Origin of the sequence: Mesorhizobium robiniae (genome assembly GCF_040545535.1) — a bacterium.
Lineage (GTDB): Bacteria > Pseudomonadota > Alphaproteobacteria > Rhizobiales > Rhizobiaceae > Mesorhizobium > Mesorhizobium robiniae.
Window position 1 is genome coordinate 334,146 of record NZ_JBEPMC010000007.1, and the last position, 56,614, is coordinate 390,759.

52 protein-coding genes (1 of these 52 running past the window's edge) are annotated in these 56,614 nt (G+C 62.4%); 17 read left to right on the forward strand and 35 right to left on the reverse strand.

The genetic code is table 11. The features are described from left to right. The 3 genes in view from ABID19_RS21245 to ABID19_RS21255 are tightly spaced (at most 40 nt apart) and all read right to left on the reverse strand, a layout consistent with a single transcriptional unit that may run on beyond the window. Window positions 1–542, reverse strand: the 5' portion of a protein-coding gene (locus ABID19_RS21245) for an ABC transporter ATP-binding protein (protein WP_352927749.1). 532 nt of this gene lie to the left of the window's left edge; only the first 542 of its 1,074 coding nucleotides appear in the window; the start codon lies at window positions 540–542; its stop codon lies beyond the left edge, outside the window. A 40-nt stretch (window positions 543–582) separates the two neighbouring features. Further along, on the reverse strand, window positions 583–1,407 hold the full coding sequence (locus tag ABID19_RS21250) for an ABC transporter permease (protein ID WP_354492926.1): 825 nt from the start codon (window positions 1,405–1,407) through the stop codon (window positions 583–585). Window positions 1,408–1,432: 25 nt separating this feature from the next. Then, window positions 1,433–2,350 carry an ABC transporter permease gene (locus ABID19_RS21255; protein WP_352927744.1) on the reverse strand — a complete coding sequence of 306 codons (918 nt, stop codon included), beginning with the start codon at window positions 2,348–2,350 and terminating at the stop codon, window positions 1,433–1,435. Window positions 2,351–2,682: 332 nt separating this feature from the next. Here ABID19_RS21255 and ABID19_RS21260 point away from each other — a divergent pair, with 332 nt between their 5' ends. Then, on the forward strand, window positions 2,683–4,095 hold the full coding sequence (locus ABID19_RS21260) for an aminotransferase (RefSeq protein ID WP_354492927.1): 1,413 nt from the start codon (window positions 2,683–2,685) through the stop codon (window positions 4,093–4,095). 185 nt (window positions 4,096–4,280) lie between these two features. Here the strand turns inward: ABID19_RS21260 and ABID19_RS21265 are convergent, their stop codons facing one another. Continuing rightward, entirely contained in the window at window positions 4,281–5,483 is a 1,203-nt protein-coding gene (locus tag ABID19_RS21265) for an aromatic ring-hydroxylating oxygenase subunit alpha (protein ID WP_354492928.1), read from the reverse strand. A 474-nt stretch (window positions 5,484–5,957) separates the two neighbouring features. On the opposite strand from ABID19_RS21265, the gene ABID19_RS21270 reads away from it, so the two are divergent. Beyond that, window positions 5,958–6,368 carry a hypothetical protein gene (locus ABID19_RS21270; protein ID WP_352927736.1) on the forward strand — a complete coding sequence of 137 codons (411 nt, stop codon included), beginning with the start codon at window positions 5,958–5,960 and terminating at the stop codon, window positions 6,366–6,368. Window positions 6,369–6,453: 85 nt separating this feature from the next. On the opposite strand, the gene ABID19_RS21275 is transcribed toward ABID19_RS21270, so the two are convergent. Together ABID19_RS21275 and ABID19_RS21280 are read right to left on the reverse strand one after the other, a co-directional pair. Beyond that, a complete protein-coding gene (locus ABID19_RS21275) occupies window positions 6,454–8,541 on the reverse strand; it encodes a PAS domain S-box protein (protein ID WP_354492929.1) in 2,088 nt (695 codons plus the stop codon). 105 nt (window positions 8,542–8,646) lie between these two features. Continuing rightward, a complete protein-coding gene (locus tag ABID19_RS21280) occupies window positions 8,647–9,426 on the reverse strand; it encodes a response regulator transcription factor (RefSeq protein WP_354493015.1) in 780 nt (259 codons plus the stop codon). Between the two features lie 46 nt (window positions 9,427–9,472). Here ABID19_RS21280 and ABID19_RS21285 point away from each other — a divergent pair, with 46 nt between their 5' ends. Beyond that, window positions 9,473–10,159, forward strand: a complete 687-nt coding sequence (locus ABID19_RS21285; protein ID WP_352927731.1) for a response regulator transcription factor — start codon at window positions 9,473–9,475, stop codon at window positions 10,157–10,159. A 96-nt stretch (window positions 10,160–10,255) separates the two neighbouring features. On the opposite strand, the gene ABID19_RS21290 is transcribed toward ABID19_RS21285, so the two are convergent. Together ABID19_RS21290 and ABID19_RS21295 are read right to left on the reverse strand one after the other, a co-directional pair. Then, window positions 10,256–10,423, reverse strand: a complete 168-nt coding sequence (locus ABID19_RS21290) for a hypothetical protein (RefSeq protein ID WP_354492930.1) — start codon at window positions 10,421–10,423, stop codon at window positions 10,256–10,258. 24 nt (window positions 10,424–10,447) lie between these two features. Beyond that, window positions 10,448–10,681, reverse strand: coding sequence for a hypothetical protein (locus tag ABID19_RS21295; protein ID WP_354492931.1), 234 nt, complete (start codon window positions 10,679–10,681; stop codon window positions 10,448–10,450). A 476-nt stretch (window positions 10,682–11,157) separates the two neighbouring features. Here ABID19_RS21295 and ABID19_RS21300 point away from each other — a divergent pair, with 476 nt between their 5' ends. Continuing rightward, window positions 11,158–11,631 (forward strand): L,D-transpeptidase, encoded by a 474-nt coding sequence (locus ABID19_RS21300; RefSeq protein ID WP_354492932.1) that lies wholly within the window; start codon window positions 11,158–11,160, stop codon window positions 11,629–11,631. 85 nt (window positions 11,632–11,716) lie between these two features. Here the strand turns inward: ABID19_RS21300 and ABID19_RS21305 are convergent, their stop codons facing one another. Then, window positions 11,717–14,803 (reverse strand): efflux RND transporter permease subunit, encoded by a 3,087-nt coding sequence (locus tag ABID19_RS21305; RefSeq protein ID WP_354492933.1) that lies wholly within the window; start codon window positions 14,801–14,803, stop codon window positions 11,717–11,719. Next, window positions 14,800–16,062 carry an efflux RND transporter periplasmic adaptor subunit gene (locus ABID19_RS21310; protein ID WP_435528757.1) on the reverse strand — a complete coding sequence of 421 codons (1,263 nt, stop codon included), beginning with the start codon at window positions 16,060–16,062 and terminating at the stop codon, window positions 14,800–14,802. The genes ABID19_RS21305 and ABID19_RS21310 overlap by 4 nt, the downstream gene beginning before the upstream one ends. A 150-nt stretch (window positions 16,063–16,212) precedes the next feature. Here ABID19_RS21310 and ABID19_RS21315 point away from each other — a divergent pair, with 150 nt between their 5' ends. After that, window positions 16,213–16,749: a TetR/AcrR family transcriptional regulator gene (locus ABID19_RS21315; protein ID WP_354492934.1), complete on the forward strand. Its 537-nt coding sequence runs from the start codon at window positions 16,213–16,215 to the stop codon at window positions 16,747–16,749. A gap of 133 nt (window positions 16,750–16,882) precedes the next feature. On the opposite strand, the gene ABID19_RS21320 is transcribed toward ABID19_RS21315, so the two are convergent. Both ABID19_RS21320 and ABID19_RS21325 read right to left on the reverse strand, forming a co-directional pair. Next, the gene (locus ABID19_RS21320; RefSeq protein ID WP_354492935.1) at window positions 16,883–18,043 is read right to left on the reverse strand and encodes a patatin-like phospholipase family protein; all 1,161 of its coding nucleotides are present in this window, start codon (window positions 18,041–18,043) and stop codon (window positions 16,883–16,885) included. Window positions 18,044–18,070: 27 nt separating this feature from the next. Next, a complete protein-coding gene (locus ABID19_RS21325; RefSeq protein ID WP_354492936.1) occupies window positions 18,071–18,817 on the reverse strand; it encodes an acetoacetate decarboxylase in 747 nt (248 codons plus the stop codon). A 214-nt stretch (window positions 18,818–19,031) separates the two neighbouring features. Here ABID19_RS21325 and ABID19_RS21330 point away from each other — a divergent pair, with 214 nt between their 5' ends. Further along, window positions 19,032–19,820, forward strand: coding sequence for a 3-hydroxybutyrate dehydrogenase (locus tag ABID19_RS21330; RefSeq protein ID WP_354492937.1), 789 nt, complete (start codon window positions 19,032–19,034; stop codon window positions 19,818–19,820). 223 nt (window positions 19,821–20,043) lie between these two features. Next, entirely contained in the window at window positions 20,044–21,096 is a 1,053-nt protein-coding gene (locus ABID19_RS21335) for an ABC transporter ATP-binding protein (RefSeq protein ID WP_354492938.1), read from the forward strand. Here ABID19_RS21335 and ABID19_RS21340 read toward each other — a convergent pair. Then, window positions 21,093–22,772: an ABC transporter permease gene (locus tag ABID19_RS21340; protein ID WP_354492939.1), complete on the reverse strand. Its 1,680-nt coding sequence runs from the start codon at window positions 22,770–22,772 to the stop codon at window positions 21,093–21,095. The genes ABID19_RS21335 and ABID19_RS21340 overlap by 4 nt on opposite strands. A gap of 75 nt (window positions 22,773–22,847) precedes the next feature. After that, window positions 22,848–23,822, reverse strand: a complete 975-nt coding sequence (locus tag ABID19_RS21345) for an ABC transporter substrate-binding protein (protein WP_354492940.1) — start codon at window positions 23,820–23,822, stop codon at window positions 22,848–22,850. Window positions 23,823–24,034: 212 nt separating this feature from the next. Here ABID19_RS21345 and ABID19_RS21350 point away from each other — a divergent pair, with 212 nt between their 5' ends. Next, window positions 24,035–24,304 (forward strand): hypothetical protein, encoded by a 270-nt coding sequence (locus ABID19_RS21350; RefSeq protein ID WP_354492941.1) that lies wholly within the window; start codon window positions 24,035–24,037, stop codon window positions 24,302–24,304. Window positions 24,305–24,313: 9 nt separating this feature from the next. Here the strand turns inward: ABID19_RS21350 and ABID19_RS21355 are convergent, their stop codons facing one another. The 14 genes from ABID19_RS21355 to ABID19_RS21420 form a co-directional block, all read right to left on the reverse strand. Beyond that, the gene (locus tag ABID19_RS21355; protein WP_354492942.1) at window positions 24,314–25,399 is read right to left on the reverse strand and encodes a Gfo/Idh/MocA family protein; all 1,086 of its coding nucleotides are present in this window, start codon (window positions 25,397–25,399) and stop codon (window positions 24,314–24,316) included. A gap of 81 nt (window positions 25,400–25,480) precedes the next feature. Then, a complete protein-coding gene (locus ABID19_RS21360) occupies window positions 25,481–26,245 on the reverse strand; it encodes an ATP-binding cassette domain-containing protein (RefSeq protein ID WP_354492943.1) in 765 nt (254 codons plus the stop codon). Further along, window positions 26,242–27,243 (reverse strand): ABC transporter permease, encoded by a 1,002-nt coding sequence (locus ABID19_RS21365; RefSeq protein WP_354492944.1) that lies wholly within the window; start codon window positions 27,241–27,243, stop codon window positions 26,242–26,244. Before ABID19_RS21365 ends, ABID19_RS21360 begins: the two co-directional genes overlap by 4 nt. Then, window positions 27,240–28,229, reverse strand: a complete 990-nt coding sequence (locus ABID19_RS21370) for a sugar ABC transporter substrate-binding protein (RefSeq protein ID WP_354492945.1) — start codon at window positions 28,227–28,229, stop codon at window positions 27,240–27,242. Before ABID19_RS21370 ends, ABID19_RS21365 begins: the two co-directional genes overlap by 4 nt. A gap of 328 nt (window positions 28,230–28,557) precedes the next feature. Then, on the reverse strand, window positions 28,558–29,649 hold the full coding sequence (locus ABID19_RS21375; RefSeq protein WP_354492946.1) for an ABC transporter ATP-binding protein: 1,092 nt from the start codon (window positions 29,647–29,649) through the stop codon (window positions 28,558–28,560). Next, window positions 29,642–30,667 carry an ROK family protein gene (locus tag ABID19_RS21380; RefSeq protein ID WP_354492947.1) on the reverse strand — a complete coding sequence of 342 codons (1,026 nt, stop codon included), beginning with the start codon at window positions 30,665–30,667 and terminating at the stop codon, window positions 29,642–29,644. Before ABID19_RS21380 ends, ABID19_RS21375 begins: the two co-directional genes overlap by 8 nt. Next, window positions 30,667–31,389 carry a ribulose-phosphate 3-epimerase gene (locus ABID19_RS21385; RefSeq protein WP_354492948.1) on the reverse strand — a complete coding sequence of 241 codons (723 nt, stop codon included), beginning with the start codon at window positions 31,387–31,389 and terminating at the stop codon, window positions 30,667–30,669. The genes ABID19_RS21380 and ABID19_RS21385 overlap by 1 nt, the downstream gene beginning before the upstream one ends. Continuing rightward, the gene (locus tag ABID19_RS21390) at window positions 31,386–32,219 is read right to left on the reverse strand and encodes an alpha/beta fold hydrolase (RefSeq protein ID WP_354492949.1); all 834 of its coding nucleotides are present in this window, start codon (window positions 32,217–32,219) and stop codon (window positions 31,386–31,388) included. Before ABID19_RS21390 ends, ABID19_RS21385 begins: the two co-directional genes overlap by 4 nt. Continuing rightward, the gene (locus tag ABID19_RS21395; protein ID WP_354492950.1) at window positions 32,219–33,037 is read right to left on the reverse strand and encodes a sugar phosphate isomerase/epimerase family protein; all 819 of its coding nucleotides are present in this window, start codon (window positions 33,035–33,037) and stop codon (window positions 32,219–32,221) included. Before ABID19_RS21395 ends, ABID19_RS21390 begins: the two co-directional genes overlap by 1 nt. Beyond that, window positions 33,037–34,113, reverse strand: a complete 1,077-nt coding sequence (locus ABID19_RS21400) for a Gfo/Idh/MocA family protein (RefSeq protein WP_354492951.1) — start codon at window positions 34,111–34,113, stop codon at window positions 33,037–33,039. The genes ABID19_RS21395 and ABID19_RS21400 overlap by 1 nt, the downstream gene beginning before the upstream one ends. A 4-nt stretch (window positions 34,114–34,117) precedes the next feature. Beyond that, a complete protein-coding gene (locus tag ABID19_RS21405) occupies window positions 34,118–34,939 on the reverse strand; it encodes a sugar phosphate isomerase/epimerase family protein (RefSeq protein ID WP_354492952.1) in 822 nt (273 codons plus the stop codon). A gap of 21 nt (window positions 34,940–34,960) precedes the next feature. Next, a complete protein-coding gene (locus ABID19_RS21410; protein ID WP_354492953.1) occupies window positions 34,961–35,797 on the reverse strand; it encodes a carbohydrate ABC transporter permease in 837 nt (278 codons plus the stop codon). After that, a complete protein-coding gene (locus tag ABID19_RS21415; RefSeq protein ID WP_354492954.1) occupies window positions 35,794–36,723 on the reverse strand; it encodes a carbohydrate ABC transporter permease in 930 nt (309 codons plus the stop codon). The genes ABID19_RS21410 and ABID19_RS21415 overlap by 4 nt, the downstream gene beginning before the upstream one ends. A gap of 4 nt (window positions 36,724–36,727) precedes the next feature. Then, entirely contained in the window at window positions 36,728–38,074 is a 1,347-nt protein-coding gene (locus ABID19_RS21420; RefSeq protein WP_354492955.1) for an ABC transporter substrate-binding protein, read from the reverse strand. 165 nt (window positions 38,075–38,239) lie between these two features. Here ABID19_RS21420 and ABID19_RS21425 point away from each other — a divergent pair, with 165 nt between their 5' ends. Next, complete coding sequence (locus tag ABID19_RS21425) at window positions 38,240–39,388, forward strand: Gfo/Idh/MocA family protein (protein ID WP_354492956.1); 1,149 nt, start codon at window positions 38,240–38,242, stop codon at window positions 39,386–39,388. A gap of 16 nt (window positions 39,389–39,404) precedes the next feature. Then, on the forward strand, window positions 39,405–40,382 hold the full coding sequence (locus tag ABID19_RS21430) for an alpha/beta hydrolase (RefSeq protein ID WP_354492957.1): 978 nt from the start codon (window positions 39,405–39,407) through the stop codon (window positions 40,380–40,382). Here the strand turns inward: ABID19_RS21430 and ABID19_RS21435 are convergent. Beyond that, a complete protein-coding gene (locus ABID19_RS21435; protein ID WP_354492958.1) occupies window positions 40,370–41,386 on the reverse strand; it encodes a LacI family DNA-binding transcriptional regulator in 1,017 nt (338 codons plus the stop codon). The genes ABID19_RS21430 and ABID19_RS21435 overlap by 13 nt on opposite strands. 249 nt (window positions 41,387–41,635) lie before the next feature. Between ABID19_RS21435 and ABID19_RS21440 the strand changes: the two genes are divergently transcribed. The 7 genes from ABID19_RS21440 (at window position 41,636) to ABID19_RS21470 (ending at window position 49,976) form a co-directional block, all read left to right on the forward strand. Further along, complete coding sequence (locus ABID19_RS21440) at window positions 41,636–42,583, forward strand: sugar kinase (RefSeq protein WP_354492959.1); 948 nt, start codon at window positions 41,636–41,638, stop codon at window positions 42,581–42,583. Next, window positions 42,580–43,866 (forward strand): D-tagatose-bisphosphate aldolase, class II, non-catalytic subunit, encoded by a 1,287-nt coding sequence (locus tag ABID19_RS21445; RefSeq protein ID WP_354492960.1) that lies wholly within the window; start codon window positions 42,580–42,582, stop codon window positions 43,864–43,866. Before ABID19_RS21440 ends, ABID19_RS21445 begins: the two co-directional genes overlap by 4 nt. 50 nt (window positions 43,867–43,916) lie before the next feature. Continuing rightward, complete coding sequence (locus tag ABID19_RS21450; protein ID WP_354492961.1) at window positions 43,917–44,228, forward strand: TOBE domain-containing protein; 312 nt, start codon at window positions 43,917–43,919, stop codon at window positions 44,226–44,228. Between the two features lie 198 nt (window positions 44,229–44,426). Next, window positions 44,427–44,948, forward strand: a complete 522-nt coding sequence (locus tag ABID19_RS21455) for a TetR/AcrR family transcriptional regulator (protein WP_354492962.1) — start codon at window positions 44,427–44,429, stop codon at window positions 44,946–44,948. A gap of 86 nt (window positions 44,949–45,034) precedes the next feature. After that, window positions 45,035–46,060 (forward strand): alpha/beta fold hydrolase, encoded by a 1,026-nt coding sequence (locus ABID19_RS21460; protein WP_354493017.1) that lies wholly within the window; start codon window positions 45,035–45,037, stop codon window positions 46,058–46,060. A gap of 597 nt (window positions 46,061–46,657) precedes the next feature. Continuing rightward, window positions 46,658–47,743 carry a tyrosine-type recombinase/integrase gene (locus ABID19_RS21465; protein WP_354492963.1) on the forward strand — a complete coding sequence of 362 codons (1,086 nt, stop codon included), beginning with the start codon at window positions 46,658–46,660 and terminating at the stop codon, window positions 47,741–47,743. A gap of 949 nt (window positions 47,744–48,692) precedes the next feature. Beyond that, a complete protein-coding gene (locus ABID19_RS21470) occupies window positions 48,693–49,976 on the forward strand; it encodes a hypothetical protein (RefSeq protein WP_354492964.1) in 1,284 nt (427 codons plus the stop codon). 85 nt (window positions 49,977–50,061) lie between these two features. Here ABID19_RS21470 and ABID19_RS21475 read toward each other — a convergent pair whose 3' ends face one another. The 6 genes from ABID19_RS21475 to ABID19_RS21500 all read right to left on the reverse strand — a co-directional run bounded on the left by ABID19_RS21475 (window position 50,062) and on the right by ABID19_RS21500 (window position 56,514). Next, on the reverse strand, window positions 50,062–50,403 hold the full coding sequence (locus tag ABID19_RS21475; protein WP_354492965.1) for a DUF1622 domain-containing protein: 342 nt from the start codon (window positions 50,401–50,403) through the stop codon (window positions 50,062–50,064). Further along, entirely contained in the window at window positions 50,403–51,320 is a 918-nt protein-coding gene (locus ABID19_RS21480) for a formylglycine-generating enzyme family protein (protein WP_354493018.1), read from the reverse strand. The genes ABID19_RS21475 and ABID19_RS21480 overlap by 1 nt, the downstream gene beginning before the upstream one ends. A 287-nt stretch (window positions 51,321–51,607) precedes the next feature. Further along, window positions 51,608–53,110: an arylsulfatase gene (locus tag ABID19_RS21485; protein WP_354492966.1), complete on the reverse strand. Its 1,503-nt coding sequence runs from the start codon at window positions 53,108–53,110 to the stop codon at window positions 51,608–51,610. A 52-nt stretch (window positions 53,111–53,162) separates the two neighbouring features. Further along, window positions 53,163–53,606 carry a YidH family protein gene (locus ABID19_RS21490; RefSeq protein ID WP_354492967.1) on the reverse strand — a complete coding sequence of 148 codons (444 nt, stop codon included), beginning with the start codon at window positions 53,604–53,606 and terminating at the stop codon, window positions 53,163–53,165. A 35-nt stretch (window positions 53,607–53,641) separates the two neighbouring features. Further along, window positions 53,642–54,052, reverse strand: coding sequence for a hypothetical protein (locus ABID19_RS21495; protein ID WP_354492968.1), 411 nt, complete (start codon window positions 54,050–54,052; stop codon window positions 53,642–53,644). An 83-nt stretch (window positions 54,053–54,135) separates the two neighbouring features. Next, window positions 54,136–56,514 (reverse strand): arylsulfatase, encoded by a 2,379-nt coding sequence (locus ABID19_RS21500; RefSeq protein ID WP_354492969.1) that lies wholly within the window; start codon window positions 56,512–56,514, stop codon window positions 54,136–54,138. Window positions 56,515–56,614 lie beyond the last annotated feature (100 nt).

Below are 56,614 nucleotides of genomic sequence, written 5' to 3' on the forward strand. Positions count from 1 at the left end.
ACCGCCTGCTGCAAGCGACGCAGTTCGACTTGCATCTGCTCGCGCAGCTTCTTGTCCAGCGCCGACAGCGGCTCGTCGAGCAGAAGTACCTTGGGCCGCATCACCAGCGCGCGGGCCAGCGCGACGCGCTGGCGCTGGCCGCCGGACAGTTCGGTGGCGAGGCGCTTGCCGAGGCCGGTCAGCGACACCTGGGCCAGCGCCTCTTCGACGCGGCGCTTTTCTTCCGACCGTTCGAGCCTCAACCGCTTCAGCCCATAGGCGACGTTCTGCTCGACATTGAGATGCGGGAAGATCGCATAGCTCTGGAACACCATGTTGGTCGGCCGGCGATTGGCGGGGATGCCTTCCATCGACTGACCGTCGACCGAGATCAAACCGCTGGTCGGATTGTCGAAGCCGGCGATCATGCGCAACAGCGTGGTCTTGCCGCAGCCGGACGGGCCGAGCAGCGAGAAGAACTCGCCCTCCTTGATGGTCAGCGAGGCGTCGTCCAGCGCCTTGAACGAACCGTAGCTGCGGGTGACGTTGCGAATCTCGATCATTGGGCGTTCGGTCTGGTGGGGTCGTTCGGTTTGGAGCCGCTCAGCCATAGAGGCCTCCCTCGTTCTGGGTACGTTTGGCCGCGCGGCGGCGCAGGATCTCGGCAACGGTCATCAGCAGGAAGGAGGCGGCCAGCAGGAGCGTGCCCAGGGCCAGCACGCCAGGCAGCTTCGAGGCGAAGCGCAACTGGCCCCAGATGTAGATCGGCAGCGTCGCCTCGGTGCCGGTCAGGAAGAAGGCGATGATGAACTCGTCGAGTGAAATGGTGAAGCAGACGAGCAGGCTCGAAATGATGGCCGGCGCCACCATCGGCAGCGTCACCCGCCGAAAGGTGCCGAAGGCGCTCTCGCCAAGATCGGCGGAGGCCTCCTCCAGGCTGCGGTCGAAGCCCTCGAAACCGGCGGTCAGCACGGTCATCGAATAGGGAACGCAGATCAGGACATGGCCGAGCACGATGGTGAGCAGAGACAGGCTCAAACCCAGTTGCAGTATCACCAGGAGCATGGAGATGGCGATGATGATTTCGGGCAGCACCAGCGGCGCCATAATCAGGCCGTTGATGGCGCGGCGACCGGGATAGCGGTAGCGGGTGATCGAGCGGGCCGCGAGAATGCCGAGCACGGTAGAGAGAATGGAAGCCGAAACGCCGACGACCAAGCTGTTCCAGGCGGCGTCAAGCAGCGCCGGGGTGCGCGGCAGATCCTCATACCATTTGAGCGTGAAGCCGGAGAGCGGGAATTTCGGTGTCGCGGCGGTGTTGACCGAGAAAATCGGCAGGAAGATGACCGGCAGATAGAGGAACACGACATAGAAAAACGCATAGGCCGACAGCCATCTGCTGGCCAGGAAGCGCCGCATCGTCGTCATCGCGCCAGCCTCATCGTGCCAGCCTTCATCGTGCCATCCTCTGGGCGGCGCGGATGATCAGCACGGTGGCGCCGGCCATCAGCGTCACGATCAGCATTGTGGTGACCGAGAGCGCTGCGCCCAGAGGCCAGTTGGAGGCCTTGCCGAATTGGGCCTGGATGGCGTTGGCAATCATGACGCCATCCTTGCCGCCGACAAGCTTCGGGGTGACATAGTCGCCGACGGTCGGGATCATGACGATCAGCGCCGCCGAGATGATGCCGGGCGCCGACAGCGGCAGCGTCACGCGCAGAAAGGAACGGATGGGACCATCGCCGAGGTCCTTGGCCGCCTCGACCAGCGTGCGGTCGATTTTTTCCAGCGAGACGAAGATCGGCAGGATGGCGAACGCCGCCCAGGCGTGAGTCAGGGTGATGATGACGGCACTTGAATTGTAGAGCAATGCGGTCGACGGCTCGTCGATGATGCCAAGGCCGAGCAAGCCGGAATTGAGCACGCCATTGTAGCCGAGGATGACCTTCCACGACATCACCCGCAGCAGGTAGCTGGTCCAGAACGGGATGGTGATGAGGAACAGCCACAGGCTCTTGTGGCGGCCGCCATGGAACGAAATGAAGTAGGCAATCGGGTAGGCGAGGACGACTGTGAAGAAGCTCACCATCAGCGAAATGTAGAGCGAGCGCCAGAGCAGGTCGCGATAGATCGGTTCGGTCAGCGCGATGCGGTAGTTTTCCAGGGTGAAGGTACGATCGATGGTCAGATAGTTCTGCGTCCAGAAAGAGTGCGCGACGACCACCAGGATCGGCAGGACCAGAAGTATGAGCGCGTAGAGAAAGGTCGGGCTGATCAGGGCAAAGCCCTGGACGGGTTCGGACTGCAGAAGGGCATTTCGCCTGGCCCGCGTCATGCCAAACGCGGGCGACCCTTCCGCGGCCGCCGTCATTGCAAGCCCTCGGGCAGGGCTCCAGGCGCGATCTCGGTTTCTGGCTCGGACTGTCCTGCCATTCGCCATCCCATTGGTTCCGGCGGCTTGTTCCCAATTATGTGCCTGGAGCGCGATCGATAAGCAAAACCGGTACCCATTTTGCTGGTCGCGCTCCGAGCTTGCCGGCTTTCTTTCATCATGCGCGCATCCGCCGATTGAAATCAAGCGCTATTTCTGCAATATTGATTGAACGGACATTCAGAATGTGACGAAGAAGACCAGTTTTTCCGGTGCTTGGCGCCGGGCTTCGTGTCAGATGGTATTTGCGACGAAACAATGCGAGGCGACGGATGGCGGCTGCAAGAGATTTGAGGGCGACTGAAACGGCTGGGCCCGCCGATGCCGTCGAGCTGGCCAAGCGCCACCTTGTCCAGCCTTGGCCGTTCGCCGGTTCGGTCGGCGCAGAGGCGCGCGCCCTGATCGGTGAGGGCGACGGCATCTACATCACCGACAGCGCCGGCAAAAAGCTGATCGATGGGCCGGCCGGCATGTGGTGCATCAATATCGGCCACCGCCGCGAGGAGCTCGCGAAGGTGATGTACGACCAGGCGATGGCGCTGTCCTACAACACGCCGTGGTACACGATGAACGCGCCGTCTGCCGAACTCGCCATGCGCATCGCCGGCCATGCGCCCGGCGACCTCAGCCATGTCTTCTTCACCACCGGCGGCTCTTCGGCCGTGGAGACGGCGCTGCGCTTCATGCAGTTCTACAACAATGTCCGCGGCCGTCCGGAAAAGAAGCTGATCCTGAGCCGGGGCGGCGCCTATCATGGCTCGACCTATCTCTCGGCTTCGCTCAACGGGCGTCCGCGCGATCGCGACTGGATGGACGGCGCCGACGATCTGGTCGTCAAGCTGTCGTCGCCCGATCCGTTCCGCCGCCCGCGCGGCATGAGCATTTCAGCCTTCACCGATGTCCTGGTGGACGAATTCCGCGATACTGTCGCCCGTGTCGGAGCCGACAGGATCGGCGCTTTCGTCGGCGAGCCGGTGCAGGCGTCGGGTGGCGTCGTCGTGCCTCCAGACGGCTATCTCAAGCGCATCCGCGAGATCTGCCGCGACAACGACATTCTCTATGTTTCCGATGAGGTGGTGACCGCCTTCGGCCGGCTTGGGCATGTCTTTGCTTCCGGCGATATGTTCGGCATCGACCCTGATATGATCACCTTCGCCAAGGGCGTCACGTCAGGCTATTTCCCGCTTGGCGGCGTCATCATCTCTGAACGGCTTCTCGAGGAGCTGCGCCGCTCAAACCATCCGGACGCCATGTTCGGCCATGGGTTGACCTACACCAGCCATCCGGTCGGCTGCGCGGTGGCGCTGAAGAACCTCGATATACTGGAAGAAAGCGTGCTGACGCACGCGCGTGAGGTTGCGCCCTATTTCCAGGCGCAACTGAAGACGCTGGAAGAGCTGCCGCTGGTCGGCGAAGTGCGCGGCCTCGGGCTGATGGCTTGCGTCGAGTGCGTCGCCGATCGCGAAAGCAAGGATCCGCTGCAGCTCGACAAGGATGTCGGCAAGCGCATCGATGCGCATTGCCATGAACTTGGGCTGCTGGTTCGGCCGCTGATCAACATGTGCGTGATGTCGCCGCCGCTGATCATCACGCGAGAGCAGATCGATGACATGGTGTCGATCCTGCGCGAAGGCATTTCGCGCACCATGGACGATTTGCGGCGGGAAGGGGTTTGGCAGGGGTGAGGTCCTCCCTTCTCCCCGTTCTACGGGGGCGGCGCTGAGCCTGGCGATTGGCTGTGGCAGCCGGGATGCCAGAGAGTATCGTCTGACTGAAAGGACAACCTCACAAGCCGGCGCTGCCCCTCACCTGCCTCCCGGCATCCTCTCCGCGTAGACGGGGAGAGGGACGCTCTCATCAGCGCCTCGCCTTATACTTGCGACCTCAATGCGTCGTTGAGCGCCCACATATCCTTTTCCTCCGGCGCCGTTTCCAGCCCGAGCACGGGGATTTGCTTGCGCAGATGGTCGTGGTGGGTGCGCACGCCATATTCGAGGTCGGAGAGATAAAAGCCGCCAAAGGCTTCCGACAGCATGGATTCGTTCGACCACACCGAGAGCTGCACGTCCTCGTTCATGGTGTCGCGATCGATGCGGTAAGCAAGATAGCGCGCCGCGGCCTGCTCCCTGGTCTCGTCGGGGTAGCGGTAGATGGCGCCGCGCAGCAGTGTCTCACCGGTCGACAGCGGGAACTCCTGATAGAACTGCACCGACTCTGGCATGATCGACAGCGCGTTGTTGGGGAAGATGCCGTAATAGATCCAGGCCTTGCGCAGATGTTCTGGCAGGTGCGCCGCCTCTGGCGCGATCTTGAGGTATTGCGCGACGCTCCAGCGCCGTCCGGCATGCGGATTGTAGGTGGCGAATGAGCGCGACACGCCGTTGAGGAACGGCTCGTCGAAATAAGTCGCGCCGTAAAGATCCTGCAATGCGGGATGCGCCATGGCGACATGGTAGCCCTCATTGTCGACATCGCGCACCGACTTCCAGTTGACCGGGCTCTTCTGGGTCCAGATACCCCAGGACGGCACCATCTCGGCGACACCGTAATGGGCGATCTCGGCCTCGATCGGCTTCAGCAGGTCGGCTACCGGCGGTTGCGGGCCACCCTTGCGGAAGCGGATGAAGATGAGGCCCATCCAGATCTCGAGATCGAGCGGCATCAGGCCGAATTCGGTCTTGTCGAGATCGGGGAAAGAGCGCGGACGGGCAGCGCCCCGCAGCGTGCCGTCGAGATTATAGACCCAGCCATGGAAAGGGCAGACCAGAGCATTCTTGCAGGTGCCCTGGCTGTCGGCGACGACGCGGCTGCCGCGATGGCGGCACATATTGTTGAAGGCGCGCACCACGCCGTCCTTGCTGCGCACGATCAGCGCCCGCTCGCCGACCACGTCCATGGTCAGATAGTCGCCGGCGTTCGGCACGTCGCTGATGTGGCCGGCGATCTGCCAATGGTTGCGGAAGACGTATTCCTTCTCGAGTTCGAGCAGGGCGTTGGAATGATAACTCCAGCCCGGCAGGCCCCGCCGGTCCCAATTGTTGGGGATCGCCACGTCACGGAGGTGCGGGTTCATAAAAGGCTCTTCTTTTGTTGAATACTCATTCAATAAGATCATATTTTTCTTTGAAATGCAATGGGTTGAGTAAATAGATGATTTTCTTAGTGCCAGCCCCTTCGGCTTTCCAGGCCGAGATCGAAATGCTCAAGGCTGCGGAAATCCCCAAGAAATCCGGGTGTTAGCCAAGGTTCGAATAGTCGTGCCCGTCTCGGCTTGAGCTGCGAAAGCGGCGTGGAAAAACAGAGCTCCAGACGGTGAAGAAGGCAACTCAGGGTTTGCCCCGTCCGATGCTCGAATGGCGCGCTCCCGACTGCAATCAGCAAGACTTGAGCGTCACCGCTCTGCGGTTTGTGACCGGTTTTTCCGGGACGTGTCCGAAACATCGGTTTCGCGCCCGTTACAATGCCGAATACGCATCATCGTTGGCCCGTTACAAAGCGCGACTAGGTTCGTTTCATCAAAAAAAGAAAATCAACGAAGGGAACGGCGATGTATACGAAAATCCAGACTGCCTACCGTGATCTCCGTCTGCAAGCTCCGGAGCGCAACGACCGGCGGCCGAGACTGGCGCTGCGTCAGCGCGCCAACGACCATCCGATGGCGCTGTTCGTGGTGCTGGCCGCTGCCGCATTTGCCGGCATGGCGTTCGCGCCGACGGTTGGTCCAGCCTTCGCCTCGCTGAACCCGCCGGCAAACATCGTCGACGGTGCGCCGACCACGACAAAGACCTCGCGCCTGCCGATGCCGGAGATCGATTTTGTCTGCAAGGGGCAGGCCTGGGGCGCCGAGAGTGCGGACTGCCTGCGCGTCATCGCCGAGCAGTCCGGTATCCACAAGGCTCGCGCGGTCCGCGTGATCGCCAATGCCGCGCCAGCCACCGGTACGCCGAACGTTTTTTGAGGCCCCGAGCGACCTCCAGCGCTCCAGGCACGCTCCCGCCGCATCACCGGTCGGGAGCTTTCTTTTGGGGTTCTACAATCCGACCTTAGGTGCCTAGGGCGACCTGCTCGGCAATGGCAGAGAGCACGCCGCGCACGTCCAGCGTGCTGAACGGCTTTTCCAAAATCTGCGGCCGCTGCGGCGCAGGCAACGCCTCGATTTCGGCTTTCGCACCGATCAGATCGCCGGTGACCAGCACAAAGCGCCGCGCCAGATCAGGCATTTCGGCGAGCAGTTCGCGATAGATCGATATGCCGCTGGTGCCGGGCATGCGCAGATCGGAAAAGACGATGTCCGGCGGCATATGGCCGGTCAAGGTCGCGGCGGCCGATGCCCAGGCCGGCACGATCCGCGACTTGATGCCCATCAACTCCAGAATGTCGGACAATGAGGCGGCGACATCCGGCTCATCGTCGATGATCAGAGCATGGCGCAATCCGCTCGATCGTACCGGGCTTTCGCCGGCAGTGGCCTCGCCGGCGGAGATCGCCGGCAGCTGGACGACGAAACGCGCGCCCCTCGGCACAACTTCCTCGAACCAGACATTGCCATTGTGCCGTTCGATGATCGATTTCGAGATCGACAGGCCAATACCGGTGCCGACGCCGACCGGTTTGGTGGTGAAGTAGGATTCGAAGATGCGGGAGCGTATCGCTTCCGGCACGCCCAGCCCGTTGTCCTCGACCGAGAAACAGGGATTGCCGCGGTCGCTGCGAAACGTGCGGACCTTGATCAGCCGGTCGCCGGCAATGCCGGCCAAAGCATGCTGGCTGTTGATGAGGAAGTTGGCGACCACTTGCGTCACATGGTCGGCGTCGGCCATGGCCAGCAGCGGGCCGCTGGCGAAATCGGTATCGATGATGATGCCGCTCGACCTGGCGCCGTAGGCGGTTACTTCGAGCGCCGCGCGAACGACCTGGTTAAGGTCGGTCTCGGCCTGCGACGCGGGATGCAGGCGAACCATCGACAGAAAGCTCTTGACGATGCGGCCGCAGCGCTCGGCGGCAGCGCGCACCTTTTCGGCGCGCACCTTGGTCTGCGGGTCAGACGCGAATTCATGCAACAGCGTCGATTGGGCGACGACCACGGCAAGCGGGTTGTTGAGCTCGTGTGACACGCCGGCCAGCAGCGAGCCCATCGCCGCCATCTTCTCGTTCTGGTGCAGCTTTTCACGCTGCCGGCCGATTTCCTCCTCGGCACGCAATTTGTCGCGCAGGTCGCGGATCGAGCCGAAGATCAGGCGCCGGTCGGCAACCCGCATCTCGGTCGCCGTCAGTTCGATCGGAAAGACCTCGCCGGCCGCATTCTGGGTGACGGTCTCGATCCGCTGGCCGACCATCGGCGCGCCGCGGCCCGACATGTATTCGGCGCCCGACACATAACCCTTGCGATAATATTCCGGAACGACGGTGTCGAGCAGGTCCTTGCCGAGGATGTCGCTGCGCTGGTAGCCGAACATCTTTTCAGCGGCGGGATTGAATTCGATGATCGAACCGGTCTCGTCGATGACGATGATGGCATCGAGCGAGGCCTGCAGCATGGTGCGGCGGATGACTTCGCTGGCATGGGCATCGGAAAGCGATCGTTCGATGGCGTCGCCGATGGCCAGTGCCACGATATGCAGCGTCGCCTCTTCCTCGTCGGTCCATTCGCGCTCGTTCACGCAGTTGTTGACAGCCAGCGTGCCCCACAGATGGCCATGCGCAAAGACGGACACCGACAGGAACGACTTGATGTGCTGCTTTTCGAAGTCGGCTCTCAGAAAACCTTCGAGGTTGCGGGTGTGCCCGGCGAAGATCTTGCCTTGCCGCTCGTCCTCGGCCAGCCGCTCCAGCAGCGGGTCCGAATTGACAACCGATTGCATGATCACGGTCGGCGATGCCAGTTCGCCGCCAAATCGGGGGTCGATCCAGTAGGCCGCGACCGACTGGGCAAAGCCCTGGCCGGGCAGCTCGCGCAGACGAAACAGGATGCCGCGCTGGCAATCCATAGGCCCGCAGAGCGTTTCAAGGATGTTATCGATCTCGCGCTGCCAGTCGCCAGCTTCGCGAAGCCGGCGAACGATATGGACGGCAGCCATCGCCGCGCCCTGCTTGACGCCTTGCATATCGGTGTGTGTTGCCTCAACCGTCATGGTCAGTCGTCATTTCAGGGTCATGCCAGCCCAAAGTCGTGCCAGCCCAGAGTCATGTCAGGCCAGAGTGACGCCAGGCCAGAATGGTGCCGGTGGTGGCGCCGCTCAGTTACTTTCGCCGGTCGGCAGCGAGAAGATATAGCCTTCGCCGCGGACCGTGCGAAGAAATTTCGGATTGGCCGGGTCCGCCTCGATCTTTTTTCTCAGCCGCATGATGCGGATGTCGACCGCGCGCGACGATTCAGTATCTTCCAAGAAGCCGATCGCCTCGGAGATCGCCGCACGCGTCAACAACCGGTTGGCGCGTGTCAGGAAGACCTCCAGCACGTCGAACTCGCTCTTGGCCATGTCGATGACCGTCCCATTGGCGCCGGTGACAAACCTGCCGTCGAGATCGGCATGGAAGGAGCCAAAGCTCATGAAACGGCGGTTGGTAGCAGTTTCGGCCTTGGCACCCTTCGGTTCGGTCGGCTGGGGAACGCGGCGCAACACGCTGCGCACCCTCGCCAGCACTTCGCGCAACTCGTAAGGTTTGACGATGTAGTCGTCGGCGCCGAGTTCCAGCCCGACGATGCGGTCGAGCGCGGTGCCGGCGGCTGTGGCATAAATGATGCCGATCGGCATTTTCGAGCGCAGCCAACGGCCGAGCGACAGGCCGTCCTCACCCGGCATGGCGATGTCGAGAATGGCCAAATGGAACGACTGCGTCTCCAGCAAGGTTCGCGCGGCGCTGGCACTCTCGGCCGTGGCGACATCGTAGCCGCTGGCGCCGAGATACTCGGCGACTGCATCCCTCAGATCGGGCTCGTCCTCGACGATGACAATTCGTGCCCGCACTATGCTCTCGCTCCCGCTTTCAGTGGAAAGTAGATTGGGTATAAACATCATGTCCAGCGCTCATCTTGGGTTGCCGGTTGCAGGGTCGGAAAAAATGGCTGCACGATCGATCATCGCGCTTGTTTCCGTCGCCGAAGTGGTCGCGACCGATCTCGCCGACCATCTCAAGCGGCGCGGTCATGACGTGCGGGCGGTGCGGCAGCCGTGGGAGGCCGAATCCTTGCTTTCCGGAAAGGACATCGATGTCGTCGTCGTCGGCGACAGCCTCAGCCAAGCGGAAGGGCGTGATCTTCTCAGACGCCATGGAGGCGAGGGCGGTCCGGATTTCATCCTGATCTGCCGGCCGGCCGATCTCGTCGACAAAGTGCTGGCGCTCGAACTCGGCGCGGCCGACGTTGTCGAGAGCCCGCTCAACGTCAGGGAACTCGCAGCCCGCATCGGCGGCTTGCTGGCACGGCGCGGCAGGAACGCCGGGGAATTGGTGGTGCTGGAGAACGCGACGGTCGACCTCCGGTCGGCCATGGTCATGCATCGCTCTGGCACCGAAGAACAATTGTCGCCGGGTCAGGTGGCGCTGCTCAGGCTGTTCCTGGCCAGCCCGCGCAAGGTCTTGACGCGCGACGACATCATCGCCGCCGCGCCCGCCGAGAATGCCGATGCCTTCGATCGCTCGATCGATTCGCGCATCGTGCGGTTGCGCCGCAAGCTCGACACCGAAACCATCACTACCATACGTGGTGCGGGCTACCGGTTCGATCCGCCGACGCAGTTCGCCGACTAATGGTTGGGCTGTCTCACAAAGGCTGCTGCAGCCCTTCAATTTTGCGCATGATTCCCAGCGAAAATCGTCTTCGATTTCGGGATCGTGCGCTTGCACTCAGCGCACCACGAGGAGCGACGGACCTGACGGCATTTCGTTGGCCGTGCCGAGTTCACTGGCATGGGCCCGGTCTTTCAGGAGCACGGTGGCGAGGCCGGCAAAGCCGAGCAGGCCCTGCGCGTAGAGCAGTGCGGAAAGCACCGAAGCAGCAAATTTCGTGTTCATCGTTTTTGTTCCCCAAATTCGGTTTCAGGTTTGCTTCAGGGAAACCCCCGAAGCGCCCGCGCCGCCAGCGGAGCCCCCCGTCGCGGCGCGGGCCTTCGGTCCTCTCGGCTGCAAGTTGCCGGAGGGGCCGCGCATCTTCTTCAGCCCAAAACCGACCCGCCAGAGGGCCTTGAGCCGGTTAATGCGCAGGCTGGATACGATCCAGACCGTGGCGAAAAACAGTGCGGCATGCAGCGTCGAAACTTCGCCTGAAGTCATCCCCGCAGCTTCGTCGTCGGGCCGCCGGCTAGGGTGCCGACGCCGCCAACGATCGCTGTGGCTATGCTTATCCCGAAAAGCCAGGATGTTGCGTTCGATTGCAGGTTCATCTTCGTTTGTGCCGGCTGTTCTCGTTGGGTCAACTCTGCGGGCGGCCTGTATCCAGATCATGCCGCCAACTCGCGCGCTTGGTTGCAAATTGGTTTCGAGGCAAGTCAAATTTCTTTCATATGAGGGAAGATCGCGCTTTCGTTTGGCGATGACTGTATCTTTTCGCTGGTCCGAGCTGGCCAGCCGAGGGCGTTGTCCTTGGTTCCACCTCGGGATGCCTCTCGGGATAGGCTTCCCGGCTGTTAACCAGAGGAAACAGATTCGAAACACAAATGTCCGCGATACGAAATCAATTCGAAACATCACCCGACGATAAGCCGGTCATCGAATTGGAGCCGGCCATGTCCGGCAGACAGGGGGATCTCATGTATACTGCCATTTCCACCAAGCTCATCAACATCGCTGCCGTCGTCGCCACGGGCGCGGTTCTTCTGCTCGGCGCGGGCAACAGTGTTGCCCATGCCGCCAATCGGGCCGCCAATCAGATCGTGGCGCGGATTTCGCTTTCGCAGCAGACGATGGAAGTCCTGGTCGACGGGCGGCCGACTTTCGCGTGGAAGGTCTCGACCGGCGGTAAGGGGTATGTCACCCCGACTGGCTCGTTCAAGCCGACCCGCATGCACCAAATGTGGTATTCGAGGAAATACGACAATGCGCCGATGCCGCATTCGGTCTTCTTCAAGGGCGGCTACGCCGTCCATGCGACCAATTTCGTCAAGCGCCTGGGACAGCCGGCCTCGCATGGCTGCGTGCGGCTGCATCCGAACAACGCCGCCGATTTCTACCAGCTTGTCGAGATTTTCGGCCCGGCCAACACCCGGATCGTCATCGTCAAATAGACGACAAAGACGATCCGCCTGCGATATATTCGGGGTGAGACATCACTGCCGAAGAAAAAGGCCGGAGATTTCCGGCCTTTTTTCGTCAATCAATCGGCACCGGCATCAGCTTCGGGTCCGGCTTCTCGGCGTGATGCGGCAGGTCCTTGCTGGCGATGAAGGTGTAGAACATCGGCACCACGAACAGGGTGAACATGGTTCCGACCAGGATGCCGGTGAAGATCACCAGGCCCATCGAATAGCGTGCCGCAGCACCCGCGCCGCTGGAGATGATCAGCGGCACCACGCCGAGCGCCATCGCCGCCGTCGTCATCAGGATCGGCCGCAGACGCACCCTGGCCGAGGCGACGATCGCATCGCGCCGCCGCATCCCGTGGAGTTCGCGCTGCTGGTTGGCGAACTCGACCAGAAGAATGCCGTGCTTGGTGATCAGACCGATCAGCGTGATCAGGCCGACCTGAGTGTAGATGTTGAGCGTTCCCAGCCCCAGATTGAGCGGCACGATCGCGCCGAAGATCGACAGCGGCACCGACATCATGATGATCAACGGATCGCGGAAGCTTTCGAACTGTGCCGCCAGCACCAGATAGATGACGAGAACGGCTGCCGCGAAGGCGATGATGATCGTGTAGCCCTGTTCCTTCTCCTGCCGCGACTGGCCGGTATAGTCGATGAAGAAGGTGTCGGGCAGGCTTTCCCTGGCGATGTCCTCTATGGTCTTCAGCCCGTCGCCGGTGGTGACGGTGGGCAATGGCAGGGCGGAAATCGTGGCGGAATTCAACTGGTTGAATTGCTCGATCACGGCCGGCGAGGCGTTGTTCGAAATCTTCACCACCGCCGAGAGCGGCACCATCTCGCCGGACGCACTGCGCACGAAATACTCGGCCAGCTTTTCAGGATTGTCGCGGAAGTTCTGCGGCACCTGCGGGATGATGTCGTAACTGTTGGATTCGCGGTCGAATTGCGCCACTTCGGCGCCACCTACTAGGAGGGTCAGCGTCCGGCCGATGTCGGCGATCGGCAGGTTGAGCGCCGCGGCGCGGTCGCGGTCGATCGTCACCGTCACTTGCGGCGCGTCGAAAGTCATCGAATTCTGCACGACCAGGAAGCGGCCGGAGGCCTGTGCTTTGTTCTTGATGTCCTCGGCCGCCTCGTAAACCTGGGAGGCCTCGCCGGTCGAGCGCACCACCATCGTGATCGGCAGGCCGCCGCCGGAGCCGGGCAGCGTCGGCGGTGCGAAGACGAACGCTTCGACGCCCGCCACCTTTCCGAGACGACCCGTGATGTCTTCCTGGAGTTGCTTCGAGCTGCGCGTACGCTCGGCCCAGTCCTTGAACGCAAAACCGACGAAAGCGCTGTTCGTCTGGCCGCCGCCGAAGGCGACTGCCGAGAACCGTGCCCGCGTCTCAGGCAGGTCGTCGACCAGGCCGAGGATCTGATTGACGTAGCTCTCTGTATAGTCCGACGTCGCGTAGCGCGGTGCGGTCACCAGCGAAAGCAGAAAGCCCTGGTCTTCCTCCGGCGCCAGTTCGCTCGCGGTCTTGGTAAACATGAAGCCGGTCGTGGCGACCAGGGCGACGACGATCATCAGCGTCACCGGGCGATATTTCAACGAGCCGCTGACCAGCCGCTCATAGATGTTCTCGACGCGCCCGAACGTGCTGTCGACAATGCGCTGGAAGCGGCTGTGCGAGCCGGCCCTCAGGATGCGTGCCGACATCATCGGCGTGATGGTGAGCGCGACGATACCCGAAATCACCACCGAGCCGGCAAGCGTCACCGCGAATTCGCGAAATAGCGCGCCGGTCAGGCCGCCGGTGAACGCCAGCGGCGCGAACACGGCGGCCAGCGTTATCGTCATGGCGATGACGGCGGACGAGATCTCCCGCATGCCGTTGAAGGCCGCCTGCATCGGCGACATGTTGTCTTCTTCCATGTGGCGGTGAATGTTTTCCACCACCACGATGGCATCGTCGACGACGAGGCCGATCGCCAGCACCATGGCCAGCAATGACAAAAGGTTGATCGAATAACCCAGCGTAAACAGCAGGAAGCAGACGCCGATCAGCGATAGCGGAATGGTGACGATCGGCATCAACACCGACCGGAACGAGCCGAGGAAGAGCAGGATGACGACGATGACGATGATGACCGCCTCGCCGATGGTCTTGAACACCTCCTCGATCGAGGCGCTGATCTGCTCGGTCGAATCGTAGACGATCTCGATCGTCATGCCGAGCGGCAGCGTCTCCTGGATCGTCGGCACAATTTCGTGAATTGCCTCCGCTGTCGTCAGCGGATTGGCGGCCGGCGTCGGGAAGATGGCCAGAAAGATGCCGGGCTTGCCGTTGAAAGTCACCCTGGTGTCGGTGTTCGCCGCGGCAAGTTCGACCCGCGCCACGTCGCGCAGCCTCACCACATTGCCGTTGTTCGAGCGGAGCGGAAGGGCGGCGAAGGCCTCCGGCGTCTGCAGCGTCGAGCGGACGGTGATCGAGGAGGCGACGTATTCGTTTTCGGTCTTGCCGGGTGCGGAGAGAAAATTCGATTCGTTGATGGCGGTCAGCACTTCCGCCGCCGTTACGCCGCGCGCCGCCAGTTTTATCGGGTCTATCCAGACGCGCATCGAATATTCGGCGGCGCCGAAGATCTGCACGTCGGCGACACCCTCAACCGTCGACATGCGCGGCCGCACGACGCGCTCGATATATTCGGTGAGCTGCTCCGGCGTCATATTCGGATTCTGCATCGAAATGTACATCATCGCGAACTGCTCGCCAGTACCCTTGACGATCACAGGATCTTCGGACTCGTCCGGCAGATCGCCGCGCACGCCTTGCACTTTCGACAAGACTTCGTTCAGCGCGACGTCGGGATTGGAGCCAAGCTTCATCTGCACCGTCACGGTGCTGGAGGACGGCCGGCTCGCCGACGTGACGTAGTCGATGTTCTCCGTCGAAGCGACGGCACGGGCGATCGGCGCGGAAATGAAGCCCTGGATCAGGTCGGCGCTGGCGCCGGGATAGGCCGTAGTGATCGTGATGGCCGTTTCTTCAACCTCCGGATACTGCCGGATCGAAAGGTTGAAGATGCCCTGGAAACCCAAAAGCAGGATCATCAAGGCGAGCACGGTCGAAAGGACCGGGCGGCGGATGAAGAGGTCGGAAAAGCTCATTGCTGGGCCTGCTGGTTTGCCGGCTTGGTCGGGTCGATAGTGTTGTCGACGGCAACGGACATGCCGTTGGAGAGCCGGTTCTGGCCGGCGGTAACGACTTCGTCGCCGGGCTGGATGCCTTCCAGGATTTCAACCAGGCCGGCGTTGCGGCGGCCGGGCTTGACGAATACCTGGGCGAGCACGAGCTGCGGCTTCTGTTCTTCCGCCGCCGGTTCGGCCGCGGTAGCCGCCGGTTTTTCCTCGGGTTTTGCCGCGGGCGCTTCGGCCGCTGGCTTCGCAGTATCCGTGGCGGGCTTTTCTTCCGGCTTCGCGGCAGCAGCAGGGGCGGCTCCATTGGCCGCAGCCGGTTTCGCCGGACGCACGACAAAGACAAAGTCACCGTACAGGCTCGAGGTCAGCGCGGTCTGTGGCACCGTCAATACGTTGTTTTCCTCGGGCAGTTCGACGCGCACCTGCACGAACTGACCAGGCGTCAGCTTGCCTTCAGGGTTGGCGACCTCGGCCCTGACCGTCACCAGCCGGCTGGCCGGGTCGATCTTCGGGTCGATACCACGGATGGTGCCGGTGAACGGCAGTTCGCCGTCACCAACGCCCAGCCGCACCGTCTGGCCGATCTTCAGCAGCGGAAGCTGCTGTTCGGGAACCGTGAAATCGGCCCGCATCGTCTCCAGGTCCTGCAGCGTCGCTACGGAAGTGCCGGGTGAGAGATACTGGCCGAGATCGATCCTTGGAATACCCACTGTGCCGCTGAAGGGCGCGGTCAGCAGCTTCTGCTCGAGCACCGCCTGCAGCCTGTTGACCTGCGAAGTGGAAGCCGATGCAGCGGCCCGCGCCGAGTCGAGCGTCGATTCCGAGCCGACACCGCGTTTTTGCAATTCGAGGGCGCGCGTCAACGCCGTCTGGTCTAGCGCTGCTTGTGCCTTCGTCGCATCGAGATCGGCGCGCTCGGCGGCATCGTCGAGCTGAAGGAGAACCGCATTGGCTTCAACCTTCTGATTGGCGTGAAACAGGATGTCCTTGACGATGCCGGCTGTCTCGACGGTCAAGTCGACGCCGCGTACCGCACTGACCGTGCCGATCGCCTCGACGCCCGGCATCCAGTTCGTCGGCTTGACGATTGTCGTCGACACGGTCGCGGCCGGCGGTTTCATCGTGGCGAAGAATTGCTGCATTGCATTGTCGCGGAACAAATTGAAGCCGACGATGCCGCCGCACACCAGCACGAGCAGAATGAAGGCGATGATGAAGCGCTTGATCACGAACAGTCCCCTTGGCCACGGCCCGGTATAACGGTCGGATGACCGAAACACATAGCTGTGACTGGTCCCGATTTCAAATGACGGCGCTCTTACTGTACCGTCTGGACGGTCTTGTCAATTCCGCGTAAGCTAATGTATGGGGAGCGATTGATGAAAGCCCGCAGAGCAAATTCGCGCGAGAAGATTCTCGCTGCCGCCGCCGACGTGGCGCGCGAGTCGGGCCCTGGCAGCCTGTCGCTGGATGCGGTTGCCAGCCGAGCCGGCGTGTCGAAAGGCGGCTTGCTGTACAATTTCCCGACCAAGGCGAAACTGATGCAGGCGCTGGTGGAGGATTATCTGCGCGCCTTCGAGCAGGCGCTGGAGTCCGCCCGCACGGCCGGCGCCACCGGTGAAAGCCCGCTTGCGACCTACATCAAGCTTTCGGCCGAACATGCCGAGGAATCGAAACCGTCGGCCTCCTGGATCTTTTCGGCAATCGCCGAAGATCCCGATTTTCTGACCCCGATAAAATCGTTCAGGCGGCAGGTTTTCGAGCGGCTCAAGGGAGAGACGCCGGACCTCAAGGCGCTGCTTGTCTGCTACCTCGCTATCGAAGGGCTTCGCAGCATGAACCTCTTCGACTCCGACGTCCTTTCACATGACGAACGTCGGTTGCTGGTATCCTCCCTGCTGGAGATTGCGGGATAGGTCGAGGATGCCATCAGAGCCGGTCCGGCCGACGGTTTCTCGTCCGATGCTGGTCAGGGCAGCCTTTTCCGGCCTATCCAAAACCGGCGCGCACCCTCGGGTCAGCTCGAGAGCAGGTTTTGAGTGTCATGCATCATGTCGGATCGTCGCGGTGCAAATCGTAGATGGCGACGCCCTCGATATTGGTCGGCAGGACCAGCCATTGGCGATGGCGTAGCGTCCGCTGCGTATCCTCGAGCCCCATCTCCCAGTGCTCGCGCATCGAGGTGCCAGAGAATTCGTAGTCCTTGGCGTGCCCCTCATAGCCCTTGTGCTGGTAGATCAGATGTATGATGTTGACCACGCCGGCATCCGAATAGTCCGCGATCAGCTCTTTCTCTCCTTCCTTCAGCAATTCGTCCGGGACGCGTTTCAGCGCATCGAGGAGCTTCATCTTCAGAGCGTGGATGCGCTGGAAATTGTCGGTGTTCTGCCGCGTGCGGCTCGAATACATGATGTCCTTGTGCCGCGACAAAACATCGGCCATGCCGCGCGGCAAGGCACCGCGCGCGCTGAACAGGTCGACCTGGAACACCAACGAGCTGCGATCTTCTTCCTGATCGAGAAGATATTGCAGTGGCGTATTGGAGACGATGCCGCCATCCCAGTAATACTCACCCTCGATACGGACCGGCGGAAAGGCCGGCGGCAGTGCTCCGCTCGCCATTATGTGCTCGGGCCCGATGCGGACATTCTCGGTGTCGAAATAGACGAAGTTGCCTGTTCTGACGTTGACCGCACCGACGCTGAGCCGCTTCTTGCCGTCGTTAAGGATGTCGAAGTCGATCAGTCCTTCCAGGGTCTCCTTCAACTCGGCCGTGTCATAAAAGCTGGTGGCGCCTTCGGCACCCGGCTGCTCGAACCACGGGTTGGGGTGACGCGGCTTGAAGAAGCCAGGCTGGCCCATGGTCATCGTCATCCATGAGCTGGTGCGGTTGCGGATATCGCGGTAAATGTCGCCCTCGGGCGTATAAGCCCAGATCTTGCGCCCCGAAATCGTCTGCCAGAATTGCTCGAGCCGCTCCAGCCGGCGGCTCGGCTCGTTGCCGGCGATGATCGATGCGTTGATCGCGCCGATCGACACGCCGGAGAGCCAGGTCGGCTCGCAGCCGGCTTGGGCAAGCGCTTGGTAGACACCGGCCTGATAGGCGCCGAGTGCACCGCCGCCCTGAAACACCAGCGCTACACGATCATATTGCGCCGAGATTTCCTCGATGGTGGCGGCGATCGCCTTCTTGCGGTTGCGTTCAAGCACGGCTTTGCCTCCGAATGGTTTCTGCGGTCAGGTGCGGTCGGCGAGATAGTCATGAACCACCTCGCCTAGCCCAAGCGTCAGATCGGCGGTGAAGTGAACGGCCGAGACGATGTCGAGCACGGGCAGGCGCGCCACGTCGGCCATGACGTGCGGCCGGAGATCGAGCGCCGCCGGCGCCGTCCAGGCCTCCTTCAACGTCACCTCGGTGAGGTGATAGCGCACCAGTTCGCAGATGCGCGGCGTGCCGTCGACATGCGGGATGATCTTGATGAGGAAGTTGGGCTGGGCAAGCGAGGCGAGGATCTGGTCATGATCGGCCGGCCGGTGCTTATAGCCCATCGTGCCGGTGGCGCACAGAACGCTGCCATAATGCAGCGTACCGACCACCACCTCGCCCTCATGCACAAGCTTCGGGTTGGCGAGCTTCTTCGGAAAACCCCAGAGCTCGCGCCCGCCGGCGATCGGCGCGTCGTCGTCGAGAAACATGGAATGGACATAGGCGCCGTGTTCACCCTTGTAGCGCACAGGGATGACTTGGCCGGTCTCGGTGTAGTCACCGAAGCCGGTTGAATCGGGCATGCGGATGAATTCATATTTGACCAGCGGTTCATCGATCTCCAGTGGTGCCGGCACCACCGCCTCCAAGGCTTCGCGCGTCGTGCGATAGGTGATGATGACGTATTCGCGGTCGAAGAAACGATAGGGCCCGGGCGGGAAGGACGGGTTGGTGAGCGGCATCGCATAGGCGCGCTTCACGACGTCGGCGATTTCCAAGCTATAGCCCCATCCATTCTGGTACGACCGCGCGAGTGCGCAGGGGATTATGTTGCACGGCGCCATGACACTGCCGTGTCAGCCCGACGACCGTGGCTCCAGAGGGCTAAGGGCGCGCGTCGCATCGCTGTAATCGCGCCGACACATGGCCGTGGCACTGTCCGGCTGCGACGCACAAAGTCTGTCCTGTTTCCTCTCTTCCCGCGAGATCATCATGGGTTTCCTGTCTTCGAAGAACGCCCTCGTCACCGGCTCGACCAGCGGCATCGGCTTGGGCATTGCTCGCGCCTTTGCCGCAGAAGGCGCCAACGTCACCATCAACGGCCTGGGGGACGCTGCCGCCATCGAGCAGGAGCGCGCCGGCATCGAAACGGATTTCGGCGTCAAATGCCGTTATTCGGGAGCCAACATGATGGACGGGGCAGCGGTGAGCGCCATGGTACGCGAGGCCGAGGAGGCCTTCGGCAGTCTCGACATCCTGGTCAACAATGCGGGCATCCAGCATGTCGCGCCGATCGAGGAATTCCCTGATGACAAATGGGAAGCCATCATCCGTACCAATTTGCTCGCCGCCTTCTATGCGATCAAGGCGGTGCTGCCCGGTATGAAGGCGCGCAAATGGGGTCGCATCATCAACACTGCGTCGGCGCACGCGTTGGTCGCCTCGCCGTTCAAATCAGCCTATGTGTCGGCCAAGCACGGCATAGCAGGCCTGACCAAGACGGTGGCACTGGAGGCGGCACTCGACGGCATCACCGTCAATGCGATCGCGCCCGGCTACGTCTGGACGCCGCTGGTCGAAAGGCAGATTCCCGACACGATGAATGCGCGCGGCATGACCGAGGAGCAGGTCAAGCACGATGTGCTGCTCGCGGCACAGCCGACCAAGGAGTTCGTCACCGTCGAGGAGCTTGCTGCACTGGCGCTGTTCCTGTGCTCGGATTCAGCCAAGCAGATCACTGGAACGACCTTGCCGATGGATGGCGGCTGGACGGCGCAGTAAGCGCAGGCGTCAGTTCCGCCGTCATTGTCAGGGTCGAATTTCCAACGTATTGCCCACCTTAAAGCGCGTCGCGTTGATGAGATTCACGCGACGCGCTTTAAGGTCTTTTTTGTACGCATGCCGTTGTCGCAAAACCGCTGCGCACTTTTGCGCGACATGCATTGGGCCGCGCTGGTTGCGCAATAACCGGCGCGAGGCGCAGCGATACGCCGATGGGTGAAGCATGAGCGAAATCAAGGTGGAGCGTCTCAGCAAGCGGTTCAACGAAACCGCAGCACTTGACGCCGTTTCGCTGGACTTCGCGGCGGGCTCCTTCACCGCGCTGCTCGGCCCCTCCGGGTGCGGCAAGACCACGATGCTGAGGCTGATCGCCGGCTTCGAGGCGCCCAGCGAGGGCAGCGTCTTCTTCGGCAAGGAATTGATGGCCGATCCGCAGCGGCAGGTGCCGCCGGAAGCGCGCGGCGTCGGGGTCGTCTTCCAGTCCTATGCGCTGTGGCCCCATATGGATGTCGCGGCAAACGTCGCCTATCCGCTGAAGGCCCGGCATGTCGAGCGGGGCGCAATCGCAGGTCGTGTCGGCGCTGTTCTCGACATCGTCGGGCTCAGCAGATTTGAAGGCCGCCGCATCGAGGAACTGTCCGGCGGCCAGCGTCAGCGCGTCGCGCTGGCGCGCTGCCTGGTGGCCGACGCCAGGATCATCCTGTTCGACGAACCGCTCGCCAATCTCGACATGCATTTGCGCGCATCGATGGTCGACGCGTTTCGCGACATCCATCGCCGCACCGGCGCCACCATCGTCTATGTCACTCACGACCAGGCCGAGGCCCTGGCATTGGCCGACCGGGTCGCCATCATGAGCCAGGGCAAGGTGCTGCAGGCAGCGCCGCCGCAGGAGGTCTACCGCGCGCCGGCCAATGCCACGGTTGCCGGCTTTGTCGGGCGCGGTTCCATCGTTGCGGGGACAGTGATCGATCATGCCGAGGGAATCGCAACGGTCGACGTTGCAGGACATCGCTTTGCGGCGCGAAGCGCCGGGATATCGTCCGGACCGGTCAATATCCTGCTGCGGCCGGAAGCGCTGCGGATTTCACCTGAGGGCATGCCGGCGACGGTGCTCGACAGCATCTATAGAGGCCCGGTTCATGAGGTGCGGCTGGCCTTGCCAGCGAAAGGACAGGAATTGCTGATCGACAATACCGAGGCAGTTGCAGTCGGCCAAAGCGTGCATGTGGCCGTCTCGGATGCTTGGATTATCCCAGATTCTGAGCCTTCTTAGCGCCAGGGCAGTACGCCTGATGGAAGTCGCCGCCCGAACCGGTCGAGCACAAGCAGCAGGACGACGACAACGGCAATTGTGGAAACGGCGATCGCGGCTGCCTGCGTTCCCAAACCTGCTTCCTCGAGGCTGAACAGCACCACGCCAAGCGTCTCGTTGCCGCTCGACCAGAGCAGGGCCGAGACCGTCAGCTCATTGAAGGCGCTCATGAAGACGAGCAGCCCGCCGGCCACGGCCGCGGGTGCCGCAAGCGGCGCGGTTATCGTCACTAGCCGGCGAAGGGTTCCGGCTCCCGACACCGCCGCCGCCTCGTCGAGATCGCGTGAAATCTGTCCGACCGCGGTCGCCACCGGTTTCAGGGCGAGCGTGAAAAACCGCATCGCATAGGCGATCACGATGATCGATGCGGTCGCGTAGAGGCTGCCGATCAGCGGCAGCGGGCGCAGGAACAAGAGGATGCAGGCTATCGCAAGCACGACGCCGGGGACGGCATAGGGCAGGTCGACGATGCCGCCGAGGAGGCGCTGCCAACGCCGGCCGAGCCGTTCGAGCACCGCGGTCACCGGTATCACACCGATGGCGAGGATCAGCGCAGCACTACCGGCAAAAAGAAGGGAATTGCGGAAGGCGCGAACGGTCGAAGCCTGGCGGACCAGAACCTCGGCATAGTTGGACGCGGTCACCGTTTGCCAGCCAAGTGGCACACCGAAGGACGGCACGAGCGACGTCGCCAGCAGCGCGCTAGCCGGAAGCACGAGGATGAAGCCGATCACCAGCCAACCGACACCGGCCAGCAGCAGGCGGTAGCGCCCGAGCTCGAACCGCGCCGGCGTGCCTGAAGTAAAGCGGTGAGCAGCGCCGCGCAGGGCCAGCGACTGGCAGGCGACACCGGCCAACGCCAGTAGGCCGACCAGCACCGACAGCGCCGTGATCTGCGGCAGCACGCCAGGCCCGAAACTCGACAGGTCCTGATAGATCAGCGTCGGTAGCGTCAGATAGTTGACCGGCATTCCGAGCAAAGCGGGGATGCCGAAATTGCCGACGCCCGAGACGAAGGCAAGCGCGGCCGCGGCGACGACATACGGACGCACCACCGGCAGGACGATGGTCCACAGCACGGAGAGCGGCCCAGCGCCGGAGGCCCTGGCCGCCTCGACGAGATCGCGCGGGATCCGGGAAAGCCCGGCCCGCAGCGTGATGAAGACGATCGGTGCATGCTGGACGGCGTAAAGCAGGATGATGCCGTTGCGGCCAAGCATTGGATTGGGTGTTCCCGGTGGTGGCGCCATGCCGACCATGCCGAGAAGCGTGCTGGACGGGCCAAACAGATGCAGCCACGACAAAGCGGTAACCTGCGGCGCGATCATCAGCGGCAGCAAAAGCAGGAAGCCGAGAGGCTTTCGTCCGGGCAGGTCGGTCATCGTGACGGCGACGGCGAAAGGGCCACCGAGGCAAACCGCCAGCACGGCGCCGAAAAAGGCAGTATCCAGCGTATGCCACATCGCCCGCAAGGCGGCGGGCTTGGCCAGGCGTTCGGCGAATGCGCCGAAATCGAACTCACCGCCCGGCGCGACGGCCGCGACGACGAGCCTCACCATCGGCAACAGGCTGAGCAGCGCGATGACCAGCAGGACGGTGAGCGCCGATGCGCGAAACCCCGGTGTGGCCCGCGACATGTGCCCGCGTCGCGCCGACACACGTTGCCCGGGGAGGATGTCCTGCGCGGAAGACACCGCTGGCTGCTCGGCTGGCTACTGGCTCATCACGGCGCCGAACTTTTCCTTGTTGGCGGCGTCGTTGGCGAGTGCGGCGGCTGCATCGTAGCTCAGCACCTTGATCGACGAGCGGTCGGGATAGCCGGCCGGCAGGGCAATGTCGGCGCGTGCCGGAATATAGCCCATCTTGGCGGCGGCCTCCTGGCCGTCCTTGGACAGCAGGAAATCGACGAAGGCCTTGGCAGCCTCGGTGTTCTTGGCCGTGGACAGGATAGCGACCGGCTCGGTGACGGCCGAGACGCCTTCCCTGGGGAAGACGAATTCGACGGGAGCGCCCTTGGCCTTTTCACGGATGGGCATGTAGTCGACGATCATGCCGAACAGCTTATCGCCGCCGCTGACGGCTTTCAGGACGTCGCCATTGCCGCCGCTTGCCTGGGCGCCGTTCTTGGCGAGCGCGTCGTAATAGTCCCAGCCTTCCGGCAGATTGCCGGTCAGCGTCACGGTGTGGATCATCGCCGCACCCGAGGTGAGCGGGCTGGGCATCGCGACAAGGCCCTTCGCCTCCGGCTTGGTGAGGTCTTCCCAGCTCGCCGGCACGAAGGGCGCCTTGGTGTTGTAGACAATGCCGGTCGTGATCAGCTTGGTCGAGAAATACGTCTTGTCCTTGTCGTAGAGGGCGGCCTCGATGCCGGAAACGTCAGCCTCGGGATAGGCGAGCAGCCGGCCTTCCTTCTTCAGGCCTTCCATGGTGACAACGTCGGCGATCAGAAGCACATCCGCCTGCGGCTGACCGGCCTCGATCTCAGCACGCAGCTTGGCCAGTATCTTCGGCGTTCCATCGCGCACCCATTCGACCTTGACTGCGGGGTACTTCGCCATGAACGCATCGACGGTGTGCTGCGCGTCGGTGTTGGGCTGGCTCGTGTAGACGACCAGCTTGCCGTCGGCAGCCGAAGCGCCTGCGACGGCGGATGCCAGAAACATGGCGGCGAGAATGATCTTGCGCATGGAAAACCCCACTTGGTGTGAAGAGACGGACCCGGCTAGGCGCCGGATGCGAGAACGCTCTCCCTAGCGCCGCAGGATAAACCTATTGTGACAGGCGGGGATCGGCAAGGATGGCAGGTTTTTCGCCGCCGCCTCGGACGATCCGGGGAACTTTTGCACGGCTGGCGATTTTGGATGTATGATAACGCTGAACGGCCAGAAGGTGATTGCCGATGACGACAAAACGCTTTGCGATCCGCGCTCTCGTTTTGGGGCTAGTCTGCTGCACGTCCGCCTCGGCCTTCGCTGGAAGTCGCGACCAACGGGCTGATCCTGAACGCTACGTTCCCGCTGAAGGCGACATCATAGACGTCCTGTTCGGCGGCCCGCGCTACTATGATCAGCAGTTGTTCACGATGGCCGCAGGAGCCTGCTCCTACCACCGGGTCGGGCCCGACGCGAACGCGCTGAACAAGATCAACGATCACCACTGCGGAAAGTAGGCAGTAGCCTCAGCGATCGCTAATCTCCTTCATCCGCCCGATGATCTCCGCCATCAGAGCGAGATCACGGCGTGAATCGGCGAGGTCCGTCAGCGGCTTCGTGCCGTCCGTGATATGGCGGTGGAAAATCTCAAGTTCATTCGAGAAAGCGTCGCCATATAGCGGCCCGAACATCCTAGTAACCGGCCCGAGCGGTCCGGCTTCCGTCACTTCGAGCCGCGTCGGCAGGCTGCGGATATAGGGCGTATCGTAGATGATGCGGACCCGTTTGATGTTCGAGCGCACCTCGATCATGGCGTCGAACAGGCCAAGATCGTCGACCACCGCGTCATACTGGCAGGCAAAATGGCCGTAGTCGAAGGTCACTGAGGTGTTGGCGCCGCCATTGGTGCGGTGCGCGGCGAGCACGCGAACCGGCTCGCCGATGAGCCCGCGCATCGCTGAAATATGATGCGAGGAGAGCGCGGTCAGGCCGCGATAGGCGCGCACGAGATCGGCGGGCGCATCGGCACCCACTACTTCACGGATCAGTGCGTCGCGCTCCTTGGCGCCACGCTCCAGCAGCGCCGGGTCAATGTCGGTGGGGTAAAGGATATTCTGACTTTTCTTCAGGAAATGCCGGCCCTCGGAGATCAAGTCGAAGATCCGCACATGCGTGATGTCGGCGGCGTCGGGCAGTTCGCCCTTCGCCGCCAGATAGGCCGGTGCATAGCGGCGCATATAGCCGACGAAGATCGTCTTGGCGTAGTTCGTCGTCAGCGCCAGCAATTCGTCGATCTCGCGCACCGTCAGGCAAGCGGGCTTTTCCAAGAGGATGTGCTTGTCGGCTGCTACGGCGGCGCGGACGAAACAGCTGTGGGTGTCATCGGACGACAGCACGAAGACCGCGTCGATGTCGGGGGAGTTGATCAGCGCCTCGGCCGTTTCGAAGGCCGTGGCGGTTGGATATTCGGATGTGCAGAGCGCCACCAGGGTCGGCGAGACGTCATAGACGCCCGCTATCACCCAGCGGTCGCGCTGGTCGGCCAAGACAGGCAGATGGATCGATTGCGCGACCTCGCCAAGACCCACAAGTCCGACATGGATTATCGCCACTCGCAAACTCCCTTTTTGTAACAATCAGTTCGTGACAGGCCGGCCGGATTTCAGGTCGACTTGACTTGAAATCATCCGACTCTAGGTCGCGCCAGTGACAAGCGCGACGAGTTCGTTGCCGGTCGTTTCCGACGAACGCACGGTCGCCACCATCCGTCCCGCCCGCATCACCCAGATCTGGTCGGACAGGCGTCGCACCTGATCGAAATTGTGGCTGACCAGGATGACGCTCACCGCCTGCTCGCGCAGGCGCCGGATCAGCGCCTCGACATTGGCGGTTTCCTGTACGCCGAGTGCCGCCGTCGGCTCGTCCATCACCACCAGCTTGGCGCCGGAGCCAGCGGCGCGACAGATCGAGATCGCCTGCCGCTGGCCGCCCGACAGGCGTCGCACGCGCTGGTTGACCGAAGGCATGTTGATCGACAGGCGCGACAGCATGGCGCGCGCCTGCTCTCGCATTGCCTTGCGATCGAGCAAGGCGACCGGGCCGATCCGGCGCACGATTTCGCGGTTGAGGAACAGGTTCTGCGCCACCGTCAGTTCGTCGATCAGCGCCAGGTTCTGGTGCACCGTCTCGATGCCGGCCTTGCGTGCCTCGTCGGGATTGGCGAAGGGACGCGGCCGGCCGTCGAAGAAGATTTCGCCGCCATCCGGCACATGGACGCCGACAAGACAGCGGATCAGCGTCGATTTGCCGGCGCCGTTGTCGCCGATGACCGCGGTGACCTCGCCGCGGCGAGCCTGGAAGGCGACGTCGGTGAAGGCGCGGATGCCGCCGAAATGCTTGCTCAATCCCTCGCAGGCGAGGATCGCGTCGGATGGCGGGATATGATGAACGGCGCTCATTTCTGGTACCGCATGATCAGAGCGGCCAGCACCACGATGGCACCCACGGCGAGCGGTTGGTAGAAAGCCGAAACGCTGAGCAGCGTCAGTCCATTGACCAGCGCGGTGAGCATCAGCGCGCCGATCGCCGGCCCAAGAATGCTGGCGCGGCCGCCGAACAGGCTGACGCCGCCGAGAACCACCGCCGCCACCGAATTGAGCAGAAGGCTGGTGTTGATCTGCGGTTCGGCCGAGCCGATGCGCGCCACCAGAAGCAGCGAGGCAATGCCGGCGCAGAAGCCCGAAATCGTATAGGCGGCGATCTTGACCCGGTTGGTGCGGATGCCGAGCGCGCCGGCGCTTTCGACCTGGCCGCCAGTGGCCAGCAGATGCACGCCGAAGCGGGTGTGGTAGAGCGCGATATGCGCGACGATGACGGCTGCGATCGCGACCCAGACGGGATAGCCGAACGGTCCGAAGGAGCCGGAGGCGAGCTTGAGCAGGAAGGTCGAGCCGACCATCGTCGGCTCGCCGCCCGACAGGATGAGGCCGAGGCCGGTGACGCCCGAAAGCGTGCCGAGCGTCACAACGAAGTCGGGAATTTTGCCGGCTGTAATGAGAACGCCGTTGAGGAAGCCCACCGCACTGGTGGCGAGAACAGCCAACACGCAGGCGAGGAAGATGCCGTAGCCGGCGGCGTTGACGAGGCCGAGGATAATTGCCCCCAGCATGACGGCTGCGGCTAGCGAAAGATCGATGCCGGCGGTCGCCACGACGAAGGTCTGGCCGATCGACAGCACGACCAGGATCGCCGCCGCCAGGAGCAGGGCCTGCAAATTGGCGACGCTGAGAAAGACCGGCTGACTGAGGCCGAAGACGATGACGAGGCCGACAAGGCCGACGACCGATGCCCAGTCGGCCCAGAAGGAAGGATCCAGGAGGAGAGCCGACAGGGAGGGGCGGCTCTCCTCCGCCGCGCCCGCGGTATGCACGGGCGCGTTTTGTTCAGGCGTGTTCACTTCAACATCTCGCGGAAAGGATCGGGATAGTCGCCGCCTGGGCGCGGGAAATTCTTCAACGAGGCTTCGGCATTGTCCTTGTTGATCAGCAACACCGGCGCCGGCACGTTGGCGGGCAGTTCCTTGCCCAATGCCGCCGCCTTGCAGGCCTCCACGCCCATGGCGCCGACGACATAGGGATATTGGGCGACGGTGGCGGAGAGTTCGCCTGATGCAACCGATTTCAGCGCATCGACGATGCCGTCAAGGCCGATCACCTTGACGTCCTTGCCCGAGGTCTGGACGGCGCGCTGTACGCCGAGCGCCATGATGTCGTTGGCGGCGAAGAAGCCGGCGAGATCGGGATGCGCGGCTAGGATATCGGTGGCCGCGGTCAGGGCCTTCTCGCGGTCCCAGTCGGCGCTGACCATCACCACGACTTCGAGCTTGCCTTCGACGGCCTGCTTGAAGCCCTTGATGCGGGCGTTCGAGCCGACGTCGCCAACGATGCCGGCCACCAGCGCGACCTTGGAGCCTGCAGGAACTAGCTTCAGCATCTCCTCGCCGGCCAGCGCGCCGGCGGCCACATTGTCGGTGCCGATATAGGTCGAGATGGCAAAGCCTGCCGCCTTGGCCTGCTCGGCGTCGATGGTGCTGTCGATGTTGACGATCGGCTTCTTCTTCTGAGCGACCGGAACCAGCGCCTGGACGAGGTTGGAAACACTGATCGGATTGACCAGGTAGCAATCGAAATCCTGCATGGCCATGGCGGTCAGGCGATCGGCCTGCCCGGTGGCGTCGCCCATATTGGCGGCCGCCTGGACGGTTACGCCAACGCCGTCGGCCTTGGCCTGCTCTTCGATACCCTGGTGCATGTACTGGAAGAAGGGATTGTCGAGGCCCTTGACGATGGCCGCGACCTTCGCCGCGTCTTCGGCATGGGCCGGCGTTGAAATCGCGGTTGCAAACAGACCTGCGCCAAGCGTCAGGCAATTGAACATGCGCATGTTCTTCCTCCTCCTAATTGTTGGTTGTGTTGAATCCGGCTTGTTTCTCGACGACCGGAATGCCTGTGCGGCGCGCGGCAATGGCTGGCCCGGCGGTTGCGTCGGCAGGCAACCGAGCAATGGTCGATCGCCATGCGGCTCACAGATTGAGGGCCCGGTTCGGGCCACTTTTCGTATCAGGCATTTCTCCTCCCAGAGTGCCGATCGATACAGATCAGCATTTCCGCATGTTTTAGAAAAATTTAACACGCGTCAAGAATTAAAATGGTGTGCAGCGGCTTTTGATGTGCTGCGGTGCAGCACATCAACCTCGCTAGAAAGGGGCGGCTCACACGGAATGCAAAGGCGTCAGCGCCGGTCCATCCGTGCGAAACAGGTGGCAAAGCGACGGAGCGACGTCGAGCGCGATCGGGCTGTGCAGCGGTGTCGTATCGCCGCCTTCGGTTTGCACCACCAGCGTGATGTCGGGTGTGACCTCGACATGTAGGATGGTCAGGCTGCCCAGCCGCTCCGCCAACGAGGCTTGTCCTTTGAAGCGGCCATCGGCAGAAATGCGCAGATGCTCCGGCCGCATCCCGAGCAGCAGTTCGTCGCCGGTCTTGACCGTGCCCGCTTCGACCGGCACGGTCAGCGTCTTGCCGCCTGGCAAGGTGACAGTGACGCCTTCGGGTCCGGTCGAAACCACCTTCAGCTTCAAGAGGTTCATCTTCGGCGAACCGATAAAGCCGGCGACGAAGATGTTTGCCGGCTTGTTGTAGAGGTCGAGAGGCGAGCCGACCTGCTCGATCGAGCCGTTGTTCAGCACCACGATCTTGTCGGCCATGGTCATGGCCTCGATCTGGTCGTGGGTGACATAGATCATCGTCGCATTGAGCTGCTCGTGCAGCCGCATCAGCTCCAGCCGCATACTCACCCGCAAGGCGGCGTCGAGATTGGACAGCGGCTCATCGAACAGGAACACTTTGGGGTTGCGCACGATAGCGCGGCCGATGGCGACACGCTGGCGCTGGCCGCCCGAAAGCGCCTTTGGCCGCCGGTCGAGGAGATGCGTAAGCTGCAGCACCTCGGCGGCCTCTCGCACCTTGCGCTCCTTTTCGGCAGCGGAGACGCCGGCGATCTTCAGCGCAAAGCCCATATTCTCGGCCACCGTCATGTGCGGATAGAGCGCGTAGGACTGGAACACCATGGCCAGTCCCCGCTCGGACGGATCGATGTCGTTGGCGCGCGCGCCATCGATCAGCAAGTCGCCGGCAGTGATCTTTTCCAGGCCGGCGATCATGCGCAGCAGCGTGGACTTGCCGCAGCCGGATGGGCCAACGAAGACAACGAATTCGCGGTCCTCGACGTCGAGGTCAAGGCCCTTGATAATCTCGACGGATCCATAGGATTTGCGCGCGCCGCGCAGCTTGAGTTCAGCCATGGCTTGCCTCCCTGGCACGCTTGCTCGCGTCATTGTCTTCGTCTTGCGCGATCGCCAGCGGCGCGCCCGGTTCCCCCTCCCACAGGATAAGGCTTGCCGCGCCGATCAGCCCGGCCCGGTCGCCGAGCTCCGCTGGCACGATCGGCACGTCGCGATAGGCCGGCATCGCCCGCTGCTCGACGGTGGCCCGGATCTCTGGCGCCAGCAGGTCGAAGCCGTTGGCGAGGCCGCCGCCCATGACGATCAGGTCCGGCGAAAAGAGATGAAGCAGGTTGGTGAAGCCGATGCCGAGCCACCTGGCTTCCGCCTCGATCAGTTCGAGCGCACTGACATCGCCGGCGCGCGCGGCCTCGACGACGTGCCTGGCCGAGACCTCGCCATCGCCGGAGAAGCGCCGGAGCAGGGAGCCGTCGCCTGGTGCGGTCAGCCGCGTGGCACGGCGTCCGAGCGCGGTGCCCGACGCGACGGCCTCGAAGCAGCCGACGGCGCCGCAGAAACAGCGGTCGCCTTCGCCGGTGATGGTCATGTGGCCGATCTCGGCCGCCAGACCGCGCCGGCCGTGATAGATATGGCCGTCGACAACCACGCCGCCGCCAATGCCGGTCGATACGGTGACGAACACCAGCGAGCCGCTGCCACGGCCGGCGCCGAGGCGCCATTCGCCGAGAGCCGCCGCATTGGCGTCGTTCTCCAGCCGCACCGGCAGGCCGAATTGGCGGCCGAGAATGTCGATCAACGGCACGTCGTGCCAGCCGGCCAGGGTCGGCGGGCCGATGACGATCCCCGCTTTGGGATCGAGCGGTCCCGGCGCACACATGCCGATGCCGGCGACCTTTGCCTGCGGGTGCTCCGCAAGCAGGGTTCCAGCCAGGGCAATAATCTGGCCGATGACGGCTTCCGACCCTGCACCCGCCATCGTCGGCGCCGAAACACGGGCGGCAACGCGGCCGCCGCGCTCGACCAGCGCGCCACGCAGCTCCGTGCCGCCGAGATCGAAGGCAAGCGCAAGTTTTGTCATCAGGCAGCGACCTTCAACCCGTGCAGCCAGGCCATGCGCTGCGCAAGGTCGGGGTCGCCGAAAGCCAGCGAGCCCAGCACCACGGTCTCGGCGCCGGCGGCGCGCAGGCGCGGCACCGTCTCGTGGCGGATGCCGCCATCGGCGGCCAGGATGATGTCGGCTTCGCGTCCTGCCTTTTTCATGAGCGCGCGTGCCTCGATCAAACGGGGGCAGGCCTGCTCGGAAAGGCTCTGGCCTTTGACGCCAATGGAGGTGCCGAGCAGCGTCACGAACGCCACTTGCGACAGGAATGGCGTGACCGCCGCGACCGGCGTCTCCAGCCTGAGCACCACGCCGGCCTCGGCGCCGAGCTCATGCGCCAGCCGAGCGGCGCGCAGGCCGGCCTCGCCGTTTTCGGCATGGACGCTGATCAGGTCGGCACCGGCTTCGATGAACTGGCGCGTCTGCTCCTCGACGATCTCGGCTTCGACCATCAGATGCACATGGATGGGCTTTGTCGTCAGCCCGGCGATCCGCGCCACCAGGTCTGGGAAGAACAGGAAGCCGGGGGTGAAGCGGGCATCGGCGACATCGATGTGATGCAGGTCGACATGAGGTTCTATGCGCTTCAAGTCGCGCTCCATATTGGCAAGGTCGGCCGACCACAGCGAGAACTCACCGAGCAGCCGGTGGCGCGGCAAGGCGGCGATGGCCGAAGGGCCAGACAGGGATTTGGTGGTCATGACGGAATGAGGCTCCGGAAATTGGCGTGGGCGTGAAGGAAGGCGGTGATCTCGGCCTGCAACTCGGCGAAATGCCTGGCGCTGTCGAGCGCCTTGGCAGGGATTTCGGCAAAGGTCGCGCCGGGAATGGTGGCGGCCAATTTGTGGGCGACCGACAAGGGATGCACTGCATCCACGGCGTTGCCGACGACCAAAGCGGGCATGCCGAGAGTAGCGACGTCGCCTTCAGAAACGCCCGGCCCGTTGGCGGAGATGGCGGCGAGTATCTGCGCGAACGACGCCGAATCCGACCGGTCGAAAAAGCCCATCAGCGAAGCGAGGTTGTCGGGCGCCTCGTGCTTGAGGCGCGCTGCCGTCTGCGATTGTGCGAAGATCGTTCTCGCCTTGTCGGGGCCATGGTCAAGGATCAGGCTGGCGACCTCGGCGTTCGGTTGCATGTTCGCCGGCGCCTTGTCGAAGGCCCAGGCCGGACGCACGAGCAGCAGGCCGGCCACGCGGTCCGGGTGTCGGCAGGCGAGGCGCAAGGCGATCGCGGCGCCCATCGAAATGCCGCCAGCGACGAAACGGTCGAGGCCGGCTTGATCGGCGGCGGCCAGCACATCATCGGCGAACATATCAAGGGAAAACGGGCGGCTACCGCCGAGCCCGGAGGCACCGTGCCCACGGCATTCCAGGGTGAGACGCCGGATGCCGGGGCCGGCGGGGAAAGCCTGGGCGGCCTGCGCCTCGCTGCCGCCCAACCCGTGCTGGAAGACGACCGCTGGCCCGTCGCCGGTGTCGGAAACGCGCAGCGTGGCGTCGTCGCGCAGCAAGGTGGTCGGGCGTACCATCAGACCAACCCCTTCAGGAAATGGGCAACGCCGGGCGCTTCCTCGGCCGAAAGTCCGTGCGTCACCAGCGGCCCGTCAAAGCCTGACGCCTTGAGCCGTGCGACGAAATCCGCAAAATCGACGACGCCACCGCCGGCTGTGGCGAAACGGCCGTCGGCGAAGCGGTCCTTGGCGTGCGCCATGGCGACATGGCCGGCTGTGCGTTCGACAGCGTCGGCAATGACGGCGCGCGCCTCCTCGGGACTCGCGTGTTCGAACAGGTTCGCCGGATCGAGCACGATGCGCAGCCGCTTCGAGCCCATTTCGGCAATGAGGCGCATGGCGTCCCCGGCCGAGGTGACGATGTTGGCCTGCTCGGGTTCGATGCCGAGGTCGACACTGTGACGTTCCGCCAACTCAAGCGCCTTTCCCATCTCGGCCGCCATGTCGGCCCATGCCGAGGGATCGCCATTGTCGGGGTGGTGCGCCCACTGGTCGTCGCGGTTACGCGTTCCCGTGCACAGCGTGACCAGCGGAACGGAAAGATCCGCTGCGGCTTCGATGATGACGGCAAGCCGGCGCAGTCCGTCGTCGCGCACCGCTTTGTCGGGGTGCGCCATGTTGTAGGTGCCGGAGAGCGCCACAAGGGTGACGCCGGTGGCGTCGGATGCGGCCGCGATGGAGCGGATGGCGTCGTCGGGCACCGCATCCGGCATCGATGGCAGGCCGGCGCAGGCAAGATTGAACTGGGTGACGGCAAATCCGGCGTCGCGCACCGCCGCCAGCACGCCGGCCGGTTCACTGCCTGGGAAGGTCTTGGCGAACACCCCGACCTGCATCAGGCCGCTCCCGTCACGCTGGCGATCTCGACGCGCTCGCCGCTCTCGACCGAGCGGGCGATCGCCACCATGGCGCGGATCGAGGCAAGGCCGTCCTCGACGTTGGCGCCGCGCAGCGGCTTGCCGTCGAGGATTGTCTCAGCTAGGCCTTCGAGCTGGCGTCTGAAGAAATGGCCGTCAGCGCCAAGCGGCTTGCGCGACGTTGCGTCCTTCTCGTGGAAAATGTCGACCTCGCTCGCGCGAAAATACCAGGGGTTGAAGGTCTTGGCGATCACCGAGCCGTTCTGGCCATAGAGTTGAAAACCCTCGTGCCAGTCCATGCGCACGGCCACGGTGAGGTCGAGATGGCCAAGCGCACCATTGGCGAATTCTGTTTCGACGAACCAGCAATAGGCGCCGAAGCGCTCATTGAGGCGCGCGCGTACAGCGGTGATCTCGCCGCACAGAAAGCGCGCCGTGTCGACGAGATGCGAGCCATGCGCGAGCATGAAATATTGCCTGAGATCAGCCTTCGGGTTGCCGGCCGGCTTCCTCGCCAGCTTGCTGGTGACGGGCAGCGGCTGGACTGCGTCGGTGTTGGTGTAGCGGTGCGTGGAATCGCAATACCAGGCCTTCAGCGCCAGGATCTCGCCCATCTCGTCGCGGACGAAATCGCGCGCCGCTTCGAGCGCCGGGTCGAAGCGCTTCATGTGGCCGACTTGCAGCACCTTGCCGGAGCGCCTGACCGCATCGGCGAGTTTTTGGCCCTCCTCGACCGAGATCCCTATGGGCTTTTCGCACAGAACATGCTTGCCGGCTTCCAGCGCCTTGATCGACATCGGTACGTGATAGGCGTCCGAGGTGGCGACGATCACTGCCTCCAGTTGCGGATCGGCCAGCATCTCGTCGTAGTCGGCATACATCTTCTCAGGCTCGTAGGTCGCGCCCATGCGTGCGAGAAGATCGGGTGCAGCATCGCAGATCGCGTAGAGATCGGCATTGGCGGCCTTCACGCAGGATTCCAGATGGGCGAACTGCGCGATCGGCCCGCAGCCGAGCACACCGACACGAAGGCGACGGTCCTGCTTACGGATCATCGTCTCAGGCCCCGTATCCGCGCATGGTCTGGCGGTTGGTCTTGACCGCGGCGGCCGGATCGGCGGCGGCGGTTTCGGATTCCTCTTCCAGCACCAGCCAGCCGTTGAAGTTGGGCGCGGCACCGGCGATCTCGATCACCTTTGCCGTATCGCAGACACCCTTGCCGAGCATCGCCCAAGTGCCGCCGGCGTCGACGTCTTTCAGGTGCACATAGCGGATGCGGTCGCGGTAGGTGGTAAGCATGTCGGCCATGTCCTTGTGGCCACGCAAGATGTGGCCGGTGTCGGGCACCCAGCCGACCAGCGACGGATCGAGCAGGCCAAAGATCCGGTCGTAGTCGGCACGGTCGAACAGCAGCGTGTTGTGGTGAGAACTTGGATGCACCGCGACCTGGACGCCTGCCTTGCGGCCGAGTTCGCCGGCCTTGTTGTAGACCTCGGCGGCAATGGCGAACTTGTCGTCGCGCGGGCCGTCGGACACCACCGTGGCCGAGCCCATCGACACCAGCGCGCCCGGGAAGGCGGCGGCGAAATCGATCCAGCGCTGCGCCATTTCGAGGTCGGCGCCGATCTGATCCTTCAGCGTGAAGCCGCTCTTCGAGCCGAAGGCGAAGGCGACCAGCGTCAGCCCGGACGATCTCAGCGCGGCGGCAAATTCCGCCGGCTTGCCGGCATAGCGGCCGATCATCGTGTCGGTGATCTCGATGCCGGCATAGCCACCGTCGGCGATTGCCTTGATGAGGTCGTCCGGACCGCCGGCAAAGCGGTCCCCGAGCATTTCCCAGGTAAAGGTCTGGCAGCCGACTTTCAGGTCTTTCACGATCATCCTTTCATTCCTTGATGCCGCTCATTCTTTGATGCCACCTTGGGTCAGCCCTTCGATGATGTGGCGCTGGAAGAACAGCACCAGCACGATCAAAGGAACGGTGACGACGGCCGAAGCTGCGGCGATGTCGCCCCAGGGCACGTAATATTGGTTGGTGAAATTGGCGATGCCGACGGGGATCGTCTGGCGATCGATGTTGGAGGTGAAGGCGAGCGCGAACAGGAATTCGTTCCAGGCGGTGATGAAGGCGAGCAGGCCTGTCGTCACCAGGCTCGGCAGCGACATCGGCAGGATGATGTGCCAGAGCAGGCCGGGAATGCTGACGCCGTCCATGCGCGCCGCTTCGTCGATCTCGCGCGGCAGCGTCTCGAAATAGCCGAACAGCACCCAGGTGACGAGTGGCAGGCCGAGCGCAAGGTAGGTGATGATCAGCGCCGTGTAGGTATCGAGCAGGCCGAGATTGGTAGCGACCAGATAGAGCGGCCCGACCAGCGCAATCTGCGGAAACATCGACACCGAAAGGATGACCATCAGGATGCCGAAACGGCCTTTGACGTTGAGCCTGGACAGCGCGAAGGCGGCCAGCGATCCCACGAAGAGGCACAGGAACGTCGTCGCCAGCGAGACGACGAGCGAGTTCCAGACGTAGCGGTGCAATTCTTTCTCGACGAAGGCGTTGTAATAGTGCTCGAGCGTGAGAGGGTTGGGGATCAGCGAGGGCGAGCCCGACGTCAGCGCCTTGTCGAGCTGGAACGAGGTCGAGAATTGCCAGATGAACGGGCCGCCGGACCAGACCAGGATCAGCAAGGCGCCGAGATAGATCGCGATCGTCTGCAGCGGTGAGCGCGTGTCGTTCATTGCGCCCTCCTGATCTGCCTGATGAGATAGAGGCAGAACGCCAGTGCGATGATGCCTTCGGTGACGAACATGGCCGTCGAAACGGCCGAGCCATAGCCGAATTGCAGCGTCGAGAAGAGCACCTTGTAGGAGAGTGTCGACAGCGTCTCGGTTGAATCGGCCGGACCGCCGCCGGTCAGCACATAGACGAGGTCGAAGACGCGAAAGGCGTCGAGCGCGCGAAACAGACCGGCGATCAGCAAGGTCGGCATGAGCAGCGGCAGGCGGATGTACCAGAATGTGATCCAGCCTTTCGCGCCATCCATGCGCGCCGCCTCGATCAGCGAATTGGGCACGGTCTGCAGCCCGGTCAAAAGCAGCAGCGCCATGAACGGCGTGGTCTTCCAGACGTCGGCGATGATGATGGTCGTCATCGCCGTGTCGGGGGAGCCGTACCAATTGATCTTCTGATCGATCAGCCCGACATGCAGCAAGATGTAGTTGATGATGCCGTTCTGGCCGTCGAACAGCCAGCCGAACATCTTGGAGGTGACGACGGTAGGCATCGCCCAGGGAACCAGCATGGCCGCGCGGACGAGCCCGCGGCCTTTAAAAGCCTCGCACAGTATGAGCGCCATGCCGAGCCCGATCAGGGTCTCCAGTATCGTGGATGCCGCGGTAAACCACATTGTGTGCCACCAGGCGTTCCAAAACTGCGCGTCGCCCCAGAGCTGCACATAGTTGGCGAAACCGGAGAATTCGTTCTCCTGGGTGATCAGCGAGGTGTTGGTGAGCGAGAGATAGAGCCCGTTGATGATCGGGTAGAAGGAAACCGACGCCAGCGACACGAAGGCCGGCGCCAGCAGGAGCAAGGCCCACACGGCGCCCGGAAGCGCCTTGCCAAGCCGCGGCCGGCCAATGCCAGAAACAGTGGCCGCCGCGGTCATGGGTTCAGCCTACGATCTGGTCGATTTGCGCCGCCAGCGCATCCATCTCGGCCTGGACATTGCCCGACACCAGCGCCTTGGAGATGCCCGACTGCAAGGCCAGCGTCACCTTCGCATATTCGGGTGTGATCGGACGGGCCGTGGCGCCGGTGAACACCTTTTCAAGGCTCGCCATGAATGGCTGTTCGGTCTTGATCTTCTCGTCCTGGAACAGCGCCGGACGGGTCGGCGCGAGGCCGAAGTTTAGGGCGATGCGATGCTGGATTTCGGTCGACGACAGCCAGGTCAGCAACTCGATCGCGGCTTCGCGCTGCTTCGAATTGGCGTTGACGCCGAGCTGGTAGCCGCCGAGACAGGCCGAGCTCTTACCGCCGGGGAAGGACGGCAGCGGCGCGACACCGACCTTGTCCACCACCTGGGAGGCCTTGGCATCCTGGGCGATCGGATAGACATAGGACCAGTTGCGCATGAACATCGCCTTGCCCGAGGTGAACGGCTGGCGCGAAGGCTCTTCGTCCCAGGACAGCACGTCCTGCGGGCTGATCTTGGTCTTGTTGATCGTGTCGTGCAGGAATTGGATCGCTTCGACCGCGGCTTTCTGATTGATCAGCGACGACTTGCCGTCGGGCGCCAGGATCGCGCCGTTGTTGGAGGTGATGATCTCGACCGCGTCGCAGACCAGAACCTCGGCCTGCTTGCCTTGCCAGAGATAGCCGAAATCCACATCGCCGGCCTTCTGCGCGGCGGCCGCGATGGTCGCCATGTCGGCCCAGTTTTCCGGCACCTTGCCGCCATGCTTTTCCAGCACGTCCTTGCGGTAATAGAACATGCCCGAATCCATGAACCAGGGAAGGGCGGTCAGCTTGCCTTCATAGGTACAGGCGTTGAGGGTTCCGGAGAAGTAGGCGCTGCGCTTGTCCGCCGGAAAGTACTCGTCGAGCGGCAGTGCCCAGCCGGCGGCAGCAAAGCCGGCGATCCAGATCACGTCCTGGCTGAAGACGTCGGGCGTACCGGTGCGCCGGGCAAGCTGCTGGACGAGGCCCTGGTAGACCTCCGTCGAGGAACTCGGCGGCGGCAGCTCGATGTTCTTGACCAGAACGCGGTCCTGCGATTCGTTGAAGGCCTTGATCAGGTCGCCGAAGGTCTCTTTGCCGAAGAAGGCGGCGCTGGCAAAGCTGATTTCGGCCCGCGATTGCGCGCGCGCCCGGCGAACGCCCAGTCCAGTACCGAGCCCAAGTGTCGCCGCACCCAGTAGGCCGGCGCTTCCAACGAGGAACTGCCGGCGGTCGGTGATCGTCACATGCGCAACCGGCTTCGAGCCGGAGACCGGCCCTTTTTTGATGTCAGTCATTTTCTCCTCCTTGTGCTGGCAGCCTCCCAGCCAGCATTTCCGCATGTTCCATAAAAATTTTACGCGCGTCAATATTTAAAATCCTGTATAGCGGCTTCCGAATATGATCCGTTGCTGGTGTAAGGGTTCAGCCGGACTATCGCGACGTTGGGAGGTGAAATAGAAATGCCAGGGAAATCAACAGCTAAGCTCGGCATCGGCGTTGTCGGGTGCGGCAATATCTCGATGACTTATTTGCGCAATGCGGCTCTGTTCGGCGAGGTCGAGCTGCGCGCCTGCGCCGACATGTCGCCCGACATGGCGGCTCTGCGCGCCAGCGAATACGGCATCCGGGCTCTCAGCGTCGACGCGCTTCTGGCCGACCCGGAGATCGACCTCGTCCTCAACCTGACCATTCCGGCGGCGCATTTCGACATTTCGTTTTCGGCGCTTTCGGCGGGAAAGCATGTCTTCACCGAAAAACCGCTGGCGACCTCGGCTAGAGACGGCCGCCGCCTTGTCGCCGAGGCGGCGGAGCGCCGGCTGCTGCTCGGCTCAGCGCCGGACACCTTCCTCGGCGCCGCCGGACGGCGGGCACGCCGCCTCATGGATGAAGGCGCGATCGGCGGCGCGGTGACCGGCACCGCCTTCATGATGGGGCGCGGCATGGAGCATTGGCACCCCAATCCGCAATTCTACTATCAGCCGGGCGGCGGCCCGGTCTTCGACATGGGTCCCTACTACCTTACGATGCTGGTCAATTTGCTCGGACCGGTGGCTCGCGTGATGGCGATGGCGACGCGAGGCCAGGAAGAGCGTCTGATCACCGCCGAAGGTCCGTACAAGAATACCAGTTTCAAGGTCGGCACGCCGACCAATGTCCTGTCGCTGTTGGAGTTCCGCTCGGGCGCCACCGTCACTTTCGGCGCCTCGTGGGATGTTTTCAGGCACTCCAACCACCCAATCGAACTGCATGGGACCGAAGGCTCGCTCAGGCTGCCGGATCCGGACACGTTCGGCGGCACCGTCTCACTGTCGGAGCGGGGCGCCGACTGGGCCGACTTTGCCAGCGAGAGCGAGCTTTACGGTGCGCGCAATTGGCCCTTCGCCGCGCCAGACCGCGCCAATTACCGCATGCTCGGCGTCGCCGATCTTGCGCGGGCGCTCGCGACGGGCAAAAAGCTCCGGGCGTCAGGCGATCTTGCCCTCCATGTGCTGGAGATCATGGAGGCGATCCTCGCATCGGGGGAGAGCCGCGAGTCGGTCGCAGTCAACGCAACGGTCGATCAGCCGCCGCTCCTCCAGGAAGACGAAGCGGCCAGCCTGCTTGCCTGATATAGGAGGGCTTACAATGACGACATCGCTCTCGCCCTTACTCGATCCGGAGGCCCGGCATGTGCTCGACCTTGGGCGAGAAGCGGCAGCCCCGCCGTTCGAAAGCGGCACGCCCGAAGAGGCGCGCCGCGCCTATGATCGGAGCTTTCCCGAACTGCAAGGCGAGCGCGAACCGGTCGCTTCGCTGACCGAGCGCGCCATTGCCGGGCCCGGCGGTCCGCTGACGCTCAGGATTTATCGCGGGCAAGGAGCGACCGCGACGGGTGCTCCTGCGCTGCTCTATCTGCATGGCGGCGGCTGGGTGATCGGCAATCTCGACTCCCATGACGAGATTTGCCGCTGGCTTGCCAACATGGCGGCCTGCGTCGTCGTCTCTCTCGGCTACCGGCTGGCGCCGGAGCACAAATTTCCGGCCGCCATCGAAGATTGCCGCGCCGCACTCTCCTTCATGCAAGATGGCGCGGGCGATCTCGGCATCGACGCGAGAAGGATTGCTGTCGCCGGCGACAGCGCCGGCGGCAATCTCGCTACCGTGCTTTGCCTGCTTGCGCGCGGTGATAAGAACCCGCCGACTGTACAATTGCTGTTCTATCCAAACACGGACGCCTTGCAGGCGGCGGACAGCTATCGCCGCTTTGCCGAGGGCTATGGTTTAACTTCGGCGACCATGGCCTGGTTCCGCGACCACTATGTCAGCGATGCCAGGGATATCGACGACTGGCGCGTGTCGCCGCTCAGGGCCGCAAGCCTTGCCGGCATAGCACCGGCATTTGTCGCAATCGCCGGTCATGACATTCTCGCCGACGAAGGCGAGGCCTATGCCAAGCGTCTGCTGGATGACGGTGTGCCGGTCGTCCTGCGGCGCTGGCCCGGCCAGATCCACGGCTTCGTCTCGATGGGCCGCCATGGTCCGTCGGCGCGGCAAGCGGTCGGCGCAGCGGTTGCCGCATGGCGCGGCTTCGATCCAGCCTTTGCTAACACTCAGGCCGACTGACGCATAACCAGGGTCGCGTCGAGACTGACCTTGGCGGCAACTGCCGCGTCGCCCTCGTCCAGCAAGGTCAGCAGCGTCTCGACGCTGCGTCCCGCCATGGAAGCGAAGTCCTGCGCCATTGTGGTGAGGGCGGGGCAGGTATAGCGGCTCAGCGGATGATCGTCATGAGCCGCGACCCGCAGATCGCAATCGCCCTTGCGGCCGACCTTGCGGCCTCGCGAGTAGGCAGCAGCCATCACGCCGAAGGCGAGACGGTCGTTGGCGCACAGGATGGTCTTGCCCGGCAGGCCGCCGTTACCGAGCATCTTTTCCGTCTGCTCGTAGCCGATCCGCTCGAAATCCCACGTATAATCTTCGGTGTTGCCGATGATGACAGGCTCATGGCCGAGCCGCTGCATGGTGGCGATATAGCTGTTCACTCGTTCTGGCGAGTTGTGGTTGACATGCGGAATATCGAAATAGACCGGGGCATCGCCGGAACGGCAGAGATAATCGACGATCGTCGAAACGCTCTGGGCATTGTTGTTGCCGACGAATGGCGTGTCGCCCTCGAGATAGCTGTCGAAATAGACGATCGGTATCGCCTGCGTCAATTTCTCCAACGTGCGATGGTCCGAGCGCAGGCCGAGCGGTGCGATCAGCGCGCCGGAAACTTTTAGCGAAAGAATGGTTCGCGTCGCTTCCACTTCGAGCTCGCGCGACCCGTGCGAAGAGATCACGATCGGCCAGTAGCCTTCGTCGCGCAGCCTGAGTTCGATGCGGCTGACCATCTCGGAATAGAAAGGATCGGCGACCGTCGGCACCATGATGCCGATGCTGCGGGTTCGCTTTCGGTTCAGGTTGCGCGCAAAGAGATTGGGCTGGTAGTCGGACGCGCGCAGCGCAACCTCGATCCGCTGCCGTGTCGCCGGCTTGACGCTGGTCGGATCATCGAAATATTTCGACAGCGTTGGCCTGGAAACGCCGCAAGAGCGGGCGAAATCCTCCATCGTCTTATGCGTCATCGGCAGTGATCCCTCGCGCCGTTCCTCAGCGCTGCCAGGTTCCTACATAAGGTGCGCCAGCGTGCAACCGCAAGTCGAAATTTTACATACAATTTCGACGGTTTCCACGCGTAAATTTATTATTTGACGCGAAAAAGCACAAGCCGTATTCACGTGCCGTGGGCGAATTCGAAATTCGTATCACCCGGAACGTAAGCGCGCGGTTTATCCTAAGCGAGGCCGGGTGAACGCCGGGAGGAATTCCGCAGAATGAAAAAGCTGGTCAGCGCCGGGGAGATACTCGTCGAGATCATGGCCGAGCGGATCGGCCAGAGCTTTCTCGAACCTGGTCCGCTGATTGGGCCCTATCCGTCCGGAGCGCCCGCCATCTTCATCGGTCAGGCGGCAGCGCTCGGCCAACCGGCTGGCCTCATCGGCGCCGTCGGCGACGATGATTTCGGCAGGTTGAATATCGAGCGGCTGCGGGCACTGGGCGCCGACGTGTCGGCGATTGCGGTTCACAGGGGCCATGCGACGGGCACGGCCTTCGTCACCTACCGGGCCGACGCCAGCCGGCATTTCGTCTTCAACATCGCCAACAGTGCCTCCGGTCTGATCGAGATCGATCCGGCGGCAACAAAGCTGCTCGCCGGTGCCGATCACATCCATGTCATGGGCTCGTCGCTGTTTTCCGACCGCGCCATCGCGGTGACCTTGTCGGCGATCGAGATTGTCAAGGCCAAAGGTGGAACCGTATCCTTCGATCCGAATATCCGCCGCGAGATCATGCAGGCTTCCGGCATGCGCACGGCGCTCGACCATGTGTTGACGCGAACCGATATCTTCCTGCCGAGCGGCGAGGAGCTTTTCCTGTTCTCATCCGCCAAGGACGAGAAGGGCGCAGTCGACGAATTACTGAACCGGGGCGTTTCCTGCATCGTTCTGAAGAAAGGCGCCGCCGGCGCCGTCTACCACGACCGGCATGGGGCTGTCGCCTTGCCAGGCTTTGCCGTCGATGAGGTCGATCCGACCGGCGCGGGGGACTGCTTCGGTGCTGCTTTCGTCTCGTTCTGGCTGCGCGGGGCGGCTCCCGCAGACGCGCTGCGGATCGCCAATGCCTGCGGTGCGCTCGCCGTCACCCGCAAGGGGCCGATGGAGGGCATTTTCCCGATTGAAGCGGTCGAGGCCTTCATCGCCACAGGGAACAGCGCGCAATGAGTGCCGCAACGCGAAGGTTTGCGAATATTGCGGCCAGGCGCACTGCCGGCGAGAGAAGCGGCATCGCCTCGGTCTGCTCGGCGCATCCGCTGGTCATCGAAGCCGCGCTGCGCCATGGCGCGGCGCGACATGCGGATGTGCTGATCGAGGCCACCTGCAATCAGGTGAACCACGAGGGCGGCTACACCGGGATGACGCCGCCCGACTTCCGCAGCTTCGTCGAGGCGCATGCGCAGGAAGCGGGTTTCCCGATCGATCGCCTGATCCTTGGCGGCGATCATCTTGGACCCAATCCGTGGAAACACATGGCTGCCGCCGCCGCCATGAAGAACGCCGCGGCGATGATCGATGCCTATGCGAGCGCCGGCTTCACCAAGATGCATCTCGATACGAGCATGGCCTGCGCTGACGATCCAGCCGTGCTCGCCGATGAAACCATCGCCGCCCGCGCGGCTGAACTTGCTGAAATCGCCGAGGCGGCGGTCGAGCGCGCCGGCGGCGAAAAGCCCGTCTATATCATCGGCACCGAAGTGCCGGTGCCGGGCGGCGCTCTGGAAGCGCTCGACCATATGCATGTGACCGAGCCCAGCGACGCCTTGCGCACCGTCGAGATTCACGCTCGAGCGTTTTCCCGTGCCGGCCTCGATGACGCTTTTGCCCGAGCGATCGGCGTCGTCGTCCAGCCCGGCGTCGAGTTCGGCAATACTGAGGTCGTCTCTTACGCGCCGGAAAAGGCGACGGGACTGGTGGCGGTGCTCGACCGCATGCCGCAATTCGTTTTTGAGGCGCATTCGACCGACTACCAGCCGATCGAAGCGCTTGCCACTCTCGTTCGAGACGGTTTTGCCATCCTCAAGGTCGGCCCCTGGCTGACCTTCGCACTTCGCGAAGCGCTGTACGGGCTCAGCCACATCGCCGATGTGCTCGCGCCGGACCTTTCGCGCGAAAGCCTGCCCGCCGCGATGGAACACATCATGCTGGCGTCGCCGGACAATTGGCGGAAATACTATCCAGGCACACCGGACGAGCAGCGCGTGCAGCGGCATTTTTCGTTCAGCGACCGCATCCGCTATTACTGGCCGACGCCGGATGCGCAACGCGCGACACAGACGCTTCTGGATATGTTGGGCGAGAAGGACATTCCCCGGCCTCTGATCAGCCAGTATCTGGGGCAACTCGACGCCGAAATTGCAGAAGGCCGGGTCAAACCCTTCGCGCACGACCTTCTGATCGGCAGCATCACCCGTGTTCTCGACATCTACGCGGACGCGACGGGACAGTAGGAGTCGTATCACGCTAACATGTAGCGTGATGACAGTGCATCAAGGAGGGCGTGTTCCGCAGCGCCGGCGGGCTGATCCTGCCCCTGCCGGAAGGCGGCCGCCCGGCTGACGCTGCAGGACGCGAACTTGTCTACGGCATCCGCCCCGGACATATCCGCGCCACCACCCAGGGCATCCCCGGCACGGTCACGCTTCTGGAAGCCACGGGTTCGGAAATCTTCGCCAAGGTCGACTGCGCCGGCGAGGAAATTTCCTGCCTGTTCCGCGAGCGGCTGCCGCTCAAGCAGGGCGCGCAGGTACGGATCGAGATCGATCGCGCATGCGCCCGTCTGTTCGATGCGAAAACCGGCCGGCGCTTTTGATTGGCGCCGGCGCCCGGATAATCAGCGTTGGCGAACCAACCCGTTCGCCGGCATTCCCGGCCTATTTCCGGCCCCAGCAAAATCTCCGAGGCCGCTTGACGATTATTTTATATCGTCTATTCTAGAATGATAATTTTAGAAAGAGCCTAGATGACCAGACCGCGATCGTTTGACGAAGCCGCCGTCCTCCATGACGCAATGGACGCGTTTCGGCGAAGCGGTTTCGCTGGCGTTTCTATTAAGGATCTGGGCGACGCCACGGGCCTGACGTCCGGCTCGATCTACAATGCCTTTGGCGATAAGGAAGGGCTCTATCGGGCGGCTTTCGGCTATTACATTAATGCTGTCATCCGCCGCCGGATCGAGACTTACGTCGGCGCGGCAAACGATCTGGACGGTTTGGAAAAATTGTTCCTGTCATTGCTGTGCGCTCCGGAATCAGACGAGCATGGCTGTCTGTTGACGAATGCCGCCATCGAGTTCGGCGCGCAGCTGTCGGTCGCCTCTGAAGGTCTCGCCGAAGGCTTCGCCATGTTGGAAGCTGCCATCAGACGAGTCGTCGAGCGCCAGATTGGGGGAGGGCAAGTCGATCTCCTGGTCGTCAGACTTCTGCTTCTCTACCAGGGCATTCTCGTCCTGATTCGCGCCGGCCAGGACGTCTCGGCCTGCCCGGCCGTCATTCGATCAGAGTTCGAGCAACTACGGAAACTTCTGCCATGATCAGCCTTTCCCGCAGAGCGGTGCTTCTCGGCACCGCTGGCAGTCTCATTGCGCCTTTCGTGCCGGCCTTCGGCACAACAAGGATCATGCCGCCCGTCCGATACGTTCGGACCAACGGCATCGATATGGCAGTTTACGAAGCCGGCAAAGGGCCGGCGGTAGTATTGCTGCACGGCTTTCCCGAACTCGCCTTCTCCTGGCGCCACCAGATTGCGCCGCTGGCGGCCGCCGGCTACCGCGTCATCGTTCCCGATCAGCGCGGCTATGGGCTGACCGATCGGCCATCGAAGGTCGAGGAATATGATATGGCGCATCTGACCGGCGACCTTGTCGGCCTGCTCGATACGCTCGGCGTCGAAAAGGCCGTGTTCGTCGGCCATGACTGGGGCGGCCTAGTTGCGTGGCAGATGCCGCTTTTCCACCAGAAGCGTGTTGCTGGCGTCATCGGCGTGAACACACCGTTCATTCCCCACGAGATGCTGTGGCTGCATCCGAGCCTCACCAGAGGACTGACGGCTCCCGACAAGCCGTTCGTGGCCGACGAGACCAAAGACCCGATCGTGCAAATGCGAGAAATCTACAGTCCCGAGATGTATGTGCTGATGTTCGAGGATGGTGATCTCGCCGACCGGCTAATGGCGCACGACGTGGCGCGCGTGTTCAGAGACAATATGCGCAAGGGCGTCATCACCGCCGCGCAATATGCCGAGCTGCCGCCGCAGGTCCGGCACATGGCCTTCATCAAGGCACTTGAGCGGCCGGAACCCAAATCGCTACCCGGCGAATTGATCCTGGCGCCGGACGAGCTTGCTTTCTACGTCGAGAGCTTCGAGCGCACTGGTTTCTCGCCCGGCATCAATTGGTACCGCAACTTGTCACGCAACTGGAAAGCCGGCTTGAACGTCGACCAAACGATAAAAGTTCCGTCCCTGATGATTGCCGCCGAGGACGATGTCGTGCTTGCCCCGGCGCTGATGGATAGAATGGACGTCCACATAGCCGACCTCGAGAAACATGTGATCGCTGGTTGCGGACACTGGTCCCAGCAGGAGAAGCCTGAGGAGGTCACCGCCCTCATGCTCGACTGGCTTAAGCGGCGTTTCCCCGCGTAGCGATCTAGGGAGCCCTGCATTCCAGCGGTCGGCACCCATAAACGTTCGGCGGCGCAATCCGGGGATCAATGCAACCCATCCGGCATAAGAGATATTCGATGGATATGGTGATCCCGACAGGAATCGAACCTGTGACCTACAGATTAGGAATTTGTCAGACGGCCTTTCCTGTTTGTATCCTAATGCCCGCCGTTGTACGATTTCGCTGACTCTAACATATTCAAGTTGTTGCGATTTTCTTACTGCGCCGCTATCATAGCGTAGATAAACCGACAGATTGAGCCAGATCGAACTGGTCGCAACTTCCGTACTAATCCCGTACTAATTGTCATGACAGACCTTCGAATCTGCCTAACCGACCGCGCCATCGCAGGCCTCCAGCCGGCGTCTTCGGGCCAATATTTTGCCCGAGACAGCGATCTGCCGGGCTTCATGGTGTTGGTCGGGAAAAGGCGAAAGACATTCGTTGTCCAGGGAGAGCGAAGGAAGGCGGGCAAGCGTCTTTCCGTACGCATGAAGGTTGCCTAAGTTGGAGAACTCACGACGCGTGCGGCGCGGGCGAAGGCAAAGGACATTCTCGGGAAAATCGCCAACGGCGTGGACCCCCGCGCGCCGGCGCGCAAGTCGGACAGCGATGCTGCTGCTGTTGATTTGCCATCGATTGGGAATCCGACGCTACGAATTGCCTGGGAACGCTATCGCGACGGGCATATGAAGAACAAAGGGCGAAGTGATGGGACGATCAACAACTATCGCGATCACATCGAGCGGCTGTTGGCCGATTGGCTTGACGAGCCGCTTTCCAAGCTGGGTACCGATCCTTCCCTCGTGACTGTGCGACACGAGAAACTCTCCAAGGAGAATGGTACCTATATTGCCAATGGCTGCATGCGGACGTTGCGCGCTGTTTACAACCATGCTCGCAAGGCCGCCCGCACGCTGCCGGCGGACAACCCGGTCTCAGCCATAGACTGGAATGCCGAACATCGCCGCAATACCGCACTCGGGCTTTCGGATCTGGGGGAATGGTTCACCCAACTCGCCGCCTTGAAGAACCCTGTTCGGCGAGAGCTCCACCTGTTTATGCTGCTATCAGGCCATCGCCCTGAAGCGATCAGGAAGGCGCGGGTTGAGCATGTCGACTTTCGCGCGCGTGTCCTGCACATACCCAGGCCGAAGGGCGGCGAGGTCAAAGCATTCGACATACCGCTTTCGAGAGCCATGATCCGGTGCCTGGTTCGAGTGATGCGCATCGGTAGGGCTCTCTACGCCGAGCAATCGCGTGAGTGGCTCTTCCCCGCCGACAGCCAAAGCGGCCACATCATCGAGCACAAAGAGAAACGTAGCGATCTGTCGAAATGGGGGAATGATCTGCGGCAGACCTTCCGCACCATCGCCCAAACCGCGGGCGTTGCAGAGCTGGACGTTCACCTCCTGATGAACCACTCCATCCCGGGAGTTAATGCAGGCTACATCACACGCAACAAGTTGCTCAGCGACCACCTGCGCCAGCAGCAAGAGGCCGTCTCACATCGGATGCTCGAAGCCGGTCGACCCCGACAGAAGGAAATCAAGCCGCGCGCTTGTGCCTGGCCCACACTTCCAAGCAGACGCCTGCTTTCTGAACTGATGAGTGGTAAAGGATTAGCGGCTGCAAATGTGTTCGGGGGTTCGAGTCGCTAGAGCGCTACCGCCTTTCCCCCCACTCAGAAGACTTGCGGTATTTTCTACGGTATTGCGCGTGATGGACCTGTCTCGGTGCTGCAAAAACCGGCGGGGAACGGGAAGGTCTGATCCGAAGCCGACGAACTTTTTCCACGACGCGAACGACAGCTTCGCGCCTCTTTTCGGTCACTCGGATCGACATAGGCTACTCCCGAAACTTGCCATTCAACCGCGACTATCGTCTCGGAAGCTATAGTAGGCGCCGAGATGGCTCCTCGGCCGCCGTGCAACTTTGGCCGGTTCGTCAATGCAGTCGCTGCGAAGATCGGCAGCTGGCTAGGCGAGGGAAACGTGAACCGCTCTAGCCGCTTAGGCAGGGGGATGCAGCAAAGAGAGGCCAGCATCGTCAGGCATCTAGTCTTTCTTTGCTGCGCGTTCTTCCGCTTTCGGCCCGAAAATGACATGGCTGTTTTGCGCCGCATACCGGACATTGAGATCAGAAATGCCGCTTCCTGAAAGCCGATATCCCAAGCGACCACGCTGAGGCGGGCGGTTGTCCTCGATGTGAACCCTGCTTTTTCAGCAAGCCGAGCAAGAGCTCGACGTCCGTCGAAGAAGCTAACCCTCACCGAACCTGTTCTCGGCTGTTCTTCATCAGATCGAGCGCATTTTCGCGCGGCTGGGCAGAGTCGCGTTCCGCCTCGATCTTGCTTCCTGCTTCGCCGGAAAGTCACCGGCAATCACGTGGTCGATTGGCTCGCACCGAGCCGGCGATCTTTGATCGACATAGCTGCCTTACCCAGCAAACCACGTAACTTACATTCCCCCACTACCCCCGCCGCGGTAACCTCAAGCCAACCGCCCGGTGGTCACACCGAAAGCTCAACGGTCTTCCATCGCCGCCCATCTCGCAAAGCTGGAGGAAGTGCTCGTTCCGAAGCGTGCCGAGTTTGTCTGAGGTGATGAAATGACTCCGCGGCAAATCGCTAACGACGCCGCCTTGCAGGGAACCGACACGGATCTGGCTCGGAGTGGAGCCGCGCTGTCGGAATTGGGAGAAGATGTGCGCACGCAAATGAACGAAGCCCTGCACGCAGACGAAGCACTGTTTGAGAATGGTCCGCCTGTCGGGCTTCAGCGGCGTCTCGGCTTCGTTATCGGTAGTCAACTCAATGTTGGCCGCCGTGCGGTGATCGTCGGTGCGGTAGGCTGGGCGCCTCTTCTCGTTTTAGCCGGCATTCAAAATGTGACTATGCGCACAGACGGAATGATGTCGCTCCTGTGGGATGCGGGTATGCACGCGCGGTACCTGATTGCCGCACCGCTACTCGTCTTGGCCGAAGCGCACTGCGCATCGAGGCTCAATGCCATCGTACGGCACTTTGCCGATGCCGGGCTTGTAGCTGATAGGGACCGCGGGCCATATGACGCTGCCGTCGCATCGACCCGAGCGCAGCTCAATTCGCGCGCCGCAGAAATTATTGTAATCGCTCTGGCCTATCTCCTCATGTCAGCGGCGGTCTTTTCGCTGCCGTTCGACCAGTTTCCAGTTTGGCACAAGACCGGCAGCCTTGCTCCTGGTTTTTCACCAGCCGGCTGGTGGCACCTGCTGGTGAGTCTCCCTTTGCTCCTGACCTTGCTCCTTGGCTGGGCGTGGAGATTTGCTCTGTGGGCGCAGCTTCTGTGGCGGATCGCCCGGATCGACCTCCGCCTCTTGCCATCCCATCCGGATGGCACGGCGGGCCTTGCCGTGCTGGGATATTCGCTGCGGGCATTTTCCCTTTTAGCGATGGCGCTGGCCACGATCATTGCCGGGCGTTCGGCGCATATTGTTTTGGTCGATGGCGCGCTGCCGAGAGAGCACGTGATTTTCAGTGCCGGCCTCCTGGTGGTGGTCGGCGCCTTTTTTGCCGCGCCATTATTCTTTTTTACGCCAATTCTGATGAGGGCATTGCAGCGTGGCTCATTCGAATACGGCGTACTTGCCAACCGGGTCGGGGCGGTCTTCGAAGAGAAATGGTTTGGACGGAATAAACCCGTCGACAATTCCGCGCTTGAGAAGCCCGACTTCTCGGCGACTACCGATTTGTACGCGATCGTCGCAAATGTCTACGCGCTGCGCTTAGTCCCGATCGACCCCAAAAGCATCGCGATGCTCGGCGTCGCATTGCTGCTGCCGTTCGTTCCGATCGTATTCCTGGCGCTACCCATGGATGAAATCTTGGCAGGACTGAAGGGACTGCTTTTCTAGAGCCAGGATGACAATCGCGGCCAGGGCGGCGACACGGATTCCGCGTCTCAGCATCCGAATTCTCCTTGCCCTGCAATAGCACCTATCAAGTGGGCTGAGACTCTCGCACCTCGACCAAATCCCGCTCGAGGAAGTAGTTGAGAAACGTTCGGATCACGGCAATTGCCGCAAGTCGCCCAATATCATCCCAGCTCGGTGCGATCGAGGTTTCTATGATGTCGGCCGCGAGCTGGAAGGTTAGGCCGGCGACCAGCCAGCGTGCATAGCGCAGCCACACAACGCGTCCCTCGGTTGCTCCCGAAGGGACTAACATCGTTCGAAGGGCGCCGACGAATGCCTCGATTGTTCCGTATACGATTGCAATGAGGGCGATTGCATCGATAAGCAGGACGGCATACCCGGTAACGACGGCAAATGCCTGTTCCATCACTCCCCCGAGCGTGAACGAACGATGCAGCGCAAGCCGAGATGGCAGGTCGAAGTATCAACCGGCTGCGACATGCGCGCTGCAGGCCGATATCGCCGACAGTAATTGGGCGCACATAGAAAAGAGCCGCCCTTGGTTACCTTGCGTGGGATCGTGATCTCAGGGGTGTGGGGGTCAAAGCTGGCTTCGCGCTGGCCACCCCGCGGATTGTCGATCGTACAGCAAGGGCTGTCGATCCGCGAGTGCTCCTGATACCAATCCGTCGTCCACTGCCAGACATTGCCCGCCATATCGTGGAGCCCGAAGCCGTTGGCCGGGAACGAACCGACCGGAGCCGTCCACTCGTAGCCATCCTCGTTGCGATTTTCGTAGGGAAACTCGCCTTGCCAAGTGTTGGCCAGATGCTTGCCGCCTGGCGTCAGTTCGTCACCCCAGACATATTCGGCGCCGTCGAGCCCACCGCGCGCTGCGAACTCCCACTCGGCTTCGGTCGGCAGTTCCTTGCCCGCCCATTTCGCATAGGCTTCGGCATCCTCGAACGCAACATGGACCACAGGATGGTCGCCCAGCTTCTTGATCGAACTCGCCGGGCCGCGCGGATGGCGCCAGTTGGCGCCGCCTACATAGACCCACCAGTTATAGGAGTTTCGGATGTCGACCTTCTGAGCCGGCTTCTTGAACATGGAAGACGACGGCACCAGGAGTTCCGGTATCGCTCCGGGGTAGTCTGCGGGATCTGCCGGACGTTCAGCCAGCGTCACATAGCCGGTCTGTGCTACGAAACGTTCAAACTCGCGATTGGTAACAGTGTGGCGATCCATCCAGAAGCCACCCACCTTGACGCGGTGCGCCGGCGCCTCTTCCGGGTAATGCTCGTTCGAGCCCATCAAAAAAGTACCGCCGGGAATCCACAGCATGCCTTCGAAAGGCGGCACGTCGCTATCTCGATCGCGCGTGGTCAGATCAACAGAGTCATTCACAACATGGTACCTTTTGTGTCGTCCCAAGCTACCGAAGGCGTTCATCAACGCCATGGCGTTGATGAACGAGGACCGCGTGTTCTGTCACGGCAGTCAGCCGCTCCTTCATCGCGTTTTTGTCAGGCCCAAACGCTACAATCACTCGGCAGTCAATGCCGGGTGGCGGATGCCCGCCGCCCAGAACCTCATCGGTCGACCGCGGTCCGTACCATCGTCTCGACCCCCTACCCTCCTTTCGACGCTTCCGCCATCTTCGCGATCACCTCGTCGAGGCTGAAGCTCGCCGCCTTCTGCCGTGGCGGAAACTCCTTGAAGGTCGCCAGGAACTCTCCGACGAGGACCTGTGCGGGCACGAGCAGGTAGATGTGTCGGAACATCCAATCGTAGTAGGTATTCGACGTGATCTGCGCATGCTCGTACGGATCCAACCGCAGATTGAAGATATATGGCGCCCGAAGCGTCACGAACGGATCTTGCCAGATCTTGAGTGTGCCCTGGACGCGCTGCTCCATGAACAGGATCTTCCAATTGTCGTAGCGGAGCGCTGCGACATCGCCGTCATCGGTGAAGTAGATGAAAAGCTCGCGGGGGCTCTTTTTCTCCTTTCCCGTGAGGTAAGGCAGCAGGTTGTAGCCGTCGAGATGCACCTTGAAGGTCTTGTTGCCGACCTTGTGGCCCTTCTTCAGCTTTTCGGCGATGTCGGATTCGCCGGCCACTGCCAGGATGGTCGGGAACCAGTCCAGGTGGCTGACGATTTCGTTTGATTCCGAGCCGGCTTTGATCTTGCCGGGGAAGCGGACCATGCAGGGCACGCGATAGGCGCCCTCCCAGCTCGAGTTCTTCTCGTTCCGGAAGGGGGTATTGCCGGCATCCGGCCAGGTGTTCATGTGCGGCCCGTTGTCGGTGCTGTACTGCACGAACGTATTGTCAGCGATACCGAGCTCGTCGAGGAAGTCGAGCATCTCACCGATGCACTTGTCATGGTCGATCATGACGTCGTGGTACTCGGATTGCCAACGGCCGGATTGCCCGCGACTCTCTGGTTTCACATGCGTCCAAGCGTGCATGTGCGTCGTGTTGAACCAAACGAAAAACGGCTCGCCGGCGTCGTGGGCCGCCTGGATGAACTTCTTGGCCGCTGCGAGGAACTCGTCGTCGCAGGTTTCCATCCGCTTTTTGGTCAGGGCACCGGTGTTCTCGATCTTCTGGCCGCCTTTGCCATCCGCCCAGCAGTGCAACACTCCGCGCGGTCCGAACTTCTTCTTGAAGTTGGGGAAGTCCTCCACATTCGGATAATCGACTTCCTCGGGTTCCTCCTCGGCGTTCAGGTGATACAGATTGCCGAAAAACTCGTCGAAGCCGTGCATCGTCGGCAGATGCTCGTCGCGGTCACCGAGGTGGTTCTTACCGAACTGGCCGGTGCGATAGCCCAGCGGCTTGAGCGCTTCGGCGATGGTGATGTCCTCCGCCTTGAGGCCAAGCTCGGCGCCGGGAAGGCCCACCTTGGTGCAGCCAGTGCGCAGCCCGCACTGGCCGGTGATGAACGATGCGCGTCCGGCGGTGCAGCTCTGCTCCGCATAGGAGTCGGTGAAGATCATGCCTTCGTTGGCGATGCGGTCAATGTTGGGCGTCCGGTAGCCCATCATGCCTTTGGTATAGCAGCTGAGATTCGACTGACCGATGTCGTCTCCCCACATAACGAGAATATTCGGTTTCTTGTCTGCCATTTTCGTCTCCTCCCTATGTTTTCGTGTTGCCACTCGGATGCTGAGCTTGCCTTCAGACCAACCGGAACAGCACGGCGATGAAAGTGAAAATGCCGATGAGCAACAGAACGATCGTGACGGCAAAGAGCGGCGTCTTGTGCGGGTCCTCGTCCACTCCGGCGAGCTGAGCGAACTGTTTGCTCCACAGATAACGAAGTAGCGATCGGTATTGCCACAGCGAGACAGCAAGCGCACCCACGCCGGCGAGGATGAGCGCAAGGCCGAGAACGCGCGGCGACTGCGGGCGCAGCGCCGGGGCGACGCCTTGCATGTCCTGAAAACGCTCGAAGAACTGGACGATCGTGAAGCCGAAGCCGATAAGCGAGACGGCCGTTCGCACCCAGGACATCAGCGTGCGCTCGACGCTGAGACGCGTACGCAGCCAAGAGAAATGGCTGTCCGATGTCACATGGACTTCAAATCTTGGCGGGTTCTCATCCGCGGGCTGGCTCACCATTCTGATCCCCTTGAATCCCTATTCATCGACATTGTTCACGATTTTGGTCCGAGACGAGCGCTGCTCCACCAGCGCGCGATACGCGCCGCCGGGCCCCGGATCAGGAGATAGGGAACGAAGGCGAGAACGATCGCCACGACCACAGCTTCAAACGGATAGAAGGTGCCGAGTTGCATGATTTGATAGACAGCATCCAGGATCACGGCGAGCACCATAACCTTGCCCGTCGATTTGACCCCTTCGACAAGGCGCGCGCGGCGCTCGTCAGGCTTTGACAGGACGGTCCAGAAATAAGGCGAGCGCCCGTCGCGCGCATCCTTGATACCGTCACGTATCCCGAACAAAGTCGCCATCACCGGCTGAAGAAGGAACCTGAGTGCCAGGGGCCCACTCGGCCGAGCGACGAGGTCTTCCCAAAAGCGTTGCAGAATGTCTTCGATCGCCATTCGTGCTCGTCCCTCTTTGCGAAGACGGTTGCCTAGGACGGCGACGCCGTTGCCGGCGCCGCCCCTCCGTAACACGACGCCCCTTACTGCCGCGCCAGGGCGACGCGAAGCGCCTCTTCCGGCGAGACGTGGTGGTCGGCATGCTCGGCGTCTTCGCCAATGGCGAGTTGCACGCCTTTTATGACTCCGTTGAACGCGTTTCCACGCGGGCCGTAGTCCGGCGAAACAGGCGCTCCAGTGTCGCAACCGACATCGCAGCCATCGTCCGCCGAGAAGACCGATGGCGCAGTTGCGCCCACAGCGCCTTCTCCGACCTTCTTGCTGTCGATGAACAAGGACACCGTGCCGCCTTTGGCAGGACCGCCGCCTGCATAGGCGAATTCCATGCGGACCTGATGCGCTCCGGGCGGGATTGCACCGGCGGATTCGGCAAAGAAATGCTGTACGCCGATCAGGTTGTAGCAGTATTTGAGCTTGCCGCCCTTGGCGTAGAGGCTCCAGCCGCCGATATTGGCTCCTTGGGAAATGATGACCCCTTCGGCGCCGCCTAACGGCACCTCGATCTCGGCGGTCACCGAATGCGACTTGTTCTTGAGATTGAGGACGGAGTTCTCCGACAGGCGACCCATGCCTCCGAACAGGATCTGCGATTTCCCCTTGATCAGAACCGGCCGCCCCGCCAGATCAGAGTCAAAGCGAGCGGCGACATTGTCGTCCAGCGGCAGCACATTGTAACGGGCGGCCTCGATCAGCCACAGGCGCTGGAGCTGATGCAGTTTGTCCGGCATCTGCTTTGCCAGATCGTTGGCTTGGCTCCAGTCCTTGCTGGTGTCGTAAAGCTCCCAGATGTCGTCGTCGAAGGCTGGGACCGTCTCTCCGTGCAACAGCCACGGCGTCTTGTGCCGCGTCACCGCGGTCCAACCCTTGTGGTAGATGCCACGGTTTCCGAACATCTCGAAGTATTGGGTCTCGTGCCGCTCCGCTGCCTTCGCATCGTTGAACGAATAGAGCATGCTGACGCCTTCGATCGGCATCTGGGCAACACCGTCTACCGCCTGTGGTTGGGGGAGCCCGGCTGCTTCCAGTATGGTCGGTGCGACGTCGATGACATGATGAAACTGGGAGCGGACCTCACCCTTCCCTGCGATGCCGTTTGGCCAGTGCACGATCGTGCCGTTTCGGGTCCCGCCCCAGTGCGAAGCGACCTGTTTTGTCCACTGGTAAGGCGTGTTCATGGCGTGCGCCCAGCCGACAGCAAAGTGGTTGTAGGAGTCCGGTCCGCCGAGCTTGTCCAGCCGCTCCATAAGGAATTGTGGTGTCTCGAGAGCGGCCAGGCCATTGAAATTGGCCATTTCGTTATAGCAGCCGATCAGCGTTCCCTCGGCCGAAGCGCCGTTGTCGCCGATGATGTAGTAGATGAGCGTGTCATCGGTCAGTTTCATCTGGTCGAGGCTGTCGAGGAGCCGCCCGACGTGGTGGTCGGCGTATTCCAGGAATCCGGCGTAGACCTCCATCTGACGCCTCAGAACAGGCTTCATCTCCTCGGGCATTTGATCCCAGGCAGGAATCTGCTCGTGACGCGGCGTCAGCTGGCAGTCGGAGGGAATGACACCGAGCTTGAGCTGGCGGGCGAAGGTCTCCTCGCGCAGCTTGTCCCAGCCCTGATCGAACTTGCCCTTATACTTGTCCGCCCACTCTTTCGGAACATGGTGGGGAGCGTGGGTTGCGCCGGGCGCGAAATACATGAAGAAGGGCTTGTCTGGTATAAGCGCCTTCTGCTGGCCGACCCAGGCAATCGCCTTGTCGGTCATGTCAGCCATGAAGTGGTAGCCCTCTTCCGGCGTCTTGTGCACTTCAATCGGCGTGGTGCCCTCATACAGTGACGGATACCATTGATGCGCTTCGCCGCCGATGAAGCCGTAGAAATATTCGAAGCCACCGCCACCGGTGGGCCACGCGTCAAACGGGCCTGCCGGGCTCGTTTCCCACACCGGGACCTCGTGGCATTTGCCGAACTGTGCGGTCGCATAGCCATTCAACTTCAGTGTCTTTGCCAGTGGAGAAGCCGTGTTCGGCAGGACCGAGCAATAACCGGGCGAGCCGCTGGCGATCTCGGTAATGCCGCCCATGCCGACCGAGTGGTGGTTGCGACCCGTGAGCAGCGCCTGGCGCGTCGGCGAGCAAAGAGCTGTCGTATGGAAGCGATTGTACTTGAGACCGCCGGCAGCCAGTCGTTCGGCGTTGGGCGTCTGGCACGGACCCCCGAAGGCGCTTGAGGCGCCGAAGCCCACATCGTCGAGCAGGATCACCAAGACGTTCGGAGCGCCCTTTGGCGGACGCAGCTGCTGGATGACCGGATACTTCGATTCCGGATCCTTGGCGTCGTAGGTGATGAGACCGGTTCGCGGACGTGTCGGTATTGGAAGGACGCTACGGTTGATCTTGTCGGTGCCATCGCTCATCGTGATCTCCCTCGGCGGCGCACTTGCCACATGTCTTTGGAGGGCAGATAGGTTGCCCCTTCGTGAGGTTTGCCTATTGCCGCTCAAGGCGGAAGGTAAT

Coding starts and splice junctions, on each gene's coding strand:
- ABID19_RS21285 (WP_352927731.1), top strand. CDS start 9,473: ATGGCTGCACGATCGATCATCGCGCTTGTTTCCGTCGCCGAAGTGGTC.
- ABID19_RS21380 (WP_354492947.1), bottom strand. CDS start 30,667: ATGACAAAACTTGCGCTTGCCTTCGATCTCGGCGGCACGGAGCTGCGT.
- ABID19_RS21480 (WP_354493018.1), bottom strand. CDS start 51,320: ATGCTGTGGATTCCCGGCGGTACTTTTTTGATGGGCTCGAACGAGCAT.
- ABID19_RS21400 (WP_354492951.1), bottom strand. CDS start 34,113: ATGATCCGTAAGCAGGACCGTCGCCTTCGTGTCGGTGTGCTCGGCTGC.
- ABID19_RS21470 (WP_354492964.1), top strand. CDS start 48,693: ATGACTCCGCGGCAAATCGCTAACGACGCCGCCTTGCAGGGAACCGAC.
- ABID19_RS21330 (WP_354492937.1), top strand. CDS start 19,032: ATGGGTTTCCTGTCTTCGAAGAACGCCCTCGTCACCGGCTCGACCAGC.
- ABID19_RS21255 (WP_352927744.1), bottom strand. CDS start 2,350: ATGACGGCGGCCGCGGAAGGGTCGCCCGCGTTTGGCATGACGCGGGCC.
- ABID19_RS21370 (WP_354492945.1), bottom strand. CDS start 28,229: ATGCGCATGTTCAATTGCCTGACGCTTGGCGCAGGTCTGTTTGCAACC.
- ABID19_RS21445 (WP_354492960.1), top strand. CDS start 42,580: ATGAGTGCCGCAACGCGAAGGTTTGCGAATATTGCGGCCAGGCGCACT.
- ABID19_RS21270 (WP_352927736.1), top strand. CDS start 5,958: ATGTATACGAAAATCCAGACTGCCTACCGTGATCTCCGTCTGCAAGCT.
- ABID19_RS21390 (WP_354492949.1), bottom strand. CDS start 32,219: ATGGTACGCCCGACCACCTTGCTGCGCGACGACGCCACGCTGCGCGTT.
- ABID19_RS21485 (WP_354492966.1), bottom strand. CDS start 53,110: ATGGCAGACAAGAAACCGAATATTCTCGTTATGTGGGGAGACGACATC.
- ABID19_RS21295 (WP_354492931.1), bottom strand. CDS start 10,681: ATGACTTCAGGCGAAGTTTCGACGCTGCATGCCGCACTGTTTTTCGCC.
- ABID19_RS21490 (WP_354492967.1), bottom strand. CDS start 53,606: ATGGTGAGCCAGCCCGCGGATGAGAACCCGCCAAGATTTGAAGTCCAT.
- ABID19_RS21420 (WP_354492955.1), bottom strand. CDS start 38,074: ATGACTGACATCAAAAAAGGGCCGGTCTCCGGCTCGAAGCCGGTTGCG.
- ABID19_RS21410 (WP_354492953.1), bottom strand. CDS start 35,797: ATGAACGACACGCGCTCACCGCTGCAGACGATCGCGATCTATCTCGGC.
- ABID19_RS21425 (WP_354492956.1), top strand. CDS start 38,240: ATGCCAGGGAAATCAACAGCTAAGCTCGGCATCGGCGTTGTCGGGTGC.
- ABID19_RS21405 (WP_354492952.1), bottom strand. CDS start 34,939: ATGATCGTGAAAGACCTGAAAGTCGGCTGCCAGACCTTTACCTGGGAA.
- ABID19_RS21500 (WP_354492969.1), bottom strand. CDS start 56,514: ATGAGCGATGGCACCGACAAGATCAACCGTAGCGTCCTTCCAATACCG.
- ABID19_RS21280 (WP_354493015.1), bottom strand. CDS start 9,426: ATGTTTATACCCAATCTACTTTCCACTGAAAGCGGGAGCGAGAGCATA.
- ABID19_RS21335 (WP_354492938.1), top strand. CDS start 20,044: ATGAGCGAAATCAAGGTGGAGCGTCTCAGCAAGCGGTTCAACGAAACC.
- ABID19_RS21340 (WP_354492939.1), bottom strand. CDS start 22,772: ATGTCGCGGGCCACACCGGGGTTTCGCGCATCGGCGCTCACCGTCCTG.
- ABID19_RS21430 (WP_354492957.1), top strand. CDS start 39,405: ATGACGACATCGCTCTCGCCCTTACTCGATCCGGAGGCCCGGCATGTG.
- ABID19_RS21385 (WP_354492948.1), bottom strand. CDS start 31,389: ATGACCACCAAATCCCTGTCTGGCCCTTCGGCCATCGCCGCCTTGCCG.
- ABID19_RS21375 (WP_354492946.1), bottom strand. CDS start 29,649: ATGGCTGAACTCAAGCTGCGCGGCGCGCGCAAATCCTATGGATCCGTC.
- ABID19_RS21435 (WP_354492958.1), bottom strand. CDS start 41,386: ATGACGCATAAGACGATGGAGGATTTCGCCCGCTCTTGCGGCGTTTCC.
- ABID19_RS21460 (WP_354493017.1), top strand. CDS start 45,035: ATGCCGCCCGTCCGATACGTTCGGACCAACGGCATCGATATGGCAGTT.
- ABID19_RS21250 (WP_354492926.1), bottom strand. CDS start 1,407: ATGACGACGATGCGGCGCTTCCTGGCCAGCAGATGGCTGTCGGCCTAT.
- ABID19_RS21265 (WP_354492928.1), bottom strand. CDS start 5,483: ATGAACCCGCACCTCCGTGACGTGGCGATCCCCAACAATTGGGACCGG.
- ABID19_RS21290 (WP_354492930.1), bottom strand. CDS start 10,423: ATGAACACGAAATTTGCTGCTTCGGTGCTTTCCGCACTGCTCTACGCG.
- ABID19_RS21300 (WP_354492932.1), top strand. CDS start 11,158: ATGTATACTGCCATTTCCACCAAGCTCATCAACATCGCTGCCGTCGTC.
- ABID19_RS21275 (WP_354492929.1), bottom strand. CDS start 8,541: ATGACGGTTGAGGCAACACACACCGATATGCAAGGCGTCAAGCAGGGC.
- ABID19_RS21415 (WP_354492954.1), bottom strand. CDS start 36,723: ATGACCGCGGCGGCCACTGTTTCTGGCATTGGCCGGCCGCGGCTTGGC.
- ABID19_RS21305 (WP_354492933.1), bottom strand. CDS start 14,803: ATGAGCTTTTCCGACCTCTTCATCCGCCGCCCGGTCCTTTCGACCGTG.
- ABID19_RS21475 (WP_354492965.1), bottom strand. CDS start 50,403: ATGGAACAGGCATTTGCCGTCGTTACCGGGTATGCCGTCCTGCTTATC.
- ABID19_RS21360 (WP_354492943.1), bottom strand. CDS start 26,245: ATGAGCGCCGTTCATCATATCCCGCCATCCGACGCGATCCTCGCCTGC.
- ABID19_RS21315 (WP_354492934.1), top strand. CDS start 16,213: ATGAAAGCCCGCAGAGCAAATTCGCGCGAGAAGATTCTCGCTGCCGCC.
- ABID19_RS21395 (WP_354492950.1), bottom strand. CDS start 33,037: ATGCAGGTCGGGGTGTTCGCCAAGACCTTCCCAGGCAGTGAACCGGCC.
- ABID19_RS21455 (WP_354492962.1), top strand. CDS start 44,427: ATGGACGCGTTTCGGCGAAGCGGTTTCGCTGGCGTTTCTATTAAGGAT.
- ABID19_RS21440 (WP_354492959.1), top strand. CDS start 41,636: ATGAAAAAGCTGGTCAGCGCCGGGGAGATACTCGTCGAGATCATGGCC.
- ABID19_RS21345 (WP_354492940.1), bottom strand. CDS start 23,822: ATGCGCAAGATCATTCTCGCCGCCATGTTTCTGGCATCCGCCGTCGCA.
- ABID19_RS21495 (WP_354492968.1), bottom strand. CDS start 54,052: ATGGCGATCGAAGACATTCTGCAACGCTTTTGGGAAGACCTCGTCGCT.
- ABID19_RS21260 (WP_354492927.1), top strand. CDS start 2,683: ATGGCGGCTGCAAGAGATTTGAGGGCGACTGAAACGGCTGGGCCCGCC.
- ABID19_RS21350 (WP_354492941.1), top strand. CDS start 24,035: ATGACGACAAAACGCTTTGCGATCCGCGCTCTCGTTTTGGGGCTAGTC.